This window comes from Pseudomonas sp. K8, assembly GCF_014889455.1.
Taxonomy (GTDB): domain Bacteria; phylum Pseudomonadota; class Gammaproteobacteria; order Pseudomonadales; family Pseudomonadaceae; genus Aquipseudomonas; species Aquipseudomonas veronii.
The window spans coordinates 1-56,968 of record NZ_VJWO01000028.1 but is presented as its reverse complement, the minus strand read 5'-3'; the positions used below and the strand labels follow the sequence as shown (position 1 = coordinate 56,968).

50 protein-coding genes and 1 pseudogene (1 of these 51 cut by a window edge) are annotated in these 56,968 nt (G+C 61.6%); 20 read left to right on the top strand and 31 right to left on the bottom strand.

All coding sequences use genetic code 11. The annotated features are described in order from the left end of the window. From INT12_RS18825 to INT12_RS18795, 7 genes are all read right to left on the bottom strand, one after another. On the bottom strand, positions 1–213 hold the start of the coding sequence (locus tag INT12_RS18825) for an SfnB family sulfur acquisition oxidoreductase (RefSeq protein WP_193041056.1). Its footprint begins 981 nt before the window's first position; only the first 213 of its 1,194 coding nucleotides appear in the window; it begins with the start codon at positions 211–213; its stop codon lies off the left edge, out of view. Between the two features lie 41 nt (positions 214–254). Further along, entirely contained in the window at positions 255–1,496 is a 1,242-nt protein-coding gene (locus tag INT12_RS18820; RefSeq protein WP_193041055.1) for an SfnB family sulfur acquisition oxidoreductase, read from the bottom strand. A gap of 198 nt (positions 1,497–1,694) precedes the next feature. Continuing rightward, positions 1,695–2,459 (bottom strand): hypothetical protein, encoded by a 765-nt coding sequence (locus tag INT12_RS18815; RefSeq protein ID WP_104904127.1) that lies wholly within the window; start codon positions 2,457–2,459, stop codon positions 1,695–1,697. 305 nt (positions 2,460–2,764) lie between these two features. Next, positions 2,765–3,511, bottom strand: coding sequence for an L-cystine ABC transporter ATP-binding protein TcyN (tcyN, locus tag INT12_RS18810; RefSeq protein ID WP_046385059.1), 747 nt, complete (start codon positions 3,509–3,511; stop codon positions 2,765–2,767). Between the two features lie 3 nt (positions 3,512–3,514). Continuing rightward, positions 3,515–4,180 (bottom strand): cystine ABC transporter permease, encoded by a 666-nt coding sequence (tcyL, locus tag INT12_RS18805; RefSeq protein ID WP_017848588.1) that lies wholly within the window; start codon positions 4,178–4,180, stop codon positions 3,515–3,517. Beyond that, positions 4,180–4,974 carry a cystine ABC transporter substrate-binding protein gene (gene tcyJ / locus INT12_RS18800; RefSeq protein WP_017848587.1) on the bottom strand — a complete coding sequence of 265 codons (795 nt, stop codon included), beginning with the start codon at positions 4,972–4,974 and terminating at the stop codon, positions 4,180–4,182. The genes tcyL and tcyJ overlap by 1 nt, the downstream gene beginning before the upstream one ends. Positions 4,975–5,254: 280 nt before the next feature. Further along, positions 5,255–6,250 (bottom strand): D-cysteine desulfhydrase, encoded by a 996-nt coding sequence (locus INT12_RS18795; RefSeq protein ID WP_102617769.1) that lies wholly within the window; start codon positions 6,248–6,250, stop codon positions 5,255–5,257. 166 nt (positions 6,251–6,416) lie between these two features. Here INT12_RS18795 and epsC point away from each other — a divergent pair, with 166 nt between their 5' ends. From epsC to mgrA, 4 genes are all read left to right on the top strand, one after another. Further along, positions 6,417–7,343: a serine O-acetyltransferase EpsC gene (gene epsC / locus INT12_RS18790; protein ID WP_046488766.1), complete on the top strand. Its 927-nt coding sequence runs from the start codon at positions 6,417–6,419 to the stop codon at positions 7,341–7,343. 662 nt (positions 7,344–8,005) lie between these two features. Continuing rightward, positions 8,006–9,967 carry a choline transporter BetT gene (gene betT / locus INT12_RS18785; protein ID WP_017848584.1) on the top strand — a complete coding sequence of 654 codons (1,962 nt, stop codon included), beginning with the start codon at positions 8,006–8,008 and terminating at the stop codon, positions 9,965–9,967. Positions 9,968–10,179: 212 nt separating this feature from the next. Further along, positions 10,180–11,508, top strand: a complete 1,329-nt coding sequence (locus INT12_RS18780) for an OprD family outer membrane porin (RefSeq protein WP_079442628.1) — start codon at positions 10,180–10,182, stop codon at positions 11,506–11,508. Between the two features lie 108 nt (positions 11,509–11,616). Next, positions 11,617–12,654, top strand: coding sequence for an L-glyceraldehyde 3-phosphate reductase (gene mgrA / locus INT12_RS18775; RefSeq protein ID WP_017848582.1), 1,038 nt, complete (start codon positions 11,617–11,619; stop codon positions 12,652–12,654). A gap of 143 nt (positions 12,655–12,797) precedes the next feature. On the opposite strand, the gene tauD is transcribed toward mgrA, so the two are convergent. The 7 genes from tauD to INT12_RS18740 form a co-directional block, all read right to left on the bottom strand. Beyond that, positions 12,798–13,634, bottom strand: coding sequence for a taurine dioxygenase (gene tauD / locus INT12_RS18770; protein WP_057005856.1), 837 nt, complete (start codon positions 13,632–13,634; stop codon positions 12,798–12,800). A 14-nt stretch (positions 13,635–13,648) separates the two neighbouring features. Further along, the gene (tauC, locus tag INT12_RS18765; RefSeq protein ID WP_046488760.1) at positions 13,649–14,485 is read right to left on the bottom strand and encodes a taurine ABC transporter permease TauC; all 837 of its coding nucleotides are present in this window, start codon (positions 14,483–14,485) and stop codon (positions 13,649–13,651) included. Beyond that, positions 14,482–15,261 carry a taurine ABC transporter ATP-binding subunit gene (tauB, locus tag INT12_RS18760; protein WP_017848579.1) on the bottom strand — a complete coding sequence of 260 codons (780 nt, stop codon included), beginning with the start codon at positions 15,259–15,261 and terminating at the stop codon, positions 14,482–14,484. The genes tauC and tauB overlap by 4 nt, the downstream gene beginning before the upstream one ends. Positions 15,262–15,277: 16 nt before the next feature. Beyond that, positions 15,278–16,255 carry a taurine ABC transporter substrate-binding protein gene (gene tauA / locus INT12_RS18755; RefSeq protein ID WP_079442631.1) on the bottom strand — a complete coding sequence of 326 codons (978 nt, stop codon included), beginning with the start codon at positions 16,253–16,255 and terminating at the stop codon, positions 15,278–15,280. Positions 16,256–16,517: 262 nt separating this feature from the next. Continuing rightward, complete coding sequence (gene gshA, locus INT12_RS18750; RefSeq protein WP_193040960.1) at positions 16,518–18,101, bottom strand: glutamate--cysteine ligase; 1,584 nt, start codon at positions 18,099–18,101, stop codon at positions 16,518–16,520. A 214-nt stretch (positions 18,102–18,315) separates the two neighbouring features. Further along, the gene (locus tag INT12_RS18745; RefSeq protein ID WP_017848576.1) at positions 18,316–18,699 is read right to left on the bottom strand and encodes a PaaI family thioesterase; all 384 of its coding nucleotides are present in this window, start codon (positions 18,697–18,699) and stop codon (positions 18,316–18,318) included. Further along, the gene (locus INT12_RS18740; protein ID WP_046488755.1) at positions 18,699–21,023 is read right to left on the bottom strand and encodes a Tex family protein; all 2,325 of its coding nucleotides are present in this window, start codon (positions 21,021–21,023) and stop codon (positions 18,699–18,701) included. The genes INT12_RS18745 and INT12_RS18740 overlap by 1 nt, the downstream gene beginning before the upstream one ends. Positions 21,024–21,380: 357 nt before the next feature. On the opposite strand from INT12_RS18740, the gene ompR reads away from it, so the two are divergent. Next, the gene (gene ompR, locus INT12_RS18735) at positions 21,381–22,121 is read left to right on the top strand and encodes a two-component system response regulator OmpR (protein ID WP_003213175.1); all 741 of its coding nucleotides are present in this window, start codon (positions 21,381–21,383) and stop codon (positions 22,119–22,121) included. A 117-nt stretch (positions 22,122–22,238) separates the two neighbouring features. Further along, positions 22,239–23,552 (top strand): ATP-binding protein, encoded by a 1,314-nt coding sequence (locus INT12_RS18730; RefSeq protein WP_193040961.1) that lies wholly within the window; start codon positions 22,239–22,241, stop codon positions 23,550–23,552. Positions 23,553–23,649: 97 nt separating this feature from the next. Here INT12_RS18730 and rimK read toward each other — a convergent pair whose 3' ends face one another. The 3 genes from rimK to INT12_RS18715 are packed head-to-tail and all read right to left on the bottom strand — an operon-like array spanning position 23,650 to position 25,827. Next, positions 23,650–24,555, bottom strand: a complete 906-nt coding sequence (gene rimK / locus INT12_RS18725; RefSeq protein WP_003213178.1) for a 30S ribosomal protein S6--L-glutamate ligase — start codon at positions 24,553–24,555, stop codon at positions 23,650–23,652. Beyond that, the gene (locus tag INT12_RS18720; protein WP_413469018.1) at positions 24,552–25,016 is read right to left on the bottom strand and encodes an ATP-dependent zinc protease; all 465 of its coding nucleotides are present in this window, start codon (positions 25,014–25,016) and stop codon (positions 24,552–24,554) included. The genes rimK and INT12_RS18720 overlap by 4 nt, the downstream gene beginning before the upstream one ends. A 31-nt stretch (positions 25,017–25,047) precedes the next feature. Then, positions 25,048–25,827, bottom strand: coding sequence for an EAL domain-containing protein (locus INT12_RS18715; RefSeq protein WP_193040962.1), 780 nt, complete (start codon positions 25,825–25,827; stop codon positions 25,048–25,050). A gap of 116 nt (positions 25,828–25,943) precedes the next feature. Between INT12_RS18715 and INT12_RS18710 the strand changes: the two genes are divergently transcribed. After that, a complete protein-coding gene (locus INT12_RS18710; protein WP_017848571.1) occupies positions 25,944–26,351 on the top strand; it encodes an RNA-binding S4 domain-containing protein in 408 nt (135 codons plus the stop codon). 45 nt (positions 26,352–26,396) lie between these two features. On the opposite strand, the gene INT12_RS18705 is transcribed toward INT12_RS18710, so the two are convergent. After that, positions 26,397–27,200, bottom strand: coding sequence for a phosphatase PAP2 family protein (locus tag INT12_RS18705; protein ID WP_017848570.1), 804 nt, complete (start codon positions 27,198–27,200; stop codon positions 26,397–26,399). Between the two features lie 126 nt (positions 27,201–27,326). On the opposite strand from INT12_RS18705, the gene hslO reads away from it, so the two are divergent. Both hslO and INT12_RS18695 read left to right on the top strand, forming a co-directional pair. Next, the gene (gene hslO, locus INT12_RS18700; protein ID WP_017848569.1) at positions 27,327–28,229 is read left to right on the top strand and encodes an Hsp33 family molecular chaperone HslO; all 903 of its coding nucleotides are present in this window, start codon (positions 27,327–27,329) and stop codon (positions 28,227–28,229) included. A gap of 179 nt (positions 28,230–28,408) precedes the next feature. Continuing rightward, on the top strand, positions 28,409–29,950 hold the full coding sequence (locus INT12_RS18695) for a phosphoenolpyruvate carboxykinase (RefSeq protein ID WP_193058967.1): 1,542 nt from the start codon (positions 28,409–28,411) through the stop codon (positions 29,948–29,950). Positions 29,951–30,036: 86 nt separating this feature from the next. On the opposite strand, the gene INT12_RS18690 is transcribed toward INT12_RS18695, so the two are convergent. Continuing rightward, positions 30,037–30,393: a DUF1493 family protein gene (locus INT12_RS18690; RefSeq protein WP_017848567.1), complete on the bottom strand. Its 357-nt coding sequence runs from the start codon at positions 30,391–30,393 to the stop codon at positions 30,037–30,039. Between the two features lie 861 nt (positions 30,394–31,254). Here INT12_RS18690 and INT12_RS18685 point away from each other — a divergent pair. From INT12_RS18685 to INT12_RS18675, 3 genes are all read left to right on the top strand, one after another. Then, positions 31,255–32,430: a tetratricopeptide repeat protein gene (locus INT12_RS18685; RefSeq protein ID WP_017848566.1), complete on the top strand. Its 1,176-nt coding sequence runs from the start codon at positions 31,255–31,257 to the stop codon at positions 32,428–32,430. A 286-nt stretch (positions 32,431–32,716) separates the two neighbouring features. Then, entirely contained in the window at positions 32,717–34,654 is a 1,938-nt protein-coding gene (locus tag INT12_RS18680) for an ATP-dependent DNA helicase RecQ (protein ID WP_193040466.1), read from the top strand. 23 nt (positions 34,655–34,677) lie between these two features. Then, positions 34,678–35,109 carry an acyl-CoA thioesterase gene (locus INT12_RS18675; protein ID WP_102617764.1) on the top strand — a complete coding sequence of 144 codons (432 nt, stop codon included), beginning with the start codon at positions 34,678–34,680 and terminating at the stop codon, positions 35,107–35,109. A 118-nt stretch (positions 35,110–35,227) separates the two neighbouring features. Here INT12_RS18675 and INT12_RS18670 read toward each other — a convergent pair whose 3' ends face one another. From INT12_RS18670 to INT12_RS18655, 4 genes are all read right to left on the bottom strand, one after another. Then, entirely contained in the window at positions 35,228–35,704 is a 477-nt protein-coding gene (locus INT12_RS18670; protein ID WP_017848563.1) for a glycine zipper domain-containing protein, read from the bottom strand. 199 nt (positions 35,705–35,903) lie between these two features. Further along, positions 35,904–38,252: an FdhF/YdeP family oxidoreductase gene (locus INT12_RS18665; protein ID WP_193040467.1), complete on the bottom strand. Its 2,349-nt coding sequence runs from the start codon at positions 38,250–38,252 to the stop codon at positions 35,904–35,906. Next, positions 38,249–39,088, bottom strand: coding sequence for a formate dehydrogenase accessory sulfurtransferase FdhD (fdhD, locus tag INT12_RS18660; protein WP_193040468.1), 840 nt, complete (start codon positions 39,086–39,088; stop codon positions 38,249–38,251). The genes INT12_RS18665 and fdhD overlap by 4 nt, the downstream gene beginning before the upstream one ends. Positions 39,089–39,185: 97 nt before the next feature. Beyond that, entirely contained in the window at positions 39,186–40,073 is an 888-nt protein-coding gene (locus tag INT12_RS18655; protein ID WP_193040469.1) for a LysR family transcriptional regulator, read from the bottom strand. Between the two features lie 131 nt (positions 40,074–40,204). Between INT12_RS18655 and lysM the strand changes: the two genes are divergently transcribed. Further along, positions 40,205–40,648, top strand: a complete 444-nt coding sequence (lysM, locus tag INT12_RS18650) for a peptidoglycan-binding protein LysM (protein ID WP_017848559.1) — start codon at positions 40,205–40,207, stop codon at positions 40,646–40,648. Positions 40,649–40,690: 42 nt separating this feature from the next. On the opposite strand, the gene yrfG is transcribed toward lysM, so the two are convergent. Then, positions 40,691–41,353 (bottom strand): GMP/IMP nucleotidase, encoded by a 663-nt coding sequence (yrfG, locus tag INT12_RS18645; protein WP_193040470.1) that lies wholly within the window; start codon positions 41,351–41,353, stop codon positions 40,691–40,693. Positions 41,354–41,440: 87 nt separating this feature from the next. On the opposite strand from yrfG, the gene nudE reads away from it, so the two are divergent. Together nudE and cysQ are read left to right on the top strand one after the other, a co-directional pair. After that, the gene (gene nudE, locus INT12_RS18640; protein WP_017848557.1) at positions 41,441–42,007 is read left to right on the top strand and encodes an ADP compounds hydrolase NudE; all 567 of its coding nucleotides are present in this window, start codon (positions 41,441–41,443) and stop codon (positions 42,005–42,007) included. Continuing rightward, complete coding sequence (gene cysQ / locus INT12_RS18635) at positions 42,004–42,840, top strand: 3'(2'),5'-bisphosphate nucleotidase CysQ (RefSeq protein WP_017848556.1); 837 nt, start codon at positions 42,004–42,006, stop codon at positions 42,838–42,840. Before nudE ends, cysQ begins: the two co-directional genes overlap by 4 nt. 76 nt (positions 42,841–42,916) lie before the next feature. Here the strand turns inward: cysQ and INT12_RS18630 are convergent, their stop codons facing one another. Genes INT12_RS18630 through rfbB form a run of 7 tightly spaced genes read right to left on the bottom strand, consistent with a single transcriptional unit; the run spans position 42,917 to position 49,991 of the window. After that, positions 42,917–43,375, bottom strand: a complete 459-nt coding sequence (locus INT12_RS18630) for a YiiD C-terminal domain-containing protein (RefSeq protein ID WP_046488745.1) — start codon at positions 43,373–43,375, stop codon at positions 42,917–42,919. A 26-nt stretch (positions 43,376–43,401) separates the two neighbouring features. Further along, positions 43,402–44,787 carry a sigma-54-dependent transcriptional regulator gene (locus INT12_RS18625; protein WP_017848554.1) on the bottom strand — a complete coding sequence of 462 codons (1,386 nt, stop codon included), beginning with the start codon at positions 44,785–44,787 and terminating at the stop codon, positions 43,402–43,404. After that, entirely contained in the window at positions 44,784–46,592 is a 1,809-nt protein-coding gene (locus tag INT12_RS18620) for a sensor histidine kinase (protein WP_193040471.1), read from the bottom strand. Before INT12_RS18620 ends, INT12_RS18625 begins: the two co-directional genes overlap by 4 nt. Positions 46,593–46,628: 36 nt before the next feature. Beyond that, positions 46,629–47,498, bottom strand: coding sequence for a dTDP-4-dehydrorhamnose reductase (gene rfbD, locus INT12_RS18615; protein WP_193040472.1), 870 nt, complete (start codon positions 47,496–47,498; stop codon positions 46,629–46,631). After that, on the bottom strand, positions 47,495–48,040 hold the full coding sequence (gene rfbC, locus INT12_RS18610; protein ID WP_046385038.1) for a dTDP-4-dehydrorhamnose 3,5-epimerase: 546 nt from the start codon (positions 48,038–48,040) through the stop codon (positions 47,495–47,497). The genes rfbD and rfbC overlap by 4 nt, the downstream gene beginning before the upstream one ends. After that, a complete protein-coding gene (gene rfbA, locus INT12_RS18605; protein WP_046488739.1) occupies positions 48,037–48,912 on the bottom strand; it encodes a glucose-1-phosphate thymidylyltransferase RfbA in 876 nt (291 codons plus the stop codon). The genes rfbC and rfbA overlap by 4 nt, the downstream gene beginning before the upstream one ends. Further along, entirely contained in the window at positions 48,909–49,991 is a 1,083-nt protein-coding gene (gene rfbB, locus INT12_RS18600) for a dTDP-glucose 4,6-dehydratase (RefSeq protein ID WP_017848549.1), read from the bottom strand. The genes rfbA and rfbB overlap by 4 nt, the downstream gene beginning before the upstream one ends. Before the next feature lie 152 nt (positions 49,992–50,143). Between rfbB and INT12_RS18595 the strand changes: the two genes are divergently transcribed. From INT12_RS18595 to INT12_RS18575, 5 genes and pseudogenes are all read left to right on the top strand, one after another. Then, the gene (locus INT12_RS18595) at positions 50,144–53,053 is read left to right on the top strand and encodes an aminotransferase (RefSeq protein WP_193040473.1); all 2,910 of its coding nucleotides are present in this window, start codon (positions 50,144–50,146) and stop codon (positions 53,051–53,053) included. Positions 53,054–53,173: 120 nt separating this feature from the next. Next, positions 53,174–54,280, top strand: a complete 1,107-nt coding sequence (aguA, locus tag INT12_RS18590; RefSeq protein WP_169886037.1) for an agmatine deiminase — start codon at positions 53,174–53,176, stop codon at positions 54,278–54,280. Between the two features lie 234 nt (positions 54,281–54,514). Further along, positions 54,515–54,730, top strand: a complete 216-nt coding sequence (locus tag INT12_RS18585) for a hypothetical protein (RefSeq protein WP_017848546.1) — start codon at positions 54,515–54,517, stop codon at positions 54,728–54,730. 588 nt (positions 54,731–55,318) lie between these two features. After that, the gene (locus INT12_RS18580; RefSeq protein WP_017848545.1) at positions 55,319–56,605 is read left to right on the top strand and encodes an OprD family porin; all 1,287 of its coding nucleotides are present in this window, start codon (positions 55,319–55,321) and stop codon (positions 56,603–56,605) included. A gap of 131 nt (positions 56,606–56,736) precedes the next feature. Next, a pseudogene (locus INT12_RS18575) lies at positions 56,737–56,968 on the top strand (IS110 family transposase); the annotation flags it as partial.

Genomic DNA, 56,968 nt, shown 5'->3' with positions numbered 1-56,968 from the left:
GGTGACGTTGGACACGCCAGCGCCGCCATAGGCTTTCGGCACGCTGATGCCCCACAGGCCGGAGCGCGAAAATACGTCCAGTTCGGGCAGCGGCAGGCGGCGCTCGCGGTCGCGCTGGGCGCTGTCGCGGCGCAGGTCTTCAGCCAGGTCGCTGGCGACAATCAGGGCTTGTTCGTCGCTGGTGATGAGCGCGACGTGGGTAGATAAAGTCATCGGTGTTCTCCAGAAGCGCGTGGAAAAAGTGTTCTGGGCGGTTAGATCCAGGAGTGACGAGCCGGCAATGTGCCGTTCAGGCGATAAGCGCCCACCGCGTGATACTTCCAGCGCACCGGGTCGTGCAGGGTGTGGACCCGGGCATTGCGCCAGTGGCGGTCGAGGTTGAATTCGGCGAGGGTGGCGCGGCTGCCGGCCAGTTCGAAGAGTTTTTCGCTGGCCAGCAGCGACACTTCGGTGGTCAACACCTTGGCCTCGGCCACGGCAATCGAGGCGCGTGCGGCGGACTGCGCGGTGATCGGCGCGGCGCTGACCTGGTCCAGCACCTGACCGGCCTTGCGCAGCAGGGCTTCGGCGGCGTGCAGTTCGATCTTCAATTTGCCGATGTCGGCGATCACATACAGGTCATCGCTGGCGCGTTCGACCTTGGCGTCGATCCACGGGCGTGAGCGCTCGCGGACGAACGCAATGGTGTCATCCAGCGCGCCACGGGCAATGCCGGTATCGATGGCTGCCTGGATCAATTGCGAGACCGCGCCCTGGATATTCGGGCTTTGGCCGAGGCGCCAGTTTTCGACCACCAGCTCTGCGTCCACCGGCACCCGGTCGAGCAGCACGGTGCCACTGGCGGTGGTGCGTTGGCCGAAGCCGGACCAGTCGTCGACGATGCGCAGTCCTTGCGTGCCACGGCGCACAAATGCCATGACCTGCTTGCCGTCGTCGTTCAGCGCCTTCACCGCGACCCAATGGGCGAACAGGGCGCCGGTGGAGTAGAACTTCTGGCCGCTGATCACGTAACCGTCGCCTTCGGCGCTGATCCGCGCCTTGAGCTCCAGGGTGTTTTTGGTGCCGCGCTCCGGGCCGCCGTTACCGATGCGCCAGCCGTCGAGCACGCTCTGGAACAGCTGTTTTTTCTGGCGCTCGGTGGCCGCGCCCTGCAGCAGGTGCAGGATGCCGAAATGGTTCTGCGGGATCTGCCCGAGGGCCGGGTCGGCCGCGCTGATGATCGCGAAGACTTCGGCCAGGGTGGTGAACGACACCTGCGGGCCGCCGTACTCGTGGGGAATGGAAATACTGCCCAGCCCACTGCGGGTGAATTGCTCGATCTGCGCCCAGGGCAGCTTGCGCTGCTGGTCGCGCTTGGCGGCCTGTACGCGCGCGGCCTGGGCCAACTCATGGGCCGCGCTCAGCGCTTGGGCATCGTTGCGCAGCACAACGGCCGGCAACAGCAGGGGAGCGACGTCCAGATCACTCTGGGGGGGTGTTAGAGCCAAGTTAGACATCAGCGCCGCTCCTTGGCTGCACGTAATGCCCTGGCGTTCTGCACCGGGGTAATGCTGACCATACCGACCTCGCATTCAATGAAATGGAAACAAAACAATCAGGAATGTCCGGTGGTCCGGTTTATATACCCTAAACGTGTTAAATACTTAAATAAACTAACTTTTAGGAATATGCATAGAAGGGCCGTTACCCACGCTTCAGGGACGACGCGGTTGATAGATCTGCGCGGCGCTGGAAGGGCGCTTCGGCGTCGCCGGCACATAGGCGGCGATGCGCAGTGTGCGGGCCGGCGCCCAGCGTGAGTTATTGCCCACCCGATCGAGAATGCAGTACGTGACGTCCAGCCGGCTGTCGTCGCCGGCTTCGATGATGATCGCCGACGGCACCCACACCTGCACCGCGATGCCGACGGCTCGGGCCTGGATTTTCGGCAGGTCCAGGCGCGCATCGCCCCAGCGCAGGGTGATGGCGTCGCCGCGGGTCATGTTCAGGTAGGGTTCGATGGTCAGCGGAATACCGCGCCGCACCTGGCTGCTGTTGACGCCGTAGCGACGAATCATGTCGGGCAGGCCCACAGGGGCGAGGTTCTGGTTTTCGTCGCTGTACAGCGCGCTCGGTTGGCCGCCCGGGTAGTTGGTCTTGACCTGCACCGTGGTCACCGCTGAGCGTGCGGGGCCGTGGCCGATCTGCATGACCTGGTAGTGAACCCGCGCATGGCCGTCCTGCACAAAGCTTTCCGGCACCCGCAGTTGGGTGGCGGTGCCGACCTTGCACGCGGTGACACGCCGCGAGTCGGCAAAGCAGTTGTTCCAGAACAGCTCGATCAGGTCACCCTCATCCATGCCGGGGTAGGGCGCGATGTCGACTTGCAGTTGTGTGGCGGCCAGGGCGTTGATGCCGTTGCCAAGTGCCTGGGGCAGGGTCGGGGCAGTGAGCAGGGCCGGGGTTGCGGTGCGCGTCATAGTAATCTCCTTGATGCAGCCAGCAGCAATCGTTCCGGACCCTTGGCGCGGGAACGCGACGGGGGCCGAAAGGAACGATTCAGTGAAAAGCCGGGATAGGATCCAATCCTCTGGGCGCTAGATAAGAGCGTTGGCCGGAGGGCGTCAATGGCGGCAAAAGGCTAAACGGCGGGTTTGGGAAGATTCAGAACGGTCTGACTGGGCGCGGGAATTTCGGGGGTGGCGCGGGGGCTGTTTTACCCAGGCAGGCCGGGCGTGTGCGGGAGCGGCTCCCCCACACGCGTTGTGCTGCCGGTGGGCGCGCGTCAATGCGCGAGAAACTTGCTCAGGAACTGTTTCGTGCGTTCTTCCCTGGGGTTGGCGAACAACGCCTTGGCCTCGCCTTGCTCCACGATCACCCCTTTGTCGAAGAAGATCACCCGGTTGGCGACATCCCGGGCAAAGCTCATTTCGTGGGTGACGATCACCATGGTGCGGTTTTCTTCGGCCAGGCTGCGAATGGTCGCCAGCACTTCGCCCACCAGTTCCGGGTCGAGGGCCGAGGTGGGTTCGTCGAACAGGATCACCTCCGGCTCCATGGCCAACGCCCGGGCAATCGCCACGCGCTGTTGCTGGCCGCCGGAGAGGCGCCGAGGGTAGGCGTCTTCCTTGCCGGCCAGGCCGACCCGCGCCAACAGCGTGCGGCCCAGGGCGGTCGCGGCCTCGCGGGGCATCTTCTTGACCACGGTCGGGCCTTCGATGACGTTTTCCAGCGCGGTGCGGTGCGGGAACAGGTTGAAGTTCTGGAACACAAAACCTACGTGCTGGCGCAGGCGCCGCACCAGGCCCTGTTGCTGGTTGAGCGGCTTGCTGCTGTCGATCTCGATGTCACCGACCTTGATGCGACCGCTGGTGGGGGTTTCGAGGAAGTTCAGGCAGCGCAGGAACGTGGTCTTGCCAGAGCCGCTGGGGCCGATGATGGCGACGACTTCGCCTTCCTTGACCTCCAGGTCGATGCCGTTGAGCACCACCTGGCCGTTGAATTGTTTGGTCAGTTTTTCAACCACGATCATGCTTCAAGACTCCAGGTCATGCCGGTTGACCCGGTCTTCCAGACGATTTTGAAAATGCGCCAGGATGCTTGCCAGGACCCAGTAGATCAGGGCGGCGGACAGATACATGGTGAAGATTTCGAAGGTGCGCGCCGACACCAGTTGCGCCTGGCGGAACAGCTCGGGCACCTGGATGGTGGCTGCCAGCGCGGTGTCCTTGACCAGCGAAATAAAGCTGTTGCCCAGCGGCGGCAACGCGGTACGCATCGCTTGCGGCAGGATGGCCCGACGCAGGGTCTGCGCGCGGGTCATGCCGATACTGGCCGCGGCTTCCCACTGGCCGCGCTCGATGGACGCGATGGCGGCACGCAGGATTTCACAGGCGTAGGCGGCCATGTTCAGCGAGAAGCCGATCATGGCGGCCGGGATCGGGTCCAGCTCGATGCCCACTTGCGGCAAGCCGTAGTAGATCAGGAACAGTTGCACCAGCAGGGGCGTGCCGCGAAAGAACGACACGTAGACGCGAGCGACGCCGCGCAGCAGCATGAAGCGCGACAGGCGCATCAAGGCCAGGCCGAAGCCCAGCAGCAAGCCGAAAAACATCCCGCCGAGGCTGAGGATTACCGTGAAATACGCGCCCTTGAGCAGAAAGGGCGCGGAGTCCAGCGCGAGTTGGAAACCTGCTTCCATTATTGAGTGACGTCAGCGTTGAAGTACTTCTCGGACAGCTTCTTCAAGGTGCCGTCGGCGCGCAGTTTGTCGAGCGCCTTGTTCACGGCCTCGAGCAATTCCGGCTCGCCTTTGCGCAGGGCAATACCGGCTTCCTGGCGGGAGAAGGCGTCGCCGGCGGCGGCAGTGTCCTTGGCTTTCTTGGCGTATTCGAGTGCGGCGAGGCGGTCGATCAGAATCGCGTCGATGCGGCCGATGCGCAGGTCCTGGAACTTGGTAGGGTCATCGTTGTAGGTCTTGATGATGGCTTTGGGCTGATTGTCCTTGAGCCATTGTTCGTAGTTGGTGCCCAGGCCCACGCCGACTTTCTTGCCGGCCAGGTCGTCGGCGGTCTTGATGGTGTCGACGTTTTTGGCCAGGGTCAGGGCCTGGATACCGGAGACGGTATAAGGCTTGGAAAAGTCGTACTTCTTCTTGCGCTCTTCGGAGATGGTCACTTGGTTGACGACCGCATCCAGGCGCTTGGATTCCAGGGCGGCGAGGATGCCGTCCCATGGCGTGGCCTGCAGTTTGACCTTGACGCCCAGCTCCTTGGCCAGCGCCTCCGACAGCTCGACCTCGAAACCGCTGAGCTTGCCGCTTTCGTCGACAAAGCTGAACGGTGGGTAAGTGCCTTCGAGACCGATCTTGATCTCACCGGCTTTCTTGATGTTGCCCAACTGTTCGCCGGCCACGGCCTGGCCCAACCAACCAGCGCCGAGGGCCAGGCCCAGAGTGCCGACCAGCAATGTGCGACGGAATACAGAAATAGTCATGAAGAGCCCCTGTGTTGTTATGTTGAGCGAAGCAGGTGACGCGGTAGACGTATCCTGCCTTAAAGCGCGTAGCGCGTCTTCGCCTACGGCGCGATGATAAAGCCGGTTTTTAAGACTTGAAAATAATATAAATCTAAATTGATATTCTATTTTTGAACATGCACTCAATCCAATTGTGGGAGGGGGCTTGCCCCCGATAGGGCCGTGTCAGCTTATGCATGTATCACTGACCCACCGCTATCGGGGGCAAGCCCCCTCCCACATGTTGATCCCTGTTTATTCAGTTAAATACGGCGTTGTAAGCAAACAACGCCGGCGCCCCACCGGTATGCAGGAAAATGATCGGGCCATCCTCAAAGCGCTGACGCCCGATACCGTCCAGCAAGCCGGCCATGGCCTTGCCAGTGTAGACCGGGTCCAGCAGCAAGCCTTCCTGGCTCGCCAATAGCTTGACCGCTGAAAGGGTGCCGGCGTTCGGTTCACCATAACGCGGGCCGAAGTATTCGTCCCACAGGATCACCTTGAAGGCCTCGGGGATGTCCACACCGAGCAACGCGGCGGTGCGTTCGGCCAGGCCCTGCACTTTCGGGCACTGCGCTTCTTCAGTGCGCGATACGGTGATGCCGATCACTGGCAACTGCGGCAGCACTTCGCTCAACGCCAGGGCCAGGCCGCTGTGGGTGCCCGCACTGCCCGAGGCCAAGACCACGGCGGCGAATTCCAGACCGCTGTCTTCGATCTGCGCGGCCAGTTCCAGCCCGGCCCGCACATAACCCAGGGCGCCGAGCGCGTTGGAGCCGCCGATGGGCACCAGGTACGGCTTCTTGCCGTTGCTGCGCAGGCGATCGGCGAGGGCGTTGAGCTGGTCGTCGGCGTTGTCGAGGTTCTCTACCAACTCGACCTTGGCGTCGAACAGGTCCAGCAGCAGACGGTTGCCGTTGCCGAGGTAGTTGGGGTCTTCGGTGCCGGTGGGATTTTCCAGCAGAGCGACGCAGCCCAGGCCCAGCTTGGCGGCCAGCGCGGCGGTCTGGCGCACATGGTTGGATTGGATGGCTCCGGCGGTCACCAGGGTATCGGCGCCCTGGGCGATGGCATCGGCCGCCAGGTATTCGAGTTTGCGCAGCTTGTTGCCGCCCATGGCCAGCGGTGTGGTGTCGTCGCGCTTGACGTAGATGTCCCTGCCCAGCCAGGTCGACAGCCGCTCGAGTTTTTCCAGGGCAGTGGCGCCGCCCAGCAGTTCCAGGCGGTTAAAACGGTCGAGCTGTTGTTTGATCATGGCTACGCACGGTTGCTAAGTGATGGGGCGACTATAGGCAGGCACTTTTCATCGGGCAACCGCCAATCGTTTATGCTTGATGGTTCTTAGCATCGCACCATTGGTTCTTAAGAGCGGCCGGGGTGCCTATCGTAAAGTGATGGCCATTTTGTCAGGAGTGAATACCGTGAGTGAGCGTTCCAGTCATTGGCAATTACCCACCATTGTCAGCCAACTGCGCAGCGCGCGGGACCAGTGGCGAGCGCGCAATGGCCGCATGAGTGGCGAGCACGGCGGTCGCGAGCTGCCTTCGCGCGAGGCCGTGGCGCAGATCCTCGAAGCGCTGTGCGGCGCGCTGTTTCCGATGCGCCTGGGGCCGGTGGACCTGCGTGAGGAAAGTGAAGATTTCTACGTCGGCCACACCCTCGACGTCGCCTTGAATGCCTTGCTCGGCCAAGCGCGCCTGGAACTGCGCTACGCCGCGCGCCAGAGCGGCCAGGATGACTGCGAGGTCGACGCCCGCGCCATCCGCCTGATCCAGGATTTCGCCCTGGCCTTGCCGTCCCTGCGCAGCCTGTTGGACACCGATGTGCTGGCCGCCTACCACGGCGACCCGGCTGCGCGCAGCGTGGATGAAGTGCTGTTGTGCTATCCGGGGATACTGGCGGTGATTCACCATCGCCTGGCCCACCATCTGTACCGCGCCGGCCTGCCGTTGTTGGCGCGCATCAGCGCGGAGATCGCCCACTCGGCCACCGGCATCGACATACACCCCGGCGCGCAGATCGGCCCGAGTTTCTTTATCGATCACGGCACGGGTGTGGTGATTGGCGAAACCGCGATCATCGGCGAGCGCGTGCGTATCTACCAGGCGGTGACGTTGGGCGCCAAGCGCTTCCCGGCGGATGAGGACGGGCAGTTGCAGAAAGGCCATCCACGCCATCCGATCGTCGAGGACGACGTGGTGATCTATGCCGGGGCGACGATCCTCGGGCGGATCACCATCGGCAAGGGCTCGACCATTGGCGGCAACGTGTGGCTGACCCGCAGCGTACCGGTGGGGGCGAACATCACGCAGGCGAATCTGCAGCATGACGACGGCACCCAAAAGTAGCGCACGCCCTTAAACATCACACACAAACCTGTGGGAGGGAGCTTGCCCCCGATAGCGGTGGGCCGCTCAATGCATGTGCTAGCTGACCCACCGCAATCGGGGGCAAGCCCCCTCCCACAGGGTGACTGCGTTTCAAATGTGAGCGGTATTTCAGTCGGCAACCGCTGGATGATTTGCCTCGTTCAATCACCTACCCCTCAGCCTTGCGGCCTATCCATGTTCAATTCATCAGCATGACGACGGCACCCAAAAGATCACACAAAACCCTGTGGGAGGGAGCTTGCTCCCGATAGCGGTGGGCCGCTCAATGCATGTGCTGGCTGACCCACCGCAATCGGGGGCAAGCCCCCTCCCACAGGGTGACTGTATTTCAAATGTGAGCGGTATTTCAGTCGGCAACCGCTGAACGATTTGCCTCGCCCAGGCGTCATACCAGTCCTTGAGCTAGTGTAGGAATCACCTACCACTCAGCCCTGCGATTAGTCCAAAACCGCCTATCCATGTTTAACTTGAACGTTCGTTCAAGTTAAATCGGTGGTTCGCTGCCCGCTCACAACAGGAGGCTTACCTTTGCTGAGTCCGTTATTCACAGTCACATCTCACACCTCAGGGGTGCATCGTTCATGAGTGCATCGACCACCCCACCCAGCGGTCTGGTGCGTATGAATGCGCCCGTGTTCTATTTCGCCGCAAGCTTCATCCTGCTGTTCGGCATCACTGTCATCGCCATCCCGCAACAGGCCGGTGCCTGGCTGTTGGCGGCGCAAAACTGGGCGGCCAATACGGTCGGCTGGTACTACATGCTCGCGATGACTCTGTATCTGGTCTTCGTGGTGGTCACCGCGCTATCGGGCTACGGCAAGATAAAACTCGGTGCCGACCACGACGAGCCCGAGTTCAGTTACCTGTCCTGGGCCGGCATGCTGTTCGCCGCCGGGATCAGCATCACGCTGTTTTTCTTTTGCGTCTCCGAGCCGCTCACGCACCTGGTGCAACCGCCCCAGGGCGCGGCGATGAACGCCGATGCCGCGCGCCAGGCCATGCAGATCCTGTTTCTGCACTGGGGCCTGCATGGCTGGGGCGTGTTCGCCTTTGTCGGCATGGCCCTCGCGTACTTCGCCTACCGGCATAACCTGCCGCTGGCGTTGCGTTCGGCGCTGTACCCGCTGATCGGCAAGCGCATCAACGGCCCGATCGGCTACGCGGTGGACGGCTTCGGCATCATCGCCACGGTGTTCGGCCTCGGTGCCGACATGGGCTTCGGTGTGCTGCACCTCAACGCCGGGTTGGATTACCTGTTTGGCATTGCCCACACCCAGTGGATCCAGGTCGGCCTGATCACCCTGATGATGGGGGCGGCGATCCTGGTGGCGGTGGCCGGTGTGGACAAGGGCGTGCGCGTGATGTCCGACATCAACATGCTGCTGGCCTGTGCGCTGCTGCTGTTCGTGTTGTTCGCCGGGCCCACCCAGCACTTGCTCAACACCCTGATCCAGAACATCGGCGACTACCTCGGCGCACTGCCGACCAAGAGTTTCGACGTGTACGCCTACGACAAGCCAAGCGACTGGCTGGGTGGCTGGACCGTGTTCTACTGGGCCTGGTGGATTGCCTGGTCGCCGTTCGTGGGCCTGTTTATCGCGCGTATTTCCCGTGGCCGCACCATCCGCGAATTCGTGTTTGGCGTGCTGCTGATCCCGCTGGGTTTCACCCTGGCGTGGATGTCGATCTTCGGCAACAGCGCCATCGACCAGGTGCTCAATCACGGGATGACGGCGCTCGGCCAGTCGGCCATCGATGACCCGTCGATGAGCCTCTACCTGCTGCTGGAAACCTACCCGTGGAGCAAGACGGTGATCGCGGTCACGGTGTTTATCAGCTTCGTGTTCTTCGTCACCTCCGCCGACTCCGGCACCGTGGTGCTGTCCACGCTGTCATCCAAAGGCGGCAACGCCGATGAAGACGGGCCGAAGTGGCTGCGGGTGTTCTGGGGCGCGATGACCGCGCTGGTGACCAGTGCCTTGCTGTTTGCCGGCAGTATCGATTCGCTGAAATCGGCGGTGGTGCTGACCTCGTTGCCGTTCTCGTTGATCCTGCTGCTGATGATGTGGGGGCTGCACAAAGCCTTCTACCTCGAATCGCAGAAGCAGATCGCCCAACTGCATTCGTTGGCCCCGGTGTCCGCGGCGCGCAAGGGCCGTGGCGGCTGGCGCCAGCGTTTGAGCCAGGCGGTGCATTTCCCGTCGCGCGATGAGGTGTACCGCTTCCTTGAGTCGACGGTACGCCCGGCGATTGAAGAAGTGACCGCCGTGTTCGTCGAGAAGGGCCTGAATGTGGTCACCCAGCCTGACCCGTCCAACGACAGCGTCAGCCTGGAAATCGGCCATGGCGAAGAGCACCCGTTCGTTTATCAGGTACAAATGCGCGGTTACTTCACACCGTCGTTTGCCCGTGGCGGCATGGGTTCCAAGGAGCTCAACAACCGTCGCTACTACCGGGCCGAAGTCCACTTGAGCGAGGGCAGCCAGGACTACGATCTGGTGGGCTATACCAAGGAGCAGGTCATCAACGATATTCTCGACCAGTACGAGCGCCACCTGCAGTTCCTGCACTTGGTGCGTTGATGTTTCAGGCCCTGCTCCCGCGTGGGCAGGGCGCGCTTCACCCCCACGCAAGGCCTCTATTACGGGGCTTTCTTAAACTTAATTTCATGTGCCCCCGCCGCGTTTTGACGCGCAACTGTCATCTAGCCACTGCGTAATTGTGTGAAGCGTTTGACGCTTTCATTTCAGAACAGTGACGGAGACCGGTAACAATGAAGACGTTATTAAGCCCCATGGTCGGTGTCGCCATGGCGAGCTTTATGTTGTCCGCCCATGCCGATTTTATCGATGACAGCCACGCCGATGTGACCCTGCTCAACCGCTATCTCAACCAGCAGGGGCGTGACGTGGTCGGCAGCAACGCCAAGGCCCACAGCGTTCGCGATTGGGGCCAGGGTTTCGAGTTCAACTTCAAGTCCGGCTACACCGAAGGCCCCGTGGGTTTCGGCCTCGACTTGCAGGCGTTCTACGGTTTGAAACTGGACTCCGGCGGCGACCTCAATGACAAGAATCACCAGGGCCGCTACCCCGGCAGCATGTTCCCGCTGGACGACGGTAAATCCGCTGACCAGTTCGGCGTGCTGAGCCCGACGTTCAAAATGCGCTTCGCCAAGGATGAACTGCGGGTCGGTACGCTGTATGGCAACAACCCGGTGCTGGCCAACACCGACGGCCGCCTGTACCAGCAGACCAACACCGGTGTGCAACTGGTCTCCAAGGACCTCAGCGACTTCACCTTCACCGGTGGCGATATCTTCAAGACCAAGATCCGCAATGAAACCGGCGACCAGGGCATGATCACCGCGGGCGGCACCAAGGAAAGCGACCGCTTCCTCTTCGGCGGTGCCGACTACACCGGCTTGCCGGGCACCACCGTCAGCCTGTGGTATTCCAACCTTGAGGATTACTACCAACAGTTCTTCCTCGGTGCCAAGCGCCATGACGCGTTGTCGGTCGGTGCGATCGACACTGATGTGCGTATGTTCCGCAGCCTGGGGGTGGGCGGTAACGCCGATGGCGACAAGGATTATGCCGCGGCGGGGGTCTATGGCGATGGCGTGAACAAGGGCCGCATCAACCAGTCCACCGTCAGCCTGTTGGAAAGCTACAGCCTGGAAGGTCATACCGTCGGCCTCGGCATCCAGAAAAACAGCGGCAGCAGCGACTTCCCCTACCTGGATTCGGGCCTTAACAGCGGCGACAGCCACCAGGGCCCCGGCTCGGGTGCCGACACCCCGGCGCTGACCAACATGCAGTTGAACAAATTCCAGCACGCCGGCGAACGCACCTGGCTGGCGCAATACAAATATGACTTCGGCAAACTGGGCCTCAACGGCCTGACGTTCTCCGCCGCCTATGCCCACGGCGATGACATCCGCACCGCACAGGGCACTACCAGCGAATGGGAACGCAACGTTGCCGTGGCCTACCAAGTGCCGACCGGCACCCTCAAGGGCCTGGGCGTGACCTGGAAAAACGCCCACGCCAGCCCGGACATTACCGGTGCCACCGTGCAGGATGAAAACCGCTTTTATGTCAGCTATGTCGTTCCACTTTGGTAGGAGTTTGCTGTAAAACGGAAAGGCAACGTTAAGCGATTCAGCTGCTTAAAAGGCCTGGGAATAGGCTTATTCCCAGGCCTTATTTGCCCCCGTCCAAGAGAGGATTCGATGACTTATATCGCTGCCGAAAACCGCTACGAATCTATTCCGTATCGCCGCGTTGGCCGCAGTGGCTTGGTGCTGCCGGCACTGTCCCTGGGGCTGTGGCACAACTTTGGCGACAGCACCCCGATCGACACCCAGCGCGCCCTGCTGCGCACCGCGTTCGACCTGGGGATCAACCACTTCGACCTGGCCAACAACTACGGCCCGCCCTATGGCAGCGCCGAGATCAACTTCGGGCGTTTGCTGCGCGAAGACTTCAAGCATTACCGCGACGAATTGATCATCTCCAGCAAGGCCGGTTGGGACATGTGGCCCGGCCCTTATGGCCAGGGCGGCGGTTCGCGCAAATACATCCTGGCGAGCCTGGACCAGAGCCTGCAGCGCCTGGGCGTCGACTATGTGGATATTTTCTACTCGCACCGCTTCGACGCCGACACCCCCCTGGAAGAAACCGCCAGCGCCCTCGCCACCGCCGTGCAGCAAGGCAAGGCGTTGTACATCGGTATTTCTTCCTACTCCGGGGTGAAAACCCGCGAAATCGCCGCCTTGCTCAACGAGTGGAAAGTCCCACTGCTGATCCATCAGCCGGCCTACAACCTGCTCAACCGCTGGGTGGAAAAAGACCTGCTCGACACCACCGAAGCCCTCGGCGCCGGGGTGATCGCGTTCACGCCGTTGGCCCAGGGGCTGCTGACCGACAAGTACCTCAATGGCGTGCCGGCCGATGCACGGGTCAATCGCCCCGGCGGCGGTTCGTTGCAGGCCAAGCACTTGTCCGAAGCCAACCTCGCTCACGTGCGCGCGCTGAATGAAATCGCCAAGCGCCGTGGCCAAAGCCTGGCCCAACTGGCCCTGGCCTGGACCCTGCGTGACCCACGGGTAACCAGTGCGCTGATCGGCGCGAGCCGGCCGGAGCAGATCATTGAAAACGTCGGGGCGCTGAAGAACTTGAGCTTTACCGCCGAAGAACTGGCGGAGATCGATCGGTTTGCGCTGGAAGGCGGGATCAACCTGTGGGAAAAGCCATCGACGGCTGAATAACCCGGCACGACCCGGTCAATGTGGGAGGGGGCTTGCCCCCGATTATGGTGGGTCAGTCAGTACATGCATTGACTGATACAGCGCAATCGGGGGCAAGCCCCCTCCCACATTTTGTCTTCAGTGTGGCGACTGTCGTGTTCGGCTCAGAACGGCACATCGCCAAGAATCGTCGCCCGGTGCATCACCCGCCGCTGTGGCCGGTAGTCGTCCACCGCGTAATGCTGGGTGACGCGGTTATCCCAGAAGGCCACGTCATTCTCCTGCCAGCGCCAGCGAATCGTGAACTCCGGGCGTGTCGCGTGGGCGAACAGCAGCTTCAAGATCGCCTCGCTCTCCGCCGCTTCCAGCTCGTTGATTCTGGTGGTGAAGCCCTCGCTGACAAACAGCGACTTGCGCCCACTCACCGGGTGGGTGCGTACCACCGGGTGCGACAGCGGCGGGTTCTTCTTGCGGGTTTCTTCCCAGCGCGCCAGGTCTTCGGCAGTGCTGCCAAAGCGCTCCAGCGGGAAGGACTTGGTGAAGTCGTGCGTAGCGGTGAGCCCGTCGAGCAGCCTCTTCAGCGGCTCGGACAGGGCCGCATACGCGGCAATCCCGCTGGCCCACAGCGTGTCGCCGCCAAACGCCGGCAGTTGCTTGGCACTCAGCACCGCGCCGAGGGCCGGGGTGGGCAGGAAGGTCACGTCGGTGTGCCACACGGCGTTGTCGCGCACGTCGGTGACAGCGGTGTCGAGGATCAGCACTTCAGGCTGTTCCGGTACGTTGGGGTAGATCGGATGAATGTGCAGATCGCCGAAGTTCGCCGCGAAGCGTGCTTGTTGCTGCGGCGTGAGCGGCTGGTCGCGGAAAAACACCACCGAATGAGTGAGCAACGCCTGTTCGATGGCGTCGCGCTGTTCGGGGTTCAGCGGTTGAGTGATATCGACGCCACTGATCTGCGCGCCGAGGGCGGTGCTTAATGGGGTAACGGTCAGGCTGCTCATTGGGTTCTCATCACTCAGTGTGCCTGGCCATGCCACGGCACCCATTTACGCTGCAGGGCCCGCAGGCCCATTTCCATGGAGAAGGCGATCAGTGCGATCACCAGAATCCCCAGCACCACGACATCGGTGACCAGGAACTGCGCCGCCGACTGCACCATGAAGCCCAGGCCGCTGGTGGCGGCGATCAGCTCGGCGGCGACCAAGGTCGACCAGCCAACTCCCAGCCCGATACGCACACCGGTGAGGATGTCGGGCAGCGCGCTCGGCAGGATCACGTGGCGAATCAGCTGGGCGCGCGTGGCCCCCAGCGACTGCGCGGCACGCAGCTTGGCCGGGTCGACGGTACGCACGCCGGTCGCGGTCGCGATGGCAATCGGGGCAAAGATCGCCAGGTAGATCAGCAGCACTTTGGACAGCTCACCGATGCCGCACCAGATCACGATCAGCGGCAGGTAGGCCAGGGGTGGAATCGGCCGGTAGAACTCGATCAACGGGTCGAGAATGCCCCGCGCGATACGGTTCGAGCCGATGGCAATCCCCACCGGAACCGCGGTCAGCACCGCAAAGCCCAGGCCCAGGCCGATGCGTTCGAGGCTCGCGCCGAGGTGCTGCCACAAGGTGGAATCCATATAGCCCGTGGTCGCCAGCAACCAGCCTTTTTGCAGCACGGCGGACGGTGGCGGCAGGAACAATGGTTCGATCAGGCCGCTGGCGGTCACCGCCCACCAGATCACCAGCAAGGCAACCAGCGTCAACAGGCTGATCCAACGCGTACTCAGGCTGCGCCGCAGCGGGATAACGGTGCGCGCCACCGGCTTGGCGACCGTGGCGGGGAGTTCGTAGCTGCTCATGCGGACACCTGCCGTTGGGAGAACACTTTGCCCAGCACGTGTTCGCGGGTTTCGATAAAGCGCGGGTCGGATTTGATCGCTCGCGCCGACTCGCCGGCCGCATAACGTTGACCGAAATCCAGGTGCAGGCGCTCGACGATCTGACCGGGGTTGGGCGCCAGCAGGATCAGATCGGTGGCAAGGAACACCGCTTCTTCGATGTCATGGGTGATCAGGAACACCGGCTTGGCCGTGCGCCGCCAGACTTGCAGCAGCAGCTCCTGCATCTGTTCGCGGGTGAATGCATCGAGGGCGCCGAAGGGTTCGTCCATCAGCAGTACACGCGGGTCCGCCGCCAGGGCGCGGGCCAGGCCGACGCGTTGTTTCTGGCCGCCGGACAGTTGCCAGATGCGCCGGCTGTCGAAACCGGCCAGGTCCACCAGCGCGAGCATTTCCCGGGCGCGCACTTCGCGTTGCGCCTTGCTCACGCCGGCCAGCTCCAGGCCGAAGCCGACATTGGCCAGCACGTCCTGCCAGGGCAGCAGAGCATCGTCCTGGAACACCACGCCGCGTTCGGCGCTCGGGCCTTTGACTGGCACGCCATCGAGGCTGATGCGCCCGGCAGAGGGCTCGACAAAACCGGCAATCAGGTTCAACAGCGAAGTCTTGCCACTGCCGGACGGGCCGAGGGCCACCAGCAATTGCCGGGGCCCAAGTTCGAGTGAAATATCAGACAGTACCGGTTCTGTGGCGCCTGGGTACCGTGCGCTGATGCGCTCCAGTTGTAGCAAGGCCATCGCGATGAACTCCTGATCAGTGGGTGATGAACTTGGCGCTGATGTAAGGGGCGTAGTCCGGCAGCACCGCCTCGACCTTGCCTTGTTCCTTGAGGAATGCCGCGGTATCGGTCACCGCCTTGATGGTCGGCGCGCCCAGCAGGGTCACCTGCTCAGCGGCCAGCGGGTAGACGTTGCCTTGCAGCAGCGCGGGGATGTCGCTGGCCTTGGCCCCGGAGAGTTTCACCAGCTTGTCGACGTTGCTTTTGTCGGCGAGCCAGGCTTGTGGGTCTTTGCGGTACGCGGCGTAGGCATCCAGGGTGACTTTGGCGAAAGCGCTGACGATTTCCGGGTGCTTCTCGGCGAAGTCCTTACGCACGATCCACGCGTCGAAGGTCGGCGCGCCGAACGTGGCCAGCTCGCCGGAAGTGATCAGCACCTTGCCGTTTTCCTTGGCCACGCCCAGGGCCGGGTCCCATACGTAGGTGGCGTCGATATCGCCGCGCTTCCAGGCGGCGATGATGGCCGGCGGCGCGAGGTTGAGGATGGTCACTTTCGCCGGGTCGATGTTCCAGTGCTTCAGCGCGGCCAGCAGGCTGTAGTGGCCGGTGGATACGAAGGGCACGGCGACTTTTTTGCCGATCAGGTCCTGCGGGCCGTTGATCCCCGAACCGTTGCGCGCCACCAGGGCTTCAGCGCCGCCGATCTGGGTGGCGACGAGGAAGGTCTGCACCGGCACTTTACGGGTGATGGCGGCGGTCAGCGGGCTGGAACCGAGGTAGCCGATCTGCACATCGCCGGACGCGATGGCGGCGATGATGTCGGAACCGTTGTCGAATTTGCGCCAGTCGATCTTGGCGTTCGTGGCTTTTTCATACGCGCCGTCGGCCTGGGCGACTTTCGCCGGGTCCACGGTGGTCTGGTAGGCGATGGTCACGTCCGCCGCCTGGGCGAACAGGCTGGCACCGGCCAGGGACAATGCCGCCAAGAGGCGGAGAGGGGAATGCAGTTTCAAGGGGAAGCTCCTCAATCAGGCGGCCGAGTGTCGGCGTGTGAGGAGACTAAATGATCTAAGAATGCGAAAATAAATAACTTTTTCGAATTAGCTTATGAGGAGAAGGGTGGGCGGGATTCTTCATCCCAGTGAGGGCAAATGTGGGAGGGGGCTTGCTCCCGATAGCGGTGGGTCAGTCACTGATCAGTTAACTGAGGACCGCCATCGGGGGCAAGCCCCCTCCCACATGAAGCTCATTTCCCTGGGGGAGTGAGTTCGGTTTTTAGTTGCTGATGGCCAGGATGCTGGCCTGGTACGAGCCGACGAACACATCGAAATCGCCCACTTCGTTCTGCTCCAGCTCCACCTGTTGCGCCAGCGACTTGCGTGCCAGTTCTTCAAAGTGCGCCTGCTCTTCGGCGGGCAACGGTTCGCTGCGGAAATACTCGGCATGCACCTCGCTCTGGTGCAGGGAGAACTGGGCGAAACTTTCCTTGCGCTCGGCCATTGCGGCCAGCACTTGGGCCGATGGCGTCAGGGACGGGTCGTTGACCTTGGCCAACTGGGCGTCCAGTGCCTGGCGGTGTTCCTCGATGCCGTGGCTCTGATCGAGCAGGGCCGCCAGCGGCGCGATCTGCTCCAGCAGTTCGGTGGCCCATTCCTTCATGTCCACCGCCTGGCCCTTGCGCTGCAGTTGCAGGCCTGGACGCCGGCCTTCCTTGACCACGCTGAGGAAGTTCGAGGTGGCGTTGCCGCACTCGTTGTCGGCGAACAGCGGGCTGTCGTTCATCGCGCAATACAGCAGGAACGCATCGAGGAAGCGCGACTCTTGCAGGTCGATGCCCATCGGCAGGAACGGGTTGATGTCCAGGCAGCGCACTTCGATGTACTGGATGCCACGGGCCATCAGCGCCTGGATCGGCCGCTCGCCGGTGTAGGTCACGCGCTTGGGGCGGATGTTGGAGTAGTACTCGTTTTCGATCTGCAGGATGTTGGTGTTGAGCTGCACCCACTCTCCGTCCTTGTGGGTGCCGACTTCGACATAAGGCGCGTAGGGCGTTGCCACCGCTTCGCGCAGGCTGTCGGTGTAGCTGGCCAAATCGTTGTAGCACGGCGTCAGGCCGGCCTGGGCGTTGCTCTGGTAACCCAGGTCGCTCATGCGCAGGCTGGTGGCATACGGCAGGTACAAGGTGTCGGCATCCAGCACGTCCAACTGGTGCGAACGGCCGCGCAGGAAGCCTGCGTCCAGCGCCGGCGAGGCACCGAACAGGTACATCAGCAGCCAGCTGTGGCGGCGGAAGTTACGGATCAGGGCGATATAGGCGTCGGACTGATAGTCGCGGTCGGTGCCGACGAAGCCTTCGCTTTCCTTGAGCAGCGGCCACAATTTTTCCGGCAGGGAAAAGTTGTAGTGGATGCCGGCAATGCACTGCATGGTCTTGCCGTAACGCAGGGCCAGGCCCTTGCGATACACGTACTTGAGCTGTCCGATATTGGAGGTGCCGTAGTAGGCAATCGGAATGTCTTCCTCGGCCGGCAACGGGCACGGCATCGAGGGGCTCCACAGGTATTCGCTGCCGAGCTTGCTGTAGGCAAAGCGATGGATCTTGTCCAGGCTGCTCAGGGTATCGGCCGGGTTGGGCAGGGCTGGGGTGATGAACTCCAGCAACGATTCCGAGTAGTCGGTGGTGATCTGTTCGTGGGTCAGCGCGGCGCCCAGGGCTTCGGGATGCGGCGTCTGCGCCAGGCGACCTTCATGGGTGACACGCAGGCATTCGCGCTCGATGCCGTGCAAGCAATGCTCCAGCAGGGAGAGGTGTTCGCGCTTGCCGAGCAGGGCCAGGCGGCGGTTGAGAAGTTCGCTCAAGTTGGATTCCTTCACGCGTCAGTCGCCCCAATATGGGGGTGGGCAGGACGGTCTACAAGGGTGAAGTTAAAACTGGCGTGATCGCCTGGTTTTGAGTCGATTTGACCCGCTTTGAAAAAGCCTACATCACTCCATGAATTGGGCTGTAGCGCAGCAAGAAAATTCCGACGCTGTTATCGCAGCGCCGAAATTAACTCAAATCGAGGGCGGGGAGCTATAGGACAGCGAAGGTGCCCTGCGCTTTTGCGACAAGTCTTTCACCCTGGTACACGTCGGCTTCGACCACCAACGTGCGCCGCCCGGGGTGAATCACCCGCGCGGTACACAGCACCTCGCCGTTTTCCACCGCGCGGATGTAGTTGATTTTGCATTCGATGGTCGCGCTCTGCTGGTCGAACCCGTGGGCGCTGGAACAGGCCAGCCCCATGGTGATGTCGACCAGGCTGAAAATCGCCCCGCCATGCAGCTTGCCTGCGCGGTTGCGCAGTTGCGGCTCCAGGCTCAGGGCCACCTCGGCAACGCCCTGCTCCAGGCGTTGCAGGCGGCAGCCGATCAGTTCGCTGAACGCGCTTTGGGTCAAGCCGGCCGGAATCTCCATCAGCGTTTCTTCAACTGTTTGGCGTTGGCGAACAGCGAGGCCATGGCGTTGTTGCTCGGCGCTGCGGTCGCGGTTTCCTTGCGCGGCGCGTTGTTTTGCGACTGGCGCGGCGCCGAGCCTGGGCGGGCGCCACGGGCACCGTCGATTTTCTCGCCGGGGGTGTCGCTCATACGCATCGACAGGCCGACGCGCTTGCGCGGGATGTCGACTTCCATGACCTTGACCTTGACCACATCACCGGCCTTCACCGCTTCGCGCGGGTCTTTGATGAACTTCTCCGAAAGTGCGGAGATATGCACCAAACCGTCCTGATGCACGCCGATGTCCACAAAGGCGCCGAAGTTGGTCACGTTGGTCACCACGCCTTCGAGGATCATGCCCAGTTGCAGGTCCTTGAGGTCTTCGACGCCGTCCTGGAACTCGGCGGTCTTGAACTCGGGACGCGGGTCGCGCCCGGGTTTTTCCAGCTCTTGCAGGATGTCGGTGATGGTCGGCACACCGAAGGTCTCGTCGGTGTACTTCTTCGGGTCCAGGCGCTTGAGGAACGCGGCGTCGCCGATCAGCGAGCGGATGTCGCGGTCGGTCTCGGCGGCGATGCGTTGCACCAGCGGGTAGGCTTCCGGGTGGACCGCCGAGGCGTCCAGCGGGTTGTCGCCGTTCATCACACGCAGGAAGCCGGCGGCCTGTTCGAAGGTTTTTTCACCCAGGCGTGCGACTTTTTTCAGCGCGGCGCGGGTCTTGAACGCACCGTTTTCGTCGCGGTGGGTCACGATGTTCTGCGCCAGGGTCGCGTTGAGGCCGGAGATCCGCGCCAGCAGCGCGACGGAGGCGGTGTTCACATCCACGCCCACGGCGTTCACGCAGTCTTCCACCACCGCATCCAGGCCGCGTGCCAGTTTCAGCTGCGACACATCGTGCTGGTATTGGCCGACGCCGATGGATTTCGGGTCGATTTTCACCAGTTCGGCCAACGGGTCTTGCAGACGACGAGCGATGGACACCGCGCCACGGATCGACACGTCGAGGTCCGGGAATTCCTTGGAAGCCAGTTCCGACGCCGAGTACACCGAAGCGCCCGCCTCGGAGACCATGACCTTGGTCATCTTCATGGCCGGGTATTTTTTGATCAGTTCGGCGGCCAGTTTGTCGGTTTCACGGCTGGCGGTGCCGTTGCCGATGGCGATCAGGTCCACCGCGTGCTTGGCGCACAGGGCGGCGAGGATCGCGAGGGTCTGGTCCCACTTGTTGTGGGGCACGTGCGGATACACGGTGGCGTGGTCCAGCAGCTTGCCGGTCGAGTCGACCACGGCGACCTTGCAGCCGGTGCGCAGGCCCGGGTCGAGGCCCAGGGTGGCACGCGGGCCGGCCGGTGCGGCCAGCAACAGGTCGTGCAGGTTGTGGGCGAAGACGTTGATTGCTTCGGTTTCGGCGCCGTCGCGCAACTCGCCGAGCAGGTCGGTTTCCAGGTGGGTGTAGAGCTTGACCTTCCAGGTCCAGCGCACAACTTCACCGAGCCACTTGTCCGCAGGACGGTTCTGATTCTGGATGCCGAATTGTTGACCGATCATGCCTTCGCACGGGTGCATGGTGCCCGGCAGTTCGTCGCCGACTTTCAGCGCGGAGCTGAGAATACCTTCGTTGCGGCCGCGGAAAATCGCCAGGGCGCGGTGGGACGGCATGCTCTTGAGCGGTTCGTCGTGTTCGAAGTAGTCGCGGAACTTGGCGCCTTCTTCCTCTTTGCCGGCGATCACGCGGGCGCTGAGGATGGCTTCCTGCTTCAGGTAGGTGCGCAGCTTTTCCAGCAGGCTGGCGTCTTCGGCGAAGCGTTCCATCAGGATGTATTTGGCGCCTTCGAGGGCGGCCTTGACGTCGGCGACGCCTTTTTCAGCGTTGATGAAGCGCGCGGCTTCGGTATCCGGGTTCAGCGATGGGTCGTTGAACAGGCCGTCGGCCAGCTCGCCGAGGCCGGCTTCCAGGGCGATCTGGCCCTTGGTGCGGCGCTTCTGTTTGTACGGCAGGTAGAGGTCTTCGAGACGGGTCTTGGTATCGGCGAGTTTGATGTCGCGTTCCAATTGTGGGGTCAGCTTGCCCTGTTCCGCGATGCTGGCGAGGATGCTGATGCGCCGTTCGTCGAGTTCTCGCAGGTAGCGCAGGCGCTCTTCCAGGTGCCGCAGTTGAATGTCGTCGAGGCTGCCGGTCACTTCTTTTCGGTAACGGGCGATGAAGGGCACCGTGGAGCCCTCATCCAGTAGAGCGACGGCCGCTTCGACCTGTTGGGGGCGTACGCCGAGTTCCTCGGCGATGCGGCTGTTGATGCTGTCCATAAAACCACCTGAAATTCTTAAAAGCAGCTCGCAAGCCCGGAAAACAGGGCCCGACGAGGCTGGTTGAGCGGCCCGACTGGCGCCGCTGCCTGGGTCAAGAGGCTGCCTATTGACCCTCGAAATCGTAAAAATCACGACAAGCGGGTGAAAAAAAGCCCGGCAGTAAACGGTAACGATCTGACGTTGCCCTGCACGAAGGCGCCGCATTATAACCAGCGTTCTGTCCTTGGGGGGGACTGCGCCACAGGTTGTAGGGCGTGGGTTCGCTGGCAGTAGAGGAAAAATCTGCTAACAATGCACACGGTGCGTATAACGGCAGCTAGGCCATAATGCGCGCCGAGATAAGAGGAGCATCCAATGAGCAGCACTGCACAAACTGCTGAAGGCGAAAAAATTCTCATCGTTGATGACGATCCGGGGCTGAGCAGCCTGCTGGAGCGTTTTTTCAACTCCAAGGGTTATCGTGCCCGCGCGGTGCCGAACACCGAGCAGATGGACCGCCTGTTGGGGCGGGAAGTGTTCAACCTGGTCGTGCTCGACCTGATGCTACCCGGCGAAGACGGCCTCACCGCCTGCAAACGCCTGCGCGGCGCGAACAACCAGATTCCGATCATCATGCTCACCGCCAAGGGCGATGAGCTGAGCCGCATCAAGGGCCTCGAACTGGGCGCTGATGACTACCTGGCCAAGCCGTTCAACCCGGACGAGCTGATGGCGCGGGTCAAGGCCGTATTGCGTCGCCAGGCGGCGCCGGTGCCGGGCGCCCCGGGCAGTGAAGACGAAAGCGTCACCTTCGGCGATTACGAACTGTCATTGGCCACCCGTGAGCTCAAGCGTGGCGATGAAGTCCACATGCTCACCACCGGCGAGTTCGCCGTGCTCAAGGCGCTGGTGATGAACGCGCGCCAGCCGCTGACCCGCGACAAACTGATGAACCTGGCCCGTGGTCGGGAATGGGACGCTCTGGAGCGCTCCATCGACGTGCAGATTTCCCGTCTGCGCCGAATGATCGAGCCGGACCCGTCCAAGCCGCGTTATATCCAGACGGTGTGGGGCGTGGGGTATGTGTTTGTGCCGGATGGCACTGCAACCAAGTGACCGATGATTTGCAGGGGCGGGCATCCTGGCGTTTGGCTCCATGAGGGGCGACGGGATGTCCGGCGTCTGCAATTCTGCGAGCGCCGCTCGTTCCTGCAAGGTGTCTAGCTGTCTCCTATGAAAACCCCGCTGTGGTTCCCGCAAAGTTTCTTCTCCCGCACCCTTTGGCTGGTGCTTATCGTCGTTCTGTTTTCCAAGGCGCTCACGCTGGTTTATCTGTTGATGAACGAAGACGTGCTGGTAGATCGACAATACAGCCACGGTGTCGCCCTGACCTTGCGCGCCTATTGGGCGGCAGACCCCGAGAACCGCGAGAAAATCGCCAAGGCGGCGACACTGGTGCGCGTGGCGGGTGCAGGTGTGCCGGAAGGCGAGCAGCATTGGCCCTACAGTGAGATTTACCAGCGCCAGATGCAGGCCGAACTGGGCGACGACACCGAAGTTCGGCTGCGTATGCATGTGTCACCCGCGCTGTGGGTGCGCGCGCCGAGCCTGGGGGAAGATTGGCTGAAGGTGCCGCTGTATCCGCACCCTTTGCGAGGGCAGAAGATCTGGAATGTACTGGGCTGGTTCCTGGCTATCGGCCTGCTTTCGACGGCGTCTGCGTGGATTTTCGTGCGCCAGCTCAATCAACCGCTTAAGCGCCTGGTGTTCGCCGCCCGCCAGCTGGGACAGGGGCGCAGTGTGCACCTGCCGGTCAGCGACACGCCCAGCGAGATGACCGAGGTCTACAGCGCGTTCAACCAGATGGCCGAGGACGTCGAACAGGCCGGGCGCGAGCGCGAGCTGATGCTTGCGGGCGTGTCCCATGACTTGCGCACGCCATTGACGCGTTTGCGGCTGTCCCTGGAGCTGATGGGCAACCATACCGATCTCACGGACGACATGGTGCGTGATATCGAGGACATGGACGCGATTCTCGACCAGTTCCTGGCCTTTATCCGCGATGGTCGCGACGAGGTGGTGGAAGTCGTCGACCTGACGGACCTGGTGCGCGAGGTGGTAGCGCCCTACAACCAGAATGGCGAGCAGGTGCGGATGCGCCTGGAGCCGATCCAGCCGTTTGCGTTGCGTCGGGTCTCGATGAAGCGCCTGCTGAACAACCTGATCGGCAACGCCTTGCACCACGCCGGTTCGGATGTGGAAGTGGCGGCGTATGTCTCCGGTGACAGTGCTGCGCCCTATGTGGTGCTGAGCGTGATGGATCGCGGGGCCGGTATCGACCCGGCCGAGCTGGAAGGCATCTTCAACCCCTTCACCCGTGGCGACCGTGCTCGGGGTGGCAAGGGCACCGGTTTGGGGCTGGCGATTGTGCGGCGGATTGCCTCGATGCATGGCGGCAATGTTGAGCTGCGCAACCGCGAGGGCGGCGGGCTGGAAGCGCGGGTGCGCTTGCCGTTGGGTTTGATGTTGCCCCGAGACGCGGTGTAGCTGCAGCGGCAAGCTGCACGTTTAGAGCTGCAAGAGAAAAGCAAACGGCTTCTGCCCTTCTCTTGCCGCCTGAAGCTTCAAGCTGAAGACTGCTCCTCTAGCCCTTGCCCTTGGTCCGGGTCATGTTCGGCCCGCCACTCTTCTCCAGATGTTGAATGATGATCCCCGCCACATCCTTGCCGGTGGTGGTCTCGATGCCTTCCAGGCCAGGTGATGAATTGACTTCCATCACCAGCGGGCCATGGTTGGAACGCAGGATGTCCACACCCGCCACGCTCAACCCCATGACCTTGGCCGCCCGTAGCGCGGTCATGCGCTCTTCGGGGGTGATCTTGATCAGGCTGGCGCTGCCGCCACGGTGCAGGTTGGAGCGGAATTCTCCAGGCTTGGCCTGGCGTTTCATCGCGGCAATCACCTTGTCGCCGACCACGAAGCAGCGGATATCCGCACCGCCGGCTTCCTTGATGTATTCCTGCACCATGATGTTCTGCTTGAGGCCCATGAATGCCTCGATCACCGACTCCGCCGCCGTGGCGGTTTCGCACAGCACCACGCCGATGCCCTGGGTGCCTTCCAGCACCTTGATCACCAGCGGTGCGCCGTTGACCATTTCGATCAGGTCGGGAATGTCGTCGGGGGAGTGGGCAAAGCCGGTGACCGGCAGGCCGATACCCCGGCGCGACAGCAATTGCAGCGAGCGCAGCTTGTCCCGTGAGCGCGCGATCGCGACGGATTCATTCAGCGGGGAGACGCCCATCATTTCAAACTGGCGCAACACCGCGCAGCCATAAAAGGTCACCGAGGCGCCGATACGCGGGATCACCGCATCAAAGCCTTCCAGTGGTTTGCCGCGGTAATGGATCTGCGGCTTATGGCTGGCAATGTTCATATAGGCACGCAACGTGTCGATCACCACCATTTCGTGGCCACGTTCGGTGCCGGCCTCGACCAGGCGGCGGGTGGAATACAGACGCGGGTTTCGCGACAGCACAGCAATCTTCATGCAGCACCTGGGGCAGAAATAGTGGAGACCGGGAACACCGGCTTGTCTTGAACGTACTTGACGCCGGGATTGACCACCAACTGGCCGTCAATCAGCGCCTTGGAACCGAGGAGCAGGCGGTAGCGCATGGCCTTGCGGGGGGCGAGGGTGAATCCCCCCCGCCATACCCGGTCGCCCAGCGCCAGGGTGGTGCTGATCACATAGCGCACCTGCGCATGACCATTGGAGCTCTTGATGGTTTTCATCGCCACCAGCGGCGCTTCGCAGCGGCGGTGACGCAACTGCACAACGCTGCCCAGGTGTGCGGTAAAGCGCACCCATTTCTCACCGTCGCGCTCAAAGGGTTCGATATCGGGGGCGTGCAGGCTCGAAGTGCTGGCACCGGTGTCGATCTTCGCGCGCAGGCCTGCCACTCCCAAGTCGGGAAGTGCCACCCACTCACGCAGACCGACAACGGTCAAATGGTCAAATGTCTTCAATATGGGTAACCGGTCAATTCGCCCAGGCTTGAGGGGAAACCTCGGCCAGCGCGTTGAATGCGGGCTTGGCGAACCAGTAGCCCTGCATCAGAAATATTCCACAGTCGGACAGGAAGTCGCGCTCACCGGCACTTTCAATGCCTTCAGCGATGACAGTAACGCCCAACTGCTCACAGATTGTGACAATCCCCTGGACGATAACCTGGCGGACACGATCCTGGTCGACATCGCGAATCAGCGCCATGTCGAGTTTGATCAAGTCAGGTTGGAAATCGGCCAGCAGGTTCAGCCCCGAATAGCCCGCGCCGAAATCGTCGATGGCAGTTTTGAAGCCGAATTCGCGGTATTCACGCAGAATATTCGTCAAATGGCGATGGTTATCTATGTGTTCGCTTTCCAGTGTCTCGAAAATCAGCTGGTCAAGCGGGAAATTGTGCGTGCGGGCGGCCTCCAGGGTGCTGCGAATGCACAGCTCGGGTCGATACACCGCGTTGGGCATGAAATTGATGGAAAGACAGGTTTGCATCCCCAGGGCGGCGGCGCCGGCGATTGCCTGGGTACGGCAACGCTGGTCGAAACGGTAGCGGTTGCTATTGTTGACCTGGGCCAGCACCGACAACGCCCCTTCGCCCTGTGAACCCCGCACCAAGGCTTCGTGGGCAAAAACCGAATGGTCGCGAAGGTCTACGATCGGTTGGTAGGCGAATGCAAAATCAAAACCCAAGGGCTCGCTTTGCTGGCAGCCCACGCAATGCTGGTTGGGCGAGGTGAGTGAAGTCGGGAAGTCGGTCACAGGGTATCCTCGCGAAAACAGGGGGCTACCTGGCGTATCTTAGGTGAGCCTTGGGGTTTATGCGTCGAAGGGTTTCAACAGTAAAGTTGCGACATTTTTCAGAACGAGGAATTCAAGTGGCTCAGAAGCAGGCAGAGGAAGAAAAAATCCGTTTGGACAAGTGGCTGTGGGCGGCGCGTTTCTATAAGACCCGTGCCTTGGCCAAGGCCGCTATCGAGAGTGGCAAGGTGCATCATCGCGGCGAACGCTGCAAGCCGGGCAAAGAGCCGCGCGTGGGTGATGAGTTGCAGATTCGCATAGGGTTTGACGAAAAAACTGTCGTGGTCCAGGCGCTTTCCAGCGTGCGCCGTGGCGCGCCCGAAGCGCAGGCGCTGTATGCCGAGACCGAAGCCAGCGTCGCCAAGCGCGAAAACGCAGCGGCGATGCGTAAGGCCGGCGCCACAGGCATGACCACCGATGGCAAGCCGAGCAAGAAGCAGCGCCGCGACCTGTTCAAGTTTCGCGGCAGCGGTAATGACGATTGACCGCGCACATCGTCAGCGCAAAGCAGATCGATAGATGTGGGAGCGTCAGCAGGATGCGCGCATGACGCTCAATCGCCCGATCACCGGCAGCTTGGCGAGTAACCCGAACACTGGCGCGGTCAGCCGTAGCAACACCTGCGACACCTTTGCCGCAAACGGTGTGTAATAGCCCCATCCCAATGCCAGCAGTGCCAGCAACACTCCGCCGATATAATCGTCCTGCGCCCAATGTGCGCCCGCCACCAGCCGCGGCATCATGAACAACAACGCCAGGCCCCAGATCACCAGCACCTGGCCCAGCCGCTGGGCGAATACCGTCATGAACATTCCCCAGATCAGCAGCACCGAAGCATGATCCCCAGGGAAACTCTGGCTCGAACGGTCCTTCAACTCCCAGGTTTTCTCCAGCCCCGGGAAATAGTCGCTCATCTGAATCGCGCCGCTGAGCACCATCGAAGGGCTGCTGTGTTGCCAACCCATCTGCGCCGCGAGTTTGGAAAACAGCATGCGGATAAACAGCAACAGCAGCAGAATCCCGAAGAAGCCAAGAAACGCCTGGCGCACCTGCGCCGCCTTGAACACCCAATCGCCGCGAATCAACAGCGTCAGCAGAATCACGCCGACCACCGCATCAAACGGCCGCAGGCTGGCCGCGGCCCACACATGCAGCCAGGTCGGATTGCTCGCCAGGGGGGCATTGAACAGGTGAAACAGCCACTCGTCGAAAAACACGCATAGCATCTGGCCTGCGGGCCACAGCCAAAAACACAGCAGCCCGAATGCGAGTAGATTGCAAAAAGCCCATCGCCGGAGGTTCCACTTGGCTTGGAACAAACCCGGATTGTTCATAAACTGTCCCTCTTTGCTCTATATAAGCTCTCTGTTTCCCGGAGAAAGTTGCACTAAAATGGTGCGAAAGCGTTCAATCTTATAAATATTGTAATAATTTTGTCATCAATTCAGATACCCAGACCTATGACTGATTTACCGGATACCGACTTCACCCAACGCTTCATCTTCGACGAGAACGACGCCCGCGGCGAACTGGTCTCGTTGGAGCGCAGCTATGCCGAAGTCCTCGCCAAGCACCCCTATCCGGAGCCGGTCGCGCAACTGCTCGGTGAATTGATGGCGGCGGCGGCGCTGTTGGTCGGCACCATGAAATTCGACGGGTTGCTGATCCTGCAGGCGCGGTCCGAAGGTCCGGTCCCGTTGCTGATGATCGAGTGCTCCAGCGAGCGTGAGATCCGTGGCCTGGCCCGGTATGAGGCTGACCTGATCGCCCCGGACGCGACCCTGGCCGACCTGATGCCCAACGGCGTGCTGGCGCTCACCGTCGACCCGACCGACGGCCAGCGTTACCAGGGCATCGTCGACCTCGACGGCGAAAACCTGTCGGACTGCTTCACCAACTATTTCGTTATGTCCCAGCAGATCGGCACGCGCTTCTGGCTCAACGCCGACGGCAAGCGCGCCCGTGGCCTGTTGCTGCAACAGCTGCCCGCCGACCGCATCAAGGACGACGACGAACGCGCCGAAAGCTGGCGCAACCTCACCGCCCTGGCTGGCACCCTGACCGCTGAAGAATTGCTGGCCCTGGACAACGAAACCATTCTGCATCGCCTGTACCACGAAGAGACTGTGCGCCTGTTCGACGCGCAGGGCTTGCGCTTCCATTGCAGTTGCTCTCGCGAGCGTTCGGCGAACGCGCTGGTCAGTCTCGGCCTGGAAGATGCGCAAAATCTGGTGGTGGAACACGGTGGTCAGATCGAAATCGACTGCCAGTTCTGCAACCAGCGCTACCTGTTCGACGCCGCCGATATCGCCCAATTGTTCGCCGGCGCCGGTATCGGTACCCCCTCAGATACCCGCCACTAAAACGTTTAAGCACAGGTAAATCACCTGACAAATGCCGGATTAGCGCTGTTCTGACGGGAGGGCCCTACTTTTTTTGGGCTTTTCTGGCATAATCCGGCCCACTTTTTTCGCGGTAGTAGTGCGCAACTTTCTACTACAAAACGTTTGGAGCACTCGGCCACAGGCCGACGGGGAACCTCATGACGCAAGCCAATAACGCCGTATACACCGATCTGAGTGTTGACGATCTGGTCAAAGAAGCCCTGCAGCGCGGTGAAGGCGTGCTTGCCGATACTGGCGCACTGGTCGTAGAAACCGGTCACCGTACCGGCCGTTCGCCAGTCGACCGTTTCATCGTTGAAGAGCCTTCGACCCAGGACGCCATTGCCTGGGGCCCGATCAACCGCAAGTTCCCGGCCGACAAGTTCGATGCCCTGTGGGCTCGCGTCGAGGCGTTCAACAACGCGCAAGAACATTTTGTTTCCCACGTGCATGTAGGGGCCTCCGAAGACCACTACCTGGCCGTGAAGATGACCACCCAGACTGCCTGGCATAACCTGTTCGGTCGTTGCCTGTTCATCAACCCGGCCCAGTACAACCCGGCCGGCCGTGACGAGTGGCAAGTGCTCAACGTGGCCAACTTCGAGTGCGTGCCTGAGCGTGACGGCACCAACTCCGACGGTTGCGTGATTCTCAACTTCGCCCAGAAAAAAGTGCTGATCGCCGGCATGCTTTACGCCGGTGAAATGAAGAAAGCCATGTTCTCGGTGCAGAACTTCCTGCTGCCGGCCGCCGACGTACTGCCGATGCACTGCGCCGCCAACATTGGCGAAGCAGGCGATGTGACCCTGTTCTTCGGCCTGTCCGGCACCGGCAAGACCACCCTGTCCGCTGACGAAAGCCGTTACCTGATCGGTGACGACGAACACGGCTGGGGCAAGGGCGTGGTGTTCAACATCGAAGGCGGTTGCTATGCCAAGTGCATCGACCTGTCGGAGAAGAACGAGCCGGTTATCTGGAAAGCCATCAAGCACGGCGCGGTGCTGGAAAACGTCGTCATCGACGAGGCCAAGCATGCCGACTACAGCGATGTCAGCCTGACCCAGAACAGCCGTGCCGCCTACCCGCTCGAGCACGTGGCCAAGCGTTCCGAGAAGAACCTCGGCGGCGAGCCAAACGCAGTGATCTTCCTGACCTGCGACCTGACCGGCGTACTGCCGCCTGTGTCGATCCTCAGCGAAGAACAAGCGGCCTACCACTTCCTGTCCGGCTACACCGCACTGGTGGGCTCGACTGAAATGGGTTCGGGCAGCGGCATCAAGTCGACTTTCTCGACTTGCTTCGGTGCGCCATTCTTCCCACGCCCGGCCGGCGAATACGCCGAGCTGCTGATCAAGCGCATCCGCGGCTTCGGCTCCAAGGTCTACCTGGTCAACACCGGCTGGACCGGCGGCGGCTACGGCGTCGGCCAACGCTTCAACATCCCGACCACCCGCGGCGTGATCGCAGCGATCCAGAGCGGCGCGTTGATCGGCGTTGAAACGCAACACCTCGACACCATCAACCTGGACGTGCCATTGGCTGTACCGGGCGTTGAGACCGGCCTGTTGAACCCACGTAACACCTGGGCTGACAAGGCTGCCTACGACGAAGCGGCGAAGGCGCTGGCGGGTCTGTTCATCGAGAACTTCAAGAAGGTTGACGTGAGCGATGCGATCAAGGCAGCGGGTCCGAAGTTGTAAGATTCGGTCGTTGTGAAAAAGCCGCTCCTTGTGAGCGGCTTTTTTGTGCGCGAACGGTCAGTTGGCGCCTGCCGCTGTTTTGCCGGTTAACTCAGGTTTTCCAGCGTCTGCGTGTCCCAGCTGTGGGTTTTGATCGCCAGGTAAAGCATGCCGATGGTCAGCGGCACCTTTTCGCCACGCCCCTTGGCCCGCCGCTTGAGGAACACATCAAACACCGGTGGGTTGAAGTAACGATAAGTGTCGTAGTCGCCCAGATCGAGGGCGAATTCCTGCTCCAGCGCTTCCATGAGTTGCTTGGCTTCACTGCCGTCGCAGCCCAGGTCGAAGTTGAGTGAGGTCTGCAGGCGAATGGTCTTGTGTTTGGGCAGGCCGATTTCTTCGTGCAGCAGTTGCAGGAGTTGCTGCATGACGGGGTCTTCGGGGAAGTTGGGAGCCAGGTTCATGGTGGGAGCACGCAGGAGTGGGTGAGGGGGACGGTCGCGTTTGAGGCGAAATTTGTTTCGGGTGATGAAGAGTGCCAAGCCTATCAAGAACAGGGCTAGAGGAAGGAGTTGAATGCTAAGGATGATGGCGACGTAGGGTAGCCAGAACAAAAGGACTAACCCAGTTACGACGAAGGTAACGGCGAAACGCTTTCTTAGCGTGCAGTCGGTGATTTTGTAGTAAAGCGATAAATAGAAGGCAAGAAATAGCGCCGTCTGTAGGTAAAGCCATTGATTATGGTTCATTTGAATACACGTGCATTGAGATGCTTGAGCGCTGAGGGTCTATGCCACCGCTCGCCTGAGCATCGAGGCCGATGATGATGTCTGCGCTATGCAAGTTGCAGGGTTTGCGAGATATCAAATCGCTGAGCGCTTGCTTGCCGTTAGGCTTTACGGTGGAGCGAATCACGGAGAGCGTGACGCCGTAATGACCGATGTATTGAGTCCTTTCTAAATTCACGGGCTTTTGCCGAAATAGTTGAGAGGACGCTATTTTCGGTCAGCCGCAGGTCACTTCTATAGAGGGCCAAGCGGGTGTTTGAAGCGGTTTAGGAAGAGGATTACGCTGTATTTGACGGTTTCTTACAGATGCTTCCGGCATTTTTTATTTCGCCGGGACTTGCCGGGTAAAACCAATCAATTGTGGGCGTTGCGCTTGCCCGTCGTCCGAGGCGAAGGCTGATCTTGGCGTAGTACCAAGTGCTCGATAAAACCACATCACATTCTGTAGAAAAATTCTGCCAGCGCTCTGAATTCAGCGTATGTTTCACCGCGAAATCTTACAGGGCGATTCCGCCTACTACTTAAAGGGAGTTAAGCATGGGTTTGCTTCGTGTCGCTTCGGCGATGTCATTGTGTGCAGTGGCTTTTTCGATCCAGGCCGAGCAGTTGCCGATCGAGGTGCTCAGTGCGGTGGTCAAGGACCAGAAAATCGCCGACGCCGAAGTCCTGCTGCAACGTAACGGCGCACAGAACGTAGTGGGCCGCACCAACGCCCAGGGCCAGGTGACCCTCACCAGCGAAGCGGCCGATGATGCCAGCAACCTGTTGATCATCAAGAAGCCCGGCTATTCCAACCTGGTAGTGAAGTGCCCCTGTGCCGGCATGACCTACGCCATCAGCCCGGTGATGGAAAACCTCGACGGCCTGCGTGTGGTGCTGACCTGGGGCAAGACCCCGCGCGACCTCGACTCGCATATGATTTTCCCCGGCAATAACATCTTCTTCCGTAACAAAAAGGGCACCGACGCTGAGTTGGATGTGGACGACACCGACAGCTATGGCCCGGAAACCATTACCCTGCAGAAGAAGCACTACGGCGAAAGCTACGTGTATGCCGTGCATGACTACTCCAACAGTGGTTATCCAAACTCGAACGAGTTGTCCAACAGTGAGGCCAAGGTGTTTGTGTACATGGGGCAATCCCTGGTACGCACCTACTACGTGCCGCAGAACCGCGCGGGCAACCTGTGGACCGTGTTCCGCATGACCGGTAGTGGCGACTTCCAGGACATCAACACGTTCACCGGTGTGAGAGTCGGTGCCGAAGACGTACTCAATGAGGTCAAGCCGCTGCTGGACGACAGCGTGGCCGTCACCGCAGTGGCTGTCAGCTCGTCGGTACAAGCGGATGCGAAGAAGCTGAACCTGAAGGGCGAAGCAGCCTACCAGGCAGGTAACCTGGACCAGGCCATCGACCTGTTCCGTCAGGCCATCGACCTGGACAATAGCTTCGGCAAAGCCTACGGCAACCTGGGCCTGGCGTATCAGAAGGCCGGCAACACCGCCGAGTCGATCTGGGCCAACCGCAAGGCCATCGCCCTGGCGAACGGTGCCACTGCCGCGACCGTGCGTGCCGGCGCCTACTACAACATTGCGCGGATCTACGAAGCGGCGGGGCAGTTCGCGGATGCGTTGCGCCACTACCAGTTGGCCAAGGAACAGAAGGCCAATCCGGTGTATGACACGGCGATCGAGCGTGTGCAGAACCGCTGATTTAGCTGTAGGGCCGTTCTAAGGTGTGGGAAGGAGGTTGCTCCCGATGGCGGTAATTCAGTCGGTTAATTTCTGACTGATACACTGCCATCGGGAGCAATCCCCTTCCCACATTTGGTTTGTGATGTTCCTACTTACACAGTCGAACTTGTCACATTTGGCCCAAGGCCATTGCCCCAGCCTGTGTATCATCCTGTCTCTTTTTTCCTTGCGACCTATCTCGATTCGCTGAGCGTCCCAGGCTATGTTTTTGAGCCACCTTCAGCGGTCAATGGAGTGACAGCTTATGCACGACACCCTCCAGCAGGTCTTTGGTTATCCACAATTTCGTTTGGGCCAGGAAGCCGCGGTCAGCGCCGTGCTGGCCGGTCGTTCGGCGGCAGCGATTTTTCCGACCGGATCGGGCAAGTCCCTGTGTTACCAGCTGTCGGCGGTGTTGCTACCGCACCTGACGCTGGTGGTGTCGCCGTTGCTGGCGCTGATGCAGGACCAGTTGGGTTTCCTGCAACGCCATGGCATCTCGGCCGGCAGTATCGATTCGGCGCAAAGCCGCGATGAGGCCAATGAGGTGATGGCGCGCGCGCGCTCGGGCGAGTTGAAAATCCTGATGATTTCCGTGGAGCGCTTGAAGAACGAGCGCTTTCGCAACTTCCTGCAGAGCGTGCCCATTTCATTGCTGGTGGTGGATGAGGCGCACTGTATTTCCGAATGGGGCCACAACTTCCGTCCGGATTATTTGAAGCTGCCGGACTACCAGCGTCAGTTCAAGATCCCACAAGCGCTGCTGCTGACGGCTACAGCGACGCCCAAGGTGATTGCCGACATGCAGGCCAAGTTCGCCATTGCACCTGACGACGTGATCACCACAGGCTTCTACCGGCCGAACCTCAACCTATTGGTAGAGCCGGTGAGCGGCGCGGACAAGCGTCGGCGGCTGGTGCAATGGATGAACGAGCGGCCCGGCCAGCCGAGCATCGTCTACGTCACCTTGCAGAAAACCGCCGAGCAGATCGCCGAGCACCTGAATCGCCATGGCATCCAGGCCGAGGCGTATCACGCCGGCTTGCCCCACGATAAACGCGAGGGCATCCAGCAGCGTTTCATGGGTGGGCGCTCCAATTGCATCGTCGCCACCATCGCGTTTGGCATGGGCATCGACAAGAGCGATATCCGCAACGTGGTGCATTTCGACCTGCCCAAATCCATCGAAAACTACAGCCAGGAAATCGGCCGCGCCGGGCGTGATGGGCAACCCTCGGATTGCCTGGTGCTCGCCAACCGCGACAGCCTCAATGTGCTGGAAAACTTCGTGTACGGCGACACGCCCGAGCAGGAGGGCATTCGCCGTGTGCTGGACGAGTTGCAGGCCGCGCGAGGGGACGGGCAGTGGGAGTTTCTGCTGCGCTCGCTGTCGGACCACAGCAACATCCGCGAGCTGCCCCTCAAGACGCTGCTGGTGCAGTTGGAACTCAAAGGCGTGATTGCGCCGCGCTACGCGTTTTACGCCGAATACCGGTTCAAGTACCTGATCGAGCCCGACGCCTTGTTGGCGCGGTTTTCCGGGGAGCGGCAGGCGTTTGTCGCCGCGATCGTCCAAGTGTGCAAACGGGCCAAGACCTGGGCGACGGTGGATTTCGACACGCTTTATCAACAGCACCAGGCCGAGCGCAATCGCGTGGTGAAAGCGCTGGATTACTTCCAGGAGCAGGGCCTGATCGAGCTGGAAAGCAAGCAGATGACGGAGGTCTACAGCCTGCTGAATACCGATTTCGATTCGCAGGTGTTGAGCGCCGAGTTATACACAGGCTTCAAGCAACACGAGGTCACGGAAGTGGCGCGGATTCACGCCATGCTCGACCTGTTCGCCACCGAACACTGCCTGGGCCAGCGCCTGGCCCGCTATTTCGGTGATGAACATGCACCGCTGCGCTGCGGGCATTGTTCGGTGTGCCACGGCCATGTCGCGCATTTGCCGGCGCCGCCGAGCCTGGCGCCGCTTGTGGATAAAAACTTCATGGGGCTGTGCGGTGATTTTATCCACAGGCATCATGAGTACTGCGGCCAACTGCCCGGCGCCGAACGGCTGACGCGGTTCCTGGGCGGTATCAGCGTGCCGCTGTTCACCAAATTGAAGGCACGCGGCATCCCTGGTTTTGCTGCGCTGGAGGACTACCCCTACGCCGAGGTACGCGAGTGGGCCGAAACCCATTTGAATAACCTGTAAACCCACTTTGACGAGACGCGCCGATGCCTGACTCCATGCCCCAACGCGCCGATTACCGGCACTTCCAGCCGATCATTACGCGCTGGCACGACAATGATGTGTATGGCCATGTGAACAACGTGACCTACTACAGCTTCTTCGACACCGCGGTGAATACCTACCTGATCGAACACGGTGGCTTGGATATTCATGACGGCGAGGTGGTGGGGTTTGTGGTGAGTTCGGCGTGTGATTACTTTGCTTCCGTCGCCTTTCCCGAGCGCATCGAAATAGGCCTGCGGGTCGGCAAGTTGGGCAACAGCTCGGTGCAGTATGAGTTGGCGGTGTTCAAGGCAGGCGAGGAGGACGCCTGTGCGGCAGGGCGCTTCGTGCATGTGTTCGTGGATCGGGGAACGAACCAGCCGGTGACGATTCCGGGGATGTTGCGCGAGGCGTTGCAGCGGTTGGTGGCCTGACTGTGGGAGGGGGCTTGCCCCCGATAGCGGTGTATCAGCCAGCACATGGGTGACTGAAACTCGGCTATCGGGAGCAAGCTCCCTCCCACAGTGTTTCTTCAGTGTTCTTTAGATCTGATCAATCACGGTAGTGATGCTTGTTCTTGCGATGGCCATAGGCATGGCCACGGCCAGGGTGACCATCCCGGTAGTAGCGACGGTCGTCACGGCCACGGTAACGACGGTCGTCGTCATCGCTCTTGTTGCCCATGTAGTTGCCCAGCGCGCCGCCCGCGCCGCCGCCAGCGGCTGCGCCGATCAGGCTGCCGGTGGTGCCGCCCATGCTGCGGCCTACCACGTTGCCGCCCGCTGCGCCCAGGGCGCCGCCAATGGCTGCTTCGCCGCGGCTGCGCTTGTCAGCGCCGACCGCACTGCCGCCCGCGCCGCCCAGGGCTGCACCGATGGCTGAACCGGTATTACCGCCGACCTGCTGGCCGACAACCGAACCGAGTACCCCGCCCAATGCGCCGCCTACACCGGCTTCGGTGGTGCCACCGGCCATGGCTGCGCCACTGACCAGGCCAAGGGACAACAAGAGAATCGAGGAGAACTTCATAGAGAGACCTCAAGAGGATGACGGCGCGATCCTGAGGCTGTGTCGACATTGTGACAATAGAAATCCGACCAGTAACACGACTTGTACACAATTCTCTAACTGACTGTTTTAGCTAGGGAACTTAAGTGATTTTGGCGGGTCTTTAGTTACTTCGGAACGGCCGCTTTTATGCAAAAGCGGCCTTTTTTGTGCCCGGGATTTACGCCGAGCGCGCCATGATCAGGCCATTGTCGCTCGCCGCTTCCAGGCGGATAGCCACAAATTTCGACGTCGGCGTATGGCTGCCATCCCCGGTGCTTTCCAAGGGCACCAGCGGGTTCACTTCCGGGTAGTAAGCCGCTGCCTGCCCCGCCGGAATATCGAACGCGAGCAAGGTGAAGCCTTTTACGCGGCGCTCACGGCCGTCTTCCCACAGCGACACGATGTCGGCCTTTTGCCCCGGCTTGAAGCCCAGGCGGATGATGTCGGCTTCGTTGACGAACAACACGTCGCGTTGACCTTTGACCCCGCGATAGCGGTCGTCCAGGCCATAAATGGTGGTGTTGTACTGATCGTGGGAGCGCATCGACTGCATGATCAGGTCCGGCACGTGCCCGGTGGCGTGGGTGCGTTCGTGGATCAGGTCCTTGGGCAGGACGTTCGGGCGGAAGTTGGCGCGGCCCGAAGGCGTGTTCCAGCGACGTGCCCCGGCGGCGTTGCCCAGGTAGAAACCGCCCGGGTTTTTGATCCGCTCGTTGAAGTCCTTGAAGCCTGGGATGGTGTCGGCGATCAGCTCGCGAATACGTCCGTAGTCGGCCACCAGCCAGTTCCAGTCCACCGGTTGGCTGCCCAGGGTGGCGGCGGCGATGCCGGCGAGAATGGCCGGCTCGGATTTCATCCGGCTCGACAGCGGTTGCAGCTGGCCGTTGGAGCCGTGGACCATGCTGAACGAGTCTTCCACCGTCACCGCCTGCGGGCCTTCGGCCTGGATGTCGATGTCGGTGCGGCCCAGGCACGGCAGGATCAGCGCGTCTTTGCCGTGCATCAGGTGGCTGCGGTTGAGCTTGGTGCTGATCTGCACGGTCAGGTCGCAATTGCGCAGGGCTTCGAAGGTGCGCGGGCTGTCCGGGGTGGCTTGGGCGAAGTTGCCGCCCAGGCCGATAAATACTTTGGCGCGGCCTTCCAGCATGGCGTGGATCGCCTCGACCACGTTGTGCCCGTTGGTGCGCGGCACCTGGAACTGGAAGCGCCGCTCCAGGGCGTCGAGGAACGCCACCGGCGGCCGTTCGTTGATGCCCATGGTGCGGTCGCCTTGCACGTTACTGTGGCCGCGCACCGGGCACAGGCCGGCGCCCGGGCGGCCGATATTGCCGCGCAGCAGCATCAGGTTGGCGATTTCCTGGATGGTCGGCACCGAGTGACGATGCTGGGTGATGCCCATCGCCCAACACATGATCACGTTCTTGCCTTTGGCGTACATGCGCGCCGCTTGCTCGATTTCCACCAGGGGCAGGCCGGACTGCGCGACGATTTCTTCCCAGGAGGTGTCATCGATCTGGCCGAGGTAATCGAGCACGTGGGTGGTGTGTTCGTTGAGGAAGTCGTGGTCGAACACCGCTGCCTTGCCTTCGGCCTGGGCCTGGCGCTCCCACAACAGCAGGAACTTGGCCATGCCGCGCAGGATGGCCATGTCGCCCCCCAGCGCCGGGCGGAAGTATGCGGTATTGGTCGGTTTGTCGCCGTTGGTGAGCATTTCCAGCGGGTGTTGCGGGTGCTGGAAGCGTTCCAGGCCGCGCTCTTTCAGCGGGTTGATGCACACCACTTGAGCGCCGCGCTTCACCGCTTCGCGCAGCGGTTCGAGCATGCGCGGGTGGTTGGTGCCGGGGTTCTGGCCCCAGACGAAAATCGCGTCGGCGTGTTCGAAGTCGTCAAAGGTCACGGTGCCTTTGCCGACACCGACACTTTGCGCCAGGGCCACGCCACTGGCTTCGTGGCACATGTTCGAGCAATCCGGGAAGTTGTTGGTGCCGTAGGCGCGCACGAACAACTGGTACAGGTACGCCGCTTCGTTGCTGGCGCGGCCCGAGGTGTAGAACTCGGCCATGTCCGGGCTCGGCAGGGCGTTGAGGTGCTGGCCGATCAGCTCGAACGCCGCCTCCCAACTGATGGGCTGGTAACGGTCGGTCTGTGCGTCGTAGCGCATCGGCTCGGTCAGGCGACCCTGGTATTCCAGCCAATAGTCACTTTGCTCCAGCAACGCGGTGACGCTGTGCTTGGCGAAGAACGCGGCATCGACGCGGCGTTTGGTGGCTTCCCAGTTGACTGCCTTGGCACCGTTTTCGCAGAACTTGACCATGCCGCTTTCCGGCGAGTCGCCCCAGGCGCAGCCCGGGCAGTCGAAGCCGCCGTTCTGGTTGGTCTTGAGCATCATGCGCAGGTTTTTCAGCGCGTTGTCGCTGGTCAGCCATGCCTGCGCCACGCTGATCAGCGCGCCCCAGCCGCCCGCCGCACCCTTGTAAGGCTTGTAGCGCGGGGTTGGGGTTTGGTCGGCTTGGTGGTGATTGCTCATGGCTGTTTCTCCATCGCAGGGCTGTAGACCCGCGGCGCACTTTTCTGCGGCAGGTGGATGAGATTGAGGTTGTGCCGGCGTGCCCATTGCAGGGCCAGGCCGGTGGGCGACGACAGGCTGACCAGGGTCTGGATGCCTGCGCGCAGGACTTTCTGGATCAACTCAAGGCTGCAACGGCTGGTGACAATGGCCAGGCCGCCTTCGCTTGGAATCCGTTGGCGGATCAGCGCGCCGATCAATTTATCGAGGGCGTTGTGTCGGCCGATGTCTTCGCGGCCCAGCAGCAGTTCGCCCTGGTTGTTCATGAACACCGCCGCATGCACCGCGCCGCTGTGCTGGCCCAGAGGCTGGAACGCGCTGATGCGCTGGCGCAGGCCGTCGAGCCACTCGGCCGGCGGCAGGGGCGCGCCGGGCAGTACCTCAAGGTCCGGCAGGGCGTGTTCCAGCGCTTCCACGCCGCACAACCCGCAACCGCTGGTACCGGCCAGTTGGCGGCGCTGCTGCTTGAGGTTCCAGAACGCGCGACTGGAAATCTGCACCTGAGCGTACTGGGCAGAGCCCGTGCCGCTGAGTTTCAGGTCATAAATGTCGCTAACGTCGGCGATAATGCCGCTGCCGATACTGAAGCCTACAATGAAGTCTTCGAGGTCCGTCGGCGTCACCAGCATCACGGCCTGGCTGATGTCGTTATAGGCAATCGCCAACGCCACTTCTTCCGCCAACGCGGTGCTGGCGACTTCCGTGTGTTCGAGCGTGCAAAACTGGTAGCTCTGGCTGGCGGCGGGCGCGGGCGTTTGAGCAGCGGGCGCCGCGCAGACTGGGCGCTTGGCGTTCATGAGGCAGTACCGACGGCGGATGGGTCAGTGTTTAGACTAGGCGCGACAAAGCGTCGCGTCTAATTGCCAGTACTGATCTACCGATAGATGACGTCGATCAAGACTCGGTTTGCGATTTCTGAAACAGCGCGAAACACGCTTCCGCCAACGCAGAGCGCGGGGCGCTGCGGCGCATGATCAGCCCCAGGCGCGCCAGGGTGTGGGCGTCTTCGATCGGTTGCAGGCGCAGATGCTCGGTCAGCGCATCCAGGCCACCGTCCAAGGGCATCACCGCACAGCACAGCCCGCCGTGAACCGCTTGTAACAACTGATGGACCGCGTCGGTCTGCAACAACGGTTGCGGGTGCAGGCCCCGGCTATGGAAGTTGTGATCGATGGACTGACGGAAGTGCATGCCGCTGGTGAGCATGCCCAGCGGCAGTTCGATCAGGGCTTCCCAGCTCAGGGGCTTTTCGCCGAAGCTGAAATAGCGTTGGTCGTACAGCAGGCCCATGCGGGTTTCGCCGAGGGCCAGGGAGTCGAAGCGCTCGTTGTCCAGGCGGTCGAGGTAGGACACGCCGAGGTCCAGGCGATTGCTCGCCAATTGTTCGAGGATCTGTTCAGAGCTGAGGGCCGACAGCTCAAAGCGCAGGCTTGGGTGTTCTGTATGCAGTTGCTGCATCAGCGCCAACGGATCGAAACTCGACAGCGGCACCACGCCCAGGCGCAACGTCCCCACCAGGTTGCCGCGACAGGCTGCGGCTTCGGCCAGCAGGCCGTCATACGCCGCCAGCACCGTGCGCGCCCAGGCCAGCACGCGCTCACCCGGGGCGGTGAAACCTTCGAAGCGCTGGCCACGGTTGACCAGTGGCAGATCGAGTTCTTCTTCGAGGCTGCGCAGGCGCATCGACAGGGTCGGCTGGGTGATATGGCAACGCGCGGCCGCCTGGCCGAAGTGGCGCGTCTCGTCGAGGGCGATGAGGAATCTCAGCTGCTTGATGTCCATCTTCGCTCCAGGGCTTATTCCAATGGCGGGGGGATTCTAGCGTGTTTGGGTCTTTAGGCGGCTGGGAACCCAGATCTGTTGGGCTGGTCTAGTCTTTGGCATCTGGAACTCAAACCCAAGGAGAGAGCAGCATGAGTATTTTGAGCTTTGTTAAGGAAGCCGGCGAAAAGTTGATCGACCTGTTGACGCCGGGTAATGCGAACGCCAGCGAGCAGTTGAAAGAGCATGTGGCCAAGGTCGGTCTGGGTAATCCGAACGTACAGACCACGGTTGACGGCGACAAGGTGACCGTGACCGGCGAAGTTGCCAGCCAGGAAGAGAAAGAGAAGATCCTGCTGGCGCTGGGCAATATTGCCGGGGTCGCGAGTGTGGATGACCAGATCAAGGTCACCGACCCCGCACCGATTGTGGCGGCGCGTTTTGTCGTGGTGAAAAAGGGCGACACCCTCAGCGCGATTTCCCTGGCGGTGTATGGCAACGCCAATCTGTACAACAAGATCTTTGAGGCCAACAAGCCGATGTTGTCGCATCCGGACAAGATCTACCCGGGGCAGACGCTGCGCATTCCCGAGTAGTACACGCGGTAAACCTGTGTGGGGGCTTGCTCCCACATGGGTTCAGAGTCCGACAATGAGATCCCGGTAGTCCTCGACTGCCGCAAACTCCCCGGTGTCCTTTGGCCCTTTTTTGCTGTCCGGCTCTTTCACCGCCAGCAAATGCCCCACGCCGAAGTCCCTGGCGCTGCGCAGGATCGGCAAGGTGTCGTCGATAAACAGGCTGCGCGCCGGGTCGAAGTCGATATCGGCCTGCAGGGCGTCCCAGAACTGTGGGTTTTCCTTGGCGAAACCGTAGTCGTGGGAACTGATCATCCGCTCGAAATACGGCGCCAGCTCGATGCGTTCCATCTTCAATGACAGCGAATCACGGTGCGCGTTGGTGATCAGGATCACGCGCTTGCCGGCCTGTCGGATCGCCGCCAGAAACGTATCGGCATCCGCACGCAGGGCGATCAGGTGGGCGGTTTCCTGCTTGAGTTCGCGCACCGGGATTTTCAGCTCGGCACTCCAGAAATCCAGGCAATACCATTGCAACTGGCCGGCGTTACGCTCGAACAGAGGCTGCAACTCCATCTCGGCCATGGCAAGGCTCACCCCATGCAGCTCGGCGTAGCGTTGGGGCAGGTGTTCCATCCAGAAGTGGTTGTCGTAATGCAGGTCGAGCAGGGTGCCGTCCATGTCCAGCAGGACGGTGTCGATGGCGTGCCAGGGCAAAGAGGGCATGGGGCGTTCTCACGTAAGTAAAGATATCCGACACAGACAATCGGAAAAGCCACGGTATAGTAACCCGATCACCCCAAGGAGCCGCTTATGCGCCAGAAACCCACCGTCCTCTCCCGCGAAATAGTCGCCAGTAGCCGTTTGTTCCGCGTGGAAGCAGTGCAATTGCGCTTTTCCAACGGCGTAGAACGGACCTACGAGCGCCTGGTGGGGCGCGGTGCCGGCTACGGCGCGGTGATGATCGTGGCGATGATCGACGCCGAGCATGCGTTGCTGGTGGAGGAATACTGCGGCGGGACCGACGAATACGAGCTTTCGCTGCCCAAGGGTTTGATCGAGCCGGGCGAGGATGTGCTGGCGGCGGCGGACCGTGAACTCAAGGAAGAGGCCGGCTATGGCGCGCGCCAGTTGGAGCACCTCACCGAGCTTTCGCTGTCGCCTGGCTACATGAGCCAGAAAATCCAGGTGGTACTGGCCACCGATCTGTATGAAGAACGCCTGGAAGGCGATGAACCCGAGCCGATGCGTGTAGACCGGGTCAACCTGCGCGAGCTGGCGCAACTGGCGCAAAACGAGCAGTTCAGCGAAGGCCGCGCCCTGGCCGCGCTGTACCTGGTACGAGACCTGTTGACCCAGCGTGGAGTGTTCAGCGCATGAGCGAATTGTTTCTAGGCCACCCATTCATTGCCCCGGTGATCGAGCTGGCGCGCCAGGCCGGTGAAGTCATCATGCCGTTCTGGCGCGCCAATGTGGCCGTGACGTCCAAGTCCGATAATTCACCCGTGACGGCGGCGGACCTTGCCGCTCATCATCTGATTCTCGCCGGCCTTACCGCGCTGGACCCGAGCATCCCGGTGCTTTCTGAAGAAGACGCCGATATCGACCAGAGCGTGCGTGCCGGCTGGCAGCGCTGGTGGTTGGTGGACCCGTTGGATGGCACCAAGGAATTCATTTCCGGCAGCGATGAGTTCACTGTCAACATCGCGTTGATCGAACAGGGCCGCGTGGTGTTTGGCGTGGTGTCGATGCCCACCAGCGGCCGTTGCTACTTTGGCGGCGCGGGCCTGGGGGCGTGGCGCTCCGATGTGAACGAAGCGCCCAGGCCGATCCAGGTGCGCCTGGCCCCGGCCGCCGGCGAGGCGTTTACCGTGGTTGCCAGCCGCCGACACAGCAGCCCTGAGCAGGAGCGTTTGCTCCAGGGCTTGAGCGAAGGCTTGGGTGAGTTGAAGCTGGCGAATATCGGCAGCTCGTTGAAGTTTTGCCTGTTGGCCGAAGGCAGTGCCGATTGCTACCCGCGCCTGGCGCCGACCTCCCAGTGGGATACCGCCGCAGCCCAGGGCGTGCTCGAAGGTGCGGGCGGCGAAGTGCTGGAGTTGAGCGGCGAGCCGTTCAGCTATCCGGCGCGGGAATCGTTGCTGAACCCGTTCTTCCTGGCGCTGCCGGCCAAAGCCGCGTGGCGCGAACGCCTGCTCACCCTGGCCCGCGCTTAAGGCCTCAGCAGATCAACATGTGGGAGGGGCGGTGCGACGATTCGACTTGCTCCCACTTTGTTTTGTGGCGGGGCGGCTAGCGGTGCAGGACGTACTGGCCGCTGAAAACCACTGCGCGCTCGTCACTGCCGTCATTCACAATCCACGTTTCCAGGGTCAACCGCGCGCGGCCATAGCGCTTGTACGTCGTCACAAAGCGCTTCCACACTTTCTCCTCCGGCGCCTGGCAGATCACGGTCGCGTCTCGTGTGACCGGCAGCGGGTAACTGATCTGCCCTTCCTGGATCACGATATGCCCGTCTTCGAGAATGCCTTCTTCGCGCAACTGCAAGTGCAGCCAACCCCAACCCGCCAAGACCGCGCCGCAATAGAGGCTGCCGCCGAACATGGTGCTCTTGTGGTTGATATTGGCTTGCAGGGGCAAGTGCAGTTGCAATTGGCCGTGTTGCCAGTCGAGCACCTTGAGGCCCATTTCCCGGGTTAGGGGGATGTCGTGGTGGAGGATAGATTCCAGGTAACGGCTGTCGCGGCTCATGGCGGCCTCTTGGTGGGTAGGGTGGGTCATTCGTCGTCGCTGCTGTGGCTGGCGCTGTCGGCAAAGTTGAGGCCGTGCTTGCGCAGTTTGTCATGCAGGGTCTTGCGCGGTACGCCGAGGGCTTCGGCGAGGCTGCGCAGGGAACTGTGGGGGCGGCTCAGTTCGGCGGCGATCAGGCTTTTTTCGAACTGTTCGACTTGTTCGCTCAGGCCGCCGGGGGTGGAGGTCAGCAGGCCGGCGGAGAGATTGTCCGGGGTGTTGTCCAGCGCCAACTCCAGGCCCAGGGCGAAGCGCTCGGCGGCGTTCTGCAATTCCCGCACATTGCCCGGCCAACTGTGGCGCAGCAGCAGCGCGCGCTGGCCCGGCTGCAATTCGTGCAGCGGCAGGCCATGGCGGCTGCTGGCTTCGTCGGCAAAGTGCTGGAACAGCATCAACGCATCTTCACCGCGCTCACGCAGCGGTGGAATCCGCAACGGCGCGACGTTGAGGCGGTAATACAAGTCGGCGCGGAAGCGGCCCTGGTCGGCGGACTGGCGCAGGTCTTCCTTGGTGGCGGCGATGATGCGGATATCCAGCGGGATCAGTTGATTGCCGCCCAGGCGCTCGACCACGCGCTCCTGCAGCAGGCGCAGCAGCTTGACCTGCACGTCCAGGCTCATGCTTTCGATTTCGTCGAGGAACAATGTGCCGCCGTTGGCGAATTCGAATTTGCCGATGCGGCGTTTTTGCGCGCCGGTAAAGGCGCCCGGCTCGTGGCCGAACAGCTCGCTTTCGACCACCGACTCGGCGAGCGCGCCGGCGTTGATCGCCACGAAAGGCCCGCTACGCCGACTCGACAAGTCGTGCAGTGCGCGGGCGACCACCTCTTTGCCGGCGCCGGTTTCGCCGAGGATCAGTACATCGGCCTTGGTTGCCGCCAGCGCGCCGATCTGCTCGCGCAGGCGCAGCATTTGCGGGGAATGCCCGACCAGGCGCGTGCTCAATTGCTGGCGATCGCTGAGGGCCAGGCGCAGGCTGCGGTTATCCAGCACTAGCCGGCGCAGGGCCAGGGCGCGACGCACGCGGTCGAGCAGGGCGTCGCTGGCGAACGGCTTTTCGAGGAAGTCATATGCACCGGCACGCATGGCCTGCACCGCCAGCGGTACATCGCCGTGGCCGGTGATCAGCAGCACCGGCAGCTCCGGGTCCTGGCCGTGCAGCTCGGCCAGCAGCTCCAGGCCGTCCATGCCAGGCATGCGGATATCGCTGACCACCACGCCCGGCCAATCCCGCGACAGCTGTGCGGTGAGGCCGGTGGCTTCGCCCAGGGGCAGGACTTTCAGCCCGGCCAGGTCCAGGGTCTGGCACAGGGCCTGACGCAAGTGTGGATCGTCGTCGATCAACACCACCTGAATCTGGTTATCGATACTCATACACTGCGGTCCTCGGACGGTTGCAGACTGACGCCCGGCGAGCCGGCACGCAATTTCAAGGTTAACAGCGCGCCGCCTTGCTTGTGGTTGGCAAACAGCAGTTCGCCACCAAAGGCACGCATCAAGGTGTCACAGATCGCCAGGCCCAGCCCGAGGCCCTGGGTGCGGGTCTTGGTGGTATAGAACGGCTCGCTGGCGCGTCCCAGGGCTTCCATGCAAAACCCCGGGCCGTTGTCGCGAATGTACAGGTTGACGCCCTGCTCGGTGGTTTCGGCACTCAGCCAGAGTTTGCGCGGCGGGCCTTTTTCGGTGAGGGCGTCGAGGGCATTGGCCAGCAGGTTGCCCAGCACCTGGCGTAGACGGGTTTCACCGGCCTCGACCCACAAGGTCGCCTCGGGCAAATCGCGGATCAGCTCGACTTCCATCGCGCGCCGCCGTTTGGCCAGCAACGCCAGCGCGTCGTCCAGTGCCGGTTGCAGGGCGACGCTTTCCGGCGCATGCCGATCGCGGCGGGCGAACGCGCGCAAGTGGGCGATGATCGAGGCCATGCGGCCGGTCAGTTCGCTGATCAGTTTGAGATTGCTGCGCGCGTCGTCGGTTCGCTCATGGTCGAGCAGGATTTCGGCGTTTTCCGCGTAGCTGCGAATCGCCGCCAGGGGTTGATTGAGCTCGTGGCTGATGCTCGCCGACATGGTGCCCAGCGCCGACAGTTTGCCCGCCTGCACCAGGTCGTCCTGGGCGCGCACCAGTTCCTGCTGCGCATGTTCGCGCTCCAGCACTTCCTGTTTCAGGCGCCGGTTGAGCCCTTCCAGGTCGCTGGTACGCTCGGCCACGCGCATTTCCAGTTCGCGTCGGGCCTTGGCTTCGAAGGCGATGCGGTCCAGGTAGTGCCGACGGCGCTGCATCATCAGGCCCAGCAGCAACATCAGCACCAACAGCGTGGCGCCGCCCACCGCGACCACGGTGCGTACCGGGCGGTTGATCAACGATTGTGGCGCGAGGATCTCCACGTTCCAGCCGGTTTCGGCGATGGCCGTGGATTGGCGCAGCCAGGCCGTCGGGCTCAAGGCCAGCGGTTGCGGATCGCGGGTCGGGTAGGGCTGGATCGCGATGATCGCCTGGTGCTCTTCGTCCGTCAGTGGCCGGGTGGCGCGGAACCGCCATTGCGGGCGCGAGGTCAGGATCACGACGCCGTTGTGGTCGGTGACCAGCAGTTGCTCGGGGGTGTTGCCCCACAGGCTTTCGGTGTGGTCCAGGTCGACCTTGACCACCAGCACACCGATGACTTTCTCGCCGTCGCGCACCGCGGCGGCGAAGAAGTAGCCGCGTTTGGCCGAGGTGGTGCCCAAGCCGAAGAATCGGCCCAGGCGTCCGGCCATGGCTTCGCTGAAATACGGGCGGAACGAGAAATTGCGCCCGACGAAGCTGTCTTGCTTGTCCCAGTTGGACGCCGCGAGGGTCTTGCCGGTGGTGTCCATCAGGTACATCACTTCGACCCCGGCCTGGGCGGCGACGTCCTTGAGCAACAGGTTGGCGTTGGCCAGGTTGGTACTGACCTGCGGTGCCGCCAGCGCGGTGCGCAGGGCTGGCAAGTCGCCGAGGATCTGCGGCAGCACTTCATAGCGGTGCAGGGTGCCCAGCAGGTTGGCGACGTACAGGTCGAGGGTCTGGCGGTTCTGCCCGGCCAGTTCGCTGCGGTAGTAGCGCTCGGCCAGGTGCTCCAGCGGCCACAGCAGCGGCGCCAGGCACAGCGCCAACAGGGCGAGGCTGCGCCAGCGGGGTCTTCGCGGGAGGGGTGGGGTCATGGGAGTCATGCGCCTGAGGGTACAGGCGCATTATGCCTAGTGCTGCTGTGCAAGACACTCGCGCAATGCGTCTTGCCACTGTGGCTGGCTGACCTGCCACTGCTGTTGCAGACGGCTGCAATCGAGGCGCGAGTTCAGTGGGCGCCTGGCCGGCGTCGGGTAGGCGCTGGACGGGATCGCTTCCAGGTCGGCGCAGGGTTTGCCTGTGGCGCGCAGGTGCTCGCCAATCGCCTGGGCGAAGCCGAACCACGACGTTTCGCCTTGGGCGGTCAGGTGATAGACACCCCAGTCGCCCGCTTGCCCGGCCTGCCAGCGCTCGATCAACGCGCGGGTGCTGTTGGCGATGGTGCCGGCCCAGGTCGGCGCGCCGATCTGGTCGGCGACGATCCGCATCTGCGGTTTTTCTTGCAGCAGACGCTGCATGGTCAACAGGAAGTTCTTGCCGTGAAGGGAGTAAACCCAACTGGTGCGCAGGATCAGGTATTCGCCCCCGACTGCCACGATCGCCTGCTCACCGGCGAGCTTGCTCTGGCCGTAGACGCCCAGCGGGTTGGGTGTGTCGGCTTCGGTGTAGGGCGCGGTTTTACTGCCGTCGAACACGTAGTCGGTGGAGTAATGGATCAGCGGCACGCCCAAGGCCTTGGCTTCTTCGGCGAGAACGCCGGGCGCGGTGGCGTTGATCGCGAAGGCCGCGTCCGGCTCGCTTTCGGCCTGATCGACCGCGGTGTGGGCCGCGGCGTTGATGATCAGGTCGGGGCGATGGGCGCGCACTTGCTGGCGGATCTGGTCGACGTGAGCCAGGTCCAGCCTGTCGCGGCCCAGCACGATGAGTTTGCCCAGGCCCAGGAGCCGTTGTTGCAGCTCTTGGGAGAGTTGGCCGTGTTGGCCGGTGATCAGAATCTTCATGGGAACAGGTCGGCTTCCATCAGCAGTTTGCCGGCCTGGTCCTTGGAGGACAGTTGCGGCGGTTCGGTCAGTTCCCAGTCGATGGCCAGCGTAGGGTCATTCCAGAGGATGCTACGCTCGGCGCTCGGTTGGTAGTAGTCGGTGGTCTTGTAGAGGAATTCTGCGTAGTCGCTCAACACCACGAAACCATGGGCGAAGCCTTCCGGCACCCACAGTTGGCGGTTGTTCTGTGCCGACAGGCGCACGCCGACCCATTGACCGAAGTTCGGCGAGCTGCGACGAATGTCGACGGCTACGTCGAGTACTTCGCCGGCAATGACACGCACCAGTTTGCCCTGGGTATGTTCAAGCTGATAGTGCAGACCCCGCAGCACGCCTTTTTGCGAGCGTGAGTGGTTGTCCTGCACGAAGTCGCGCTGCAGCCCGGTGGCCGCTTCAAAGGCACGGGCATTGAAGCTTTCGTAGAAAAAACCGCGCTCATCACCAAACACTTTCGGTTCGAGTATCAGTACGCCGGGCAGTGAGGTTTGCACTACATTCACGGGTGTTCTCCGGCCAGCGAGTACAGGTATTGGCCATAACCGGTCTTGCCGAAGTACTTGGCGCGTTCCAGCAGATGGTCACGATCGATCCAGCCATTTTCGTAGGCGATTTCTTCGAGGCAGGCGACTTTCAGCCCTTGGCGGTGCTCGATGGTCTGCACATAGGTCGAGGCTTCGAGCAGGCTGTCGTGGGTGCCGGTGTCGAGCCAGGCAAAGCCACGCCCAAAACGCTCCACATGCAAGTCGCCGCGCTTGAGGTAAGCGTTGTTCACGTCGGTGATCTCCAGTTCGCCACGGGGCGAGGGCTTGACCGCCTTGGCGATCTTGATCACATCGTTATCGTAGAAATACAGGCCGGTGACGGCATAGGGCGACTTGGGCTTGGCTGGTTTTTCTTCGATGGACAGGGCGCGGCCTTCCTTGTCGAAGTCAATCACCCCAAAACGCTCCGGGTCCTTGACCCAGTAGCCGAATACTGTTGCCCCGGACGGGCGTTCGGCCGCGGTGCGCAGTTGATCACCGAAGTGTTGGCCATGGAAAATATTGTCGCCCAGGATCAGGCACACCGGATCGTCGCCGATGAATGCTTCGCCAATGATGAAGGCTTGAGCCAAACCGTCCGGCGACGGCTGCTCCGCATAGCTGAAACGCACGCCGAACTGGCTGCCATCCCCCAGCAGATTGCGGTATTGCGGCAAGTCCACCGGCGTGGAGATCACCAGGATGTCCTTGATTCCCGCGAGCATCAGCACCGAGATCGGGTAGTAGATCATCGGCTTGTCATACACCGGCAACAGTTGCTTGGACACGCCCAGGGTGATGGGGTGCAAACGGGTGCCGGAGCCGCCGGCCAATACGATTCCCTTTGTCATGCAAGCAGATCCTTCATGTCGGTATTGCCCAATCGTTCGCCCTGATAACTGCCGTCCTGGACCCTGCGGCACCATTCCAGGTTATCGAGGTACCACTGCACGGTTTTGCGCAGCCCGGTTTCAAAGGTTTCTTGCGGCACCCAGCCCAACTCGCGTTCGATCTTGCTGGCGTCGATGGCGTAGCGCTGGTCGTGGCCGGGGCGGTCCTTGACGAAGGTGATCAGGTCGGCAAAGTGCGCGACACCGGCCGGGTGTTGCGGTGCCAGCTCTTCCAGCAGGGCGCAGATGCTGCGTACCACGTCGATATTCTTCTGCTCGTTGTGGCCGCCGATGTTGTAGGTCTCGCCGACCACGCCTTCGGTCACCACCTTGAGCAACGCACGGGCGTGGTCTTCGACGAACAGCCAGTCGCGGACCTGCAAGCCGTCGCCATAGACTGGCAACGGCTTGCCAGCGAGGGCGTTGAGGATCACCAGGGGGATCAGCTTCTCGGGGAAATGAAACGGCCCGTAGTTGTTCGAGCAGTTGGTCAGCAATACCGGCAGGCCATACGTGCGCTGCCAGGCGCGAACCAGGTGGTCGGACGCGGCCTTGCTGGCCGAGTAGGGCGAGCTGGGGGCGTAGGGCGTGGTTTCAGTGAACAGATCGTCCACGCCGTGCAGGTCGCCGTACACCTCGTCGGTGGAGATGTGGTGGAAGCGGAACGCGCTCCTGGCCGGCTCTGCGAGCGTTTGCCAATACGCGCGGGCGGCTTCCAGCAGGCTGTAGGTGCCGACAATGTTGGTCTGGATAAAATCCGACGGGCCGTCGATGGAACGGTCGACATGGGACTCGGCCGCCAGGTGCATGATCGCCTGGGGCTCGAAGCGCGCGAGCACGGCGCTGACGGTGGCCTGGTCGACGATATCGGCCTGGACGAACTCATAGCGGCTGTTGGACGCGATGCTGGTCAGCGACTCCAGGTTGCCGGCGTAGGTCAGTTTGTCCAGGTTGAGCACTTCGTGCTCGGTGTGTTGAATCAGGTGGCGGATCAGGGCAGAGCCGATGAAACCGGCACCTCCGGTGATGAGAATACGCATGTCGGGGGGCCTTTTCCTTAGACGGACATTTAGCGAATGGGGCATAGCTTGAGTTGTGACGCGGATCTGTGCAAGCGCGGTACGTTGGGGGGTTGCTTAACCCCCATCAACAATGGCGATATAGGCGCCTGATAAAAACAGAGGTCCTCATCATGTTGCTTGCCACGTTGATCCATCGCACCAGCCTGCCTTGCCCGCAAGTGGGGCCCGATCAGGCTGCACACTTGCTTGAGCGGCATTATGGCCTTGGCGGCACATTGCAATCACTTGGCAGCCAACAAGACCTCAACTACAGCGTCGACACCAACCATGGCCGCTTTGTTCTGAAAATCTGCCTGGGCGACTACGCCGCCGTCGAATTGCACGCCCAGCATGCCGCGCTCCACGCCTTGCAGGCGCAGGACGGGTTGCGCGTCCCCCGAGTCATCAAGGCCCTGACCGGTGAGGACCTGCTGACCGTGACCGTCGATGGGCAAACCCTGCACCTGCGGCTGTTGGATTACATCGACGGCCAGCCCTTGACCCACCTGCCTCACGTGGGCCGCGAGGTCATCGCAGGCTTCGGTGACTTGTGCGGGCGGATGAGCCAGGCGCTGGCCGATTTTGCGCATCCGGGCCTGGAGCGGACCCTGCAATGGGACCCGCGCCACGCGCAGGAACTGATCAGCCACCTGCTGGCGACCCTGCCAGACCTGCCCCACCGCGCGGCATTGGAGCAAGTCGCCGAGCAGGTCGGTGAGCGCATTCGGCCCCTGGCGGATCACTTGCCGTGGCAAGCGGTACACATGGACATTACCGATGACAATGTGGTCTGGCAGCGCGATGCCCTGCGTCATTGGCAGATCCAGGGGGTGATCGATTTCGGCGATCTGGTACACACCTGGCGCATCGCCGACCTGTCGGTGACCTGCGCCGCCTTGCTGCACCATGCCCAGGGCGATCCCTTTGCCATTTTACCGGCAATCCAGGCCTGTCACGCCGTTACGCCGTTGCAGCGCGAAGAACTGCAGGCGCTATGGCCGCTGATCGTCGCCCGTGCGGCGGTGCTGGTGCTCAGCAGCGAACAGCAGCAACGCTTGGACCCCGATAACGACTACCTGTTGAAAAACGCCGAGCATGAGTGGGAAATTTTCCAGGTTGCAACGTCAGTGCCGTTTGAATTGATGGAGGCGGCGATCCTGCTCTGTGTCGGGCAGACGCTGCCACCGATCGCCAGCGAGGGGTTCGCGCCGCTCTTGCCGGGGCTGGTGGGACGCGAGTTCGCGCTGATCGACCTGGGAGTGCTCAGCCCACATTTCGAAGCGGGTAATTGGGAGCAGCCGGGGATTGACCGGCGCTTACTGGACGAGGCTGCGGCGGTTCACGGGTTGGCCGCCAGTCGCTACGGCCAATACCGTTTGTCGCGCACCTGCCCGGACAGCGCCACGGAGCCGCAGACGTTCCCGCTGCATGTCGAGTTGCACCTGCCCCACGGTACAGCGGTGGAGGCGCCCTTCGCTGGGGTGCTGCGTGTCGGTGCCGATGGCTTGCTGTGCGTGCAGGATGGTCCGTTGAGCCTGCGCTTGTGGGGCGTAAGCACCTCATTGAGCGCGGGAGCGGCGGTGGTGGAAGGGCAAATACTGGGCGAGGTCCATGCCCCCCTGACCGTGCAATGGTGCCGCGCTGACGTTGAGCCACCGCTGTTCTGCACGCCGAGCCGGGCGTCGGCGTGGCAAGCGCTATGCCCGTCACCCTCGGTGCTGCTGGGGCTGGCCTGCGATGCCGAACCCGAGCTCGACCCCCAAGCCCTGCTGGCGCGACGCGACGCCAGCTTCGCGCGCTCGCAGAAGCACTATTACGTCGATCCGCCGCGCATTGAACGAGGCTGGCGCAACCATCTGATCGACATGCAGGGCCGTTCCTATCTGGACATGCTCAACAACGTCGCCGTGCTCGGCCATGGTCACCCCCGCATGGCAGCGGTGGCAGCGCGGCAGTGGTCGCTGCTCAACACCAACTCGCGCTTTCACTATGCGGCGATTGCCGAATTCTCCGAGCGCTTGCTGGCGCTGGCGCCGGACGGCATGGACCGGGTCTTCCTGGTCAATAGCGGCACCGAGGCCAATGACCTGGCCATCCGCCTGGCCTGGGCCTACAGCGGTGGGCGCGACATGCTCAGTGTGCTGGAGGCCTACCACGGTTGGTCGGTGGCGGCGGATGCGGTGTCCACGTCGATTGCCGATAACCCCAAGGCCCTGAGCAGTCGTCCGGACTGGGTTCACCCGGTGACCGCGCCCAATACCTATCGCGGCGAGTTCCGCGGGCAGGACAGCGCGCCGGATTACGTGCGAAGTGTGGAACACAACCTGGCGAAAATCGCCGCTAGCCAGCGCCAACTGGCCGGCTTCATCTGTGAGCCGGTGTATGGCAATGCCGGGGGCATCTCCCTGCCGCCGGGCTATTTGCAGCAGGTGTATGCGTTGGTGCGCGCCCAAGGTGGCGTGTGCATCGCCGATGAGGTTCAGGTGGGTTATGGCCGCATGGGGCATTTCTTCTGGGGCTTTGAAGAGCAGGGCGTGGTGCCCGATATCATTACCATGGCCAAGGGCATGGGCAACGGTCAGCCGTTGGGGGCAGTGATCACCCGTCGCGAGATTGCCGAGGCGCTGGAGGCCGAGGGGTATTTCTTCTCGTCTTCGGGGGGCAGCCCGGTCAGTTGCCGGATCGGCATGGCGGTGCTGGATGTGATGGAGGAAGAAAAGCTCTGGGAAAACGCCCAAGTGGTCGGCGCGCATTTCAAGGCGCGGCTGGAAGCCCTGATCGATCGTCACCCGTTGGTCGGCGCGGTTCATGGGTCCGGCTTCTATCTGGGCCTGGAGCTGGTGCGCGACCGGCATACCCTGGAACCCGCCACCGAAGAGACCACACTGCTGTGCGACCGCTTGCGTGAGCTGGGGATTTTCATGCAGCCGACCGGTGATTACCTGAATATTCTCAAGATCAAGCCGCCGATGGTCACCTCCAGACGCAGTGTGGATTTCTTTGTCGACATGCTGTCGAAGGTGCTGGATGAACAGCTATAAATAATCGATTGTTATCGGTTAAATGCTGTCATATTTATCGGCTATATTGTTTTGATGCTTTTAAGGCCGATTTTTATCGGTTATAAAGTCGGCCTTCACCCTTTCGGAGCCCTGATCGCCATGACCACCCTGCACAGCACACCTCGCGCCGATGGCTTTCATATGCCTGCCGAATGGGCGCCACAGACCCAGGCCTGGATGATCTGGCCCGAGCGCCCGGACAACTGGCGCCTGGGTGGCAAGCCGGCGCAGGCCGCGCACGTGGCGGTGGCCAAGGCTATCGCGCGTTTCGAGCCGGTCACCGTGGCGGTTTCCGCCGGCCAGTACGAAAACGCCCGTGCCCGCCTCGACGTGCCCAATATCCGCGTGGTGGAAATGTCCAGCGACGACGCCTGGGTGCGCGACACCGGCCCGACTTTCGTGATCGACAACCGTGGCGAAGTGCGCGGCGTAAACTGGGATTTCAACGCCTGGGGCGGTTTTGACGGCGGTCTGTATGCGCCGTGGAACCGTGACGCGCAGGTCGGCGGCAAGATCCTCGAGATCGAGCGTGCGCCGCGCTACCGCACCGAAGGGTTTGTGCTGGAAGGCGGCTCGATTCATGTCGACGGCGAAGGCACCCTGATCACCACCGAAGAATGCCTGCTCAACCGCAATCGCAACCCGCATCTCGACCGTGCAGCCATCGAGGCGGTGCTGAGCGCCAACCTGGCTGTGGATAAGATCATCTGGTTGCCAGACGGCCTGTTCAACGACGAAACCGACGGCCATGTGGATAACTTCTGCTGCTATGTACGCCCGGGCGAAGTGCTGCTGGCCTGGACCGACGACCCGCAAGACCCGAACTACTCACGCTGCCATGCCGCCATGGACGTGCTGCAAAGCAGCACCGATGCCCGGGGCCGCTCGTTCACAGTGCATAAAATGCCGATTCCGGGGCCGCTTTATGCCACCGAAGCAGAGTGCGCGGGTGTGGACCCGATGGACGGCAGCCAGGAGCGCAACCCTTCCGTGCGTCTGGCCGGTTCCTACGTCAACTTCCTGATCGTCAACGGCGGCATCATCGCGCCGAGCTTCGACGACCCGCTGGACAACCAGGCCCGTGAAATCCTGCAGAACCTGTTCCCGCAGCACGACGTGGTGATGGTGCCGGGCCGCGAACTGTTACTGGGTGGGGGCAATATCCATTGCCTGACCCAACAACAGCCTGCCCCGCAGAAAAATTGAGTGCGGTTGTAACAACGTCGGAGCGACGACCGAGCGCCACTCGGTTCTAGCGTTCACAGCAAGCCCGCGGCCCCGTAAGGCCGTGGGCTTTTTTGTGTCCAACTGCCTATAAATACTGCACATTGGCATAGCTCTTGTATTGGTATTATCACAGTGGCCCACGGTGATGACTGCGCAGTTCTGTCATAAACCTTGAGTAAGTTAGCCGCTCATGCAGTAGGAGAGAGCGCTGAAATGAATGTCGATATCAACTTGATGCACACGCGCACGTTCCACCCCGTGCGAGTCAACAGTGACGAAATCCATGCGCTGGCGCTCTGGTTGAAGGCACATGGCTCACGGCAGGTCAGGCAGCCGCCTGATTTATTCAGTGTGATGAGTGAGCGCTACCCGGCAGGCTTGTTCAGCGACGAAGAAATGCACGCATTGTGCGAATTGATGAATAACTGAGAACTCGCCGATCAACCATCGGCGAGGGAACATGTTCGCTATTGCGGTGTGCCCTTCACTGAATAAGTGATTGAGCTATACCTGTCGCGAGCAGGCTCTCATTTAAAGTCGGTTCAGTCTCAGAAACGGCAGGTTCCCCTCACCATGATGTGACGACAGATCTTCGGGCTGAATCTGCGTCACATGGTTCGCTTAAGCGCATAAGACCTTACTTGAGAATAATGACAATTATTTGCATTTGGGCGCATGCCTGTTCCCACGCGTTCGACTTATAAAATATGTTAGTGAGTCCGTATTTTTTCTGTATGGATAAGACTTCCAGGCGATGGCCAAAGCGCTGTAGGCCGTGGCTTAGAATTTTTTTGCCTAAATACAGACGATTCGCGAAATTGACACATAGTTCAACGCGAGACTAGCATTGCGTCCAACGCCTGTGGCTAACAGCCATGACTTAACCAATAAGAAAAGGCCCGCGGCAGTTCAGTCGTCCGCGGGCTTTGTTTTTTTTCGGAAAAAGTCGACACCAAAACAGCAATATGGAGCCTGGTGTCATAGCGCGTACTCAACCAGTAATAAGGAATATAAGAAATGTTGAAACAACGGATGAGTCTGATCGCTCTGGGGATTTTGAGCGCATCGACAGCCATGGCAAACGACCAGGAGCAATCCAAGGGTTTCGTTGAAGACAGCCACCTGAACATCGCCGCACGTAACGCTTACATCAGCCGTGACTACAAGAACGGCAAGCAAGACAAGGCCGAATGGGGCCAAGGCTTCATAGGCAAGTTCGAGTCCGGTTTCACCCAAGGCACCGTCGGTGTCGGTGTGGACGTGATTGGCCAGTACGCCATTCGTCTGGACGGCGGTAAAGGCCGCAGCGGCGCGGGCGGTATCGACTTCTTCAAGCAAGGCGACAGCGGCTCGGCTGCCAACGACCTGGCCAAAGGCGGCGCGGCGGTGAAGTTCCGCCTGTCCAACACTGTGCTCAAGTACGGCGACCAGTTCCCGAACGTGCCCGTGCTGGCTTACGACAACTCTCGTCTGTTGTCGGAAACCTACACCGGTACCTCGATCGTTTCCAAAGAGATCGAAGGTCTGCAACTGGACGCGGGTCACTTCACCAAGGAAGCGCGTAAGAGCGCTGAAGGTACCGACAGCGGCCGTCTGAAAAGCATCGATTATATCGGTGGTAGCTACAAATTCACCGAAAGCCTGTCGGCAGCGCTGTACGCCTCCGACATGCAGGACGTGCTGAAGAAGCAGTACGTCAACGTCAACTACGTACTGGCCCTGCCGGAAAAGCAGTCGCTGACGTTTGACTTCAACGGCTACAAGACCAAGCTGGATCGCAGCTTCGCCCTGGAAAACCAAGGTGATGCAGACGCGCGCGACAACAAAATCTGGAGCCTGGGCGCCACGTGGGCTGTTGGTCCGCACAGCTTCACCGTCGCTCACCAGCGCAGCACCGGCGACACCGGCTACCTGTACGGCGGCTACCGCAACGATGGCGGCATCGGCGACGGCGGCAACACCATCCTGCTGGCCAACTCCTACTGGTCCGACTTCAACGGCAAGGACGAGCGTTCGTGGCAAGCGGCCTACGGCATCGACTTCGCTACCTTCGGTGTACCTGGCTTGACCTACAACGTGGCTTACGTGCGCGGTACCAACATCGACGACGGCAGTGGCCGTGGCGATGGCACCGAGCGTGAAATCTTTAACCAGTTCAAGTACATCGTCCAGAGCGGCCCAGCCAAAGACCTGAGCCTGCGTGCTCGTGCCTCGTGGTTGCGCGTTTCCAACAACGCTGACAAGTACAACGTAGGCGGTAACGAATTCCGCCTGTTCGCCGACTACCCGATCAACGTTTTCTAATTGATCCGGCGTCGCGCCTGATTGCAGGCGATAAAAAACCCCGACTGGTTCGGGGTTAATGAGATGGTCACCCCCAACACCCTGTGAGGGCTACGCTTTCACGGGGTGTTTTGTTTTCGGAGGCCATCATCATGAGCGAGTCAGCACTGATCGGTATCGATCTCGGCAAACATACTTTCCACCTGCACGGCCAGGATAAGTCGGGCCGCGAGGTGTTTCGCAAAAAATGCTCACGGGCGCAGATGATGCAGTTTTTCGGCAATGTGCCGAGCTGTGTCGTGGTGATGGAGGCCTGTGCAGGGTCGCATTTTGTCGCTCGCCAACTGATGGCGATGGGACACACGGCCAAGCTGATTTCCCCGC

Excerpts from the sequence above, each read along its gene's own strand:
- hslO (WP_017848569.1), top strand. The coding sequence starts at position 27,327 with ATGACTGATTTACCGGATACCGACTTCACCCAACGCTTCATCTTCGAC.
- rfbB (WP_017848549.1), bottom strand. The coding sequence starts at position 49,991 with ATGCGTATTCTCATCACCGGAGGTGCCGGTTTCATCGGCTCTGCCCTG.
- INT12_RS18690 (WP_017848567.1), bottom strand. The coding sequence starts at position 30,393 with ATGAACCTGGCTCCCAACTTCCCCGAAGACCCCGTCATGCAGCAACTC.
- tcyN (WP_046385059.1), bottom strand. The coding sequence starts at position 3,511 with ATGATCGTGGTTGAAAAACTGACCAAACAATTCAACGGCCAGGTGGTG.
- tauB (WP_017848579.1), bottom strand. The coding sequence starts at position 15,261 with ATGGCCTTGCTACAACTGGAGCGCATCAGCGCACGGTACCCAGGCGCC.
- tcyJ (WP_017848587.1), bottom strand. The coding sequence starts at position 4,974 with ATGACTATTTCTGTATTCCGTCGCACATTGCTGGTCGGCACTCTGGGC.
- cysQ (WP_017848556.1), top strand. The coding sequence starts at position 42,004 with ATGAGCGAATTGTTTCTAGGCCACCCATTCATTGCCCCGGTGATCGAG.
- INT12_RS18680 (WP_193040466.1), top strand. The coding sequence starts at position 32,717 with ATGCACGACACCCTCCAGCAGGTCTTTGGTTATCCACAATTTCGTTTG.
- INT12_RS18685 (WP_017848566.1), top strand. The coding sequence starts at position 31,255 with ATGGGTTTGCTTCGTGTCGCTTCGGCGATGTCATTGTGTGCAGTGGCT.
- INT12_RS18585 (WP_017848546.1), top strand. The coding sequence starts at position 54,515 with ATGAATGTCGATATCAACTTGATGCACACGCGCACGTTCCACCCCGTG.
- INT12_RS18620 (WP_193040471.1), bottom strand. The coding sequence starts at position 46,592 with ATGACCCCACCCCTCCCGCGAAGACCCCGCTGGCGCAGCCTCGCCCTG.
- mgrA (WP_017848582.1), top strand. The coding sequence starts at position 11,617 with ATGACTTATATCGCTGCCGAAAACCGCTACGAATCTATTCCGTATCGC.
- betT (WP_017848584.1), top strand. The coding sequence starts at position 8,006 with ATGAATGCGCCCGTGTTCTATTTCGCCGCAAGCTTCATCCTGCTGTTC.
- tauD (WP_057005856.1), bottom strand. The coding sequence starts at position 13,634 with ATGAGCAGCCTGACCGTTACCCCATTAAGCACCGCCCTCGGCGCGCAG.
- rfbD (WP_193040472.1), bottom strand. The coding sequence starts at position 47,498 with ATGAAGATTCTGATCACCGGCCAACACGGCCAACTCTCCCAAGAGCTG.
- INT12_RS18740 (WP_046488755.1), bottom strand. The coding sequence starts at position 21,023 with ATGGACAGCATCAACAGCCGCATCGCCGAGGAACTCGGCGTACGCCCC.
- aguA (WP_169886037.1), top strand. The coding sequence starts at position 53,174 with ATGACCACCCTGCACAGCACACCTCGCGCCGATGGCTTTCATATGCCT.
- INT12_RS18705 (WP_017848570.1), bottom strand. The coding sequence starts at position 27,200 with ATGAACAATCCGGGTTTGTTCCAAGCCAAGTGGAACCTCCGGCGATGG.
- INT12_RS18665 (WP_193040467.1), bottom strand. The coding sequence starts at position 38,252 with ATGAGCAATCACCACCAAGCCGACCAAACCCCAACCCCGCGCTACAAG.
- INT12_RS18780 (WP_079442628.1), top strand. The coding sequence starts at position 10,180 with ATGGTCGGTGTCGCCATGGCGAGCTTTATGTTGTCCGCCCATGCCGAT.
- INT12_RS18580 (WP_017848545.1), top strand. The coding sequence starts at position 55,319 with ATGTTGAAACAACGGATGAGTCTGATCGCTCTGGGGATTTTGAGCGCA.
- INT12_RS18815 (WP_104904127.1), bottom strand. The coding sequence starts at position 2,459 with ATGACGCGCACCGCAACCCCGGCCCTGCTCACTGCCCCGACCCTGCCC.
- tcyL (WP_017848588.1), bottom strand. The coding sequence starts at position 4,180 with ATGGAAGCAGGTTTCCAACTCGCGCTGGACTCCGCGCCCTTTCTGCTC.
- INT12_RS18595 (WP_193040473.1), top strand. The coding sequence starts at position 50,144 with ATGTTGCTTGCCACGTTGATCCATCGCACCAGCCTGCCTTGCCCGCAA.
- nudE (WP_017848557.1), top strand. The coding sequence starts at position 41,441 with ATGCGCCAGAAACCCACCGTCCTCTCCCGCGAAATAGTCGCCAGTAGC.
- yrfG (WP_193040470.1), bottom strand. The coding sequence starts at position 41,353 with ATGCCCTCTTTGCCCTGGCACGCCATCGACACCGTCCTGCTGGACATG.
- rfbA (WP_046488739.1), bottom strand. The coding sequence starts at position 48,912 with ATGACAAAGGGAATCGTATTGGCCGGCGGCTCCGGCACCCGTTTGCAC.
- INT12_RS18730 (WP_193040961.1), top strand. The coding sequence starts at position 22,239 with ATGAAAACCCCGCTGTGGTTCCCGCAAAGTTTCTTCTCCCGCACCCTT.
- fdhD (WP_193040468.1), bottom strand. The coding sequence starts at position 39,088 with ATGAACGCCAAGCGCCCAGTCTGCGCGGCGCCCGCTGCTCAAACGCCC.
- INT12_RS18675 (WP_102617764.1), top strand. The coding sequence starts at position 34,678 with ATGCCTGACTCCATGCCCCAACGCGCCGATTACCGGCACTTCCAGCCG.
- INT12_RS18670 (WP_017848563.1), bottom strand. The coding sequence starts at position 35,704 with ATGAAGTTCTCCTCGATTCTCTTGTTGTCCCTTGGCCTGGTCAGTGGC.
- ompR (WP_003213175.1), top strand. The coding sequence starts at position 21,381 with ATGAGCAGCACTGCACAAACTGCTGAAGGCGAAAAAATTCTCATCGTT.
- rimK (WP_003213178.1), bottom strand. The coding sequence starts at position 24,555 with ATGAAGATTGCTGTGCTGTCGCGAAACCCGCGTCTGTATTCCACCCGC.
- INT12_RS18820 (WP_193041055.1), bottom strand. The coding sequence starts at position 1,496 with ATGTCTAACTTGGCTCTAACACCCCCCCAGAGTGATCTGGACGTCGCT.
- INT12_RS18655 (WP_193040469.1), bottom strand. The coding sequence starts at position 40,073 with ATGGACATCAAGCAGCTGAGATTCCTCATCGCCCTCGACGAGACGCGC.
- tauC (WP_046488760.1), bottom strand. The coding sequence starts at position 14,485 with ATGAGCAGCTACGAACTCCCCGCCACGGTCGCCAAGCCGGTGGCGCGC.
- INT12_RS18630 (WP_046488745.1), bottom strand. The coding sequence starts at position 43,375 with ATGAGCCGCGACAGCCGTTACCTGGAATCTATCCTCCACCACGACATC.
- INT12_RS18795 (WP_102617769.1), bottom strand. The coding sequence starts at position 6,250 with ATGATCAAACAACAGCTCGACCGTTTTAACCGCCTGGAACTGCTGGGC.
- INT12_RS18745 (WP_017848576.1), bottom strand. The coding sequence starts at position 18,699 with ATGGAGATTCCGGCCGGCTTGACCCAAAGCGCGTTCAGCGAACTGATC.
- INT12_RS18625 (WP_017848554.1), bottom strand. The coding sequence starts at position 44,787 with ATGAGTATCGATAACCAGATTCAGGTGGTGTTGATCGACGACGATCCA.
- INT12_RS18695 (WP_193058967.1), top strand. The coding sequence starts at position 28,409 with ATGACGCAAGCCAATAACGCCGTATACACCGATCTGAGTGTTGACGAT.
- lysM (WP_017848559.1), top strand. The coding sequence starts at position 40,205 with ATGAGTATTTTGAGCTTTGTTAAGGAAGCCGGCGAAAAGTTGATCGAC.